This window comes from Streptomyces monashensis, assembly GCF_001866665.1.
Lineage (GTDB): Bacteria > Actinomycetota > Actinomycetes > Streptomycetales > Streptomycetaceae > Streptomyces > Streptomyces monashensis.
This window is the reverse complement of the sequence record NZ_MLYO01000010.1, coordinates 113833-171354: the sequence shown is the minus strand read 5'-3', so window position 1 is coordinate 171354 and position 57522 is coordinate 113833. Positions and strand designations below refer to the sequence as shown.

Annotated in this window: 48 protein-coding genes and 1 pseudogene; 16 read left to right on the top strand and 33 right to left on the bottom strand. The window is 73.5% G+C overall.

From position 1 onward, the window contains the following. Positions 1–203 precede the first annotated feature (203 nt). The 3 genes from BIV23_RS03505 to BIV23_RS03495 form a co-directional block, all read right to left on the bottom strand. A complete protein-coding gene (locus BIV23_RS03505; protein WP_071379255.1) occupies positions 204–1073 on the bottom strand; it encodes a class II glutamine amidotransferase in 870 nt (289 codons plus the stop codon). A gap of 164 nt (positions 1074–1237) precedes the next feature. Then, on the bottom strand, positions 1238–2152 hold the full coding sequence (locus BIV23_RS03500) for a TIGR01777 family oxidoreductase (protein WP_071379221.1): 915 nt from the start codon (positions 2150–2152) through the stop codon (positions 1238–1240). A gap of 110 nt (positions 2153–2262) precedes the next feature. Continuing rightward, positions 2263–3210 (bottom strand): TIGR01777 family oxidoreductase, encoded by a 948-nt coding sequence (locus BIV23_RS03495; protein ID WP_071379220.1) that lies wholly within the window; start codon positions 3208–3210, stop codon positions 2263–2265. Between the two features lie 158 nt (positions 3211–3368). Here BIV23_RS03495 and tpg point away from each other — a divergent pair, with 158 nt between their 5' ends. Further along, positions 3369–3923 (top strand): telomere-protecting terminal protein Tpg, encoded by a 555-nt coding sequence (tpg, locus tag BIV23_RS03490; protein ID WP_071379219.1) that lies wholly within the window; start codon positions 3369–3371, stop codon positions 3921–3923. Positions 3924–3956: 33 nt separating this feature from the next. Here the strand turns inward: tpg and BIV23_RS03485 are convergent, their stop codons facing one another. Continuing rightward, positions 3957–6509 (bottom strand): glycoside hydrolase family 127 protein, encoded by a 2553-nt coding sequence (locus BIV23_RS03485; RefSeq protein WP_071379218.1) that lies wholly within the window; start codon positions 6507–6509, stop codon positions 3957–3959. Between the two features lie 156 nt (positions 6510–6665). Here BIV23_RS03485 and BIV23_RS03480 point away from each other — a divergent pair, with 156 nt between their 5' ends. Continuing rightward, complete coding sequence (locus tag BIV23_RS03480) at positions 6666–7409, top strand: class I SAM-dependent methyltransferase (protein ID WP_071379217.1); 744 nt, start codon at positions 6666–6668, stop codon at positions 7407–7409. Positions 7410–7484: 75 nt separating this feature from the next. Here the strand turns inward: BIV23_RS03480 and BIV23_RS03475 are convergent, their stop codons facing one another. After that, positions 7485–8651, bottom strand: coding sequence for a PucR family transcriptional regulator (locus tag BIV23_RS03475; protein WP_245790342.1), 1167 nt, complete (start codon positions 8649–8651; stop codon positions 7485–7487). 158 nt (positions 8652–8809) lie between these two features. On the opposite strand from BIV23_RS03475, the gene BIV23_RS03470 reads away from it, so the two are divergent. Beyond that, on the top strand, positions 8810–10297 hold the full coding sequence (locus BIV23_RS03470) for a long-chain-fatty-acid--CoA ligase (protein WP_071379216.1): 1488 nt from the start codon (positions 8810–8812) through the stop codon (positions 10295–10297). An 89-nt stretch (positions 10298–10386) separates the two neighbouring features. Then, positions 10387–10830: a DNA-binding protein gene (locus tag BIV23_RS03465; RefSeq protein ID WP_071379215.1), complete on the top strand. Its 444-nt coding sequence runs from the start codon at positions 10387–10389 to the stop codon at positions 10828–10830. Positions 10831–10869: 39 nt separating this feature from the next. On the opposite strand, the gene BIV23_RS03460 is transcribed toward BIV23_RS03465, so the two are convergent. Further along, a complete protein-coding gene (locus BIV23_RS03460; protein WP_071379214.1) occupies positions 10870–14025 on the bottom strand; it encodes an amidohydrolase family protein in 3156 nt (1051 codons plus the stop codon). A gap of 167 nt (positions 14026–14192) precedes the next feature. After that, a complete protein-coding gene (locus BIV23_RS03455) occupies positions 14193–15539 on the bottom strand; it encodes a hypothetical protein (protein ID WP_071379253.1) in 1347 nt (448 codons plus the stop codon). Between the two features lie 161 nt (positions 15540–15700). On the opposite strand from BIV23_RS03455, the gene BIV23_RS03450 reads away from it, so the two are divergent. Next, entirely contained in the window at positions 15701–16933 is a 1233-nt protein-coding gene (locus tag BIV23_RS03450) for a molybdopterin-dependent oxidoreductase (RefSeq protein WP_071379213.1), read from the top strand. 343 nt (positions 16934–17276) lie between these two features. On the opposite strand, the gene BIV23_RS53505 is transcribed toward BIV23_RS03450, so the two are convergent. The 3 genes from BIV23_RS53505 to BIV23_RS03435 all read right to left on the bottom strand — a co-directional run bounded on the left by BIV23_RS53505 (position 17277) and on the right by BIV23_RS03435 (position 19493). Then, positions 17277–18041: a class I SAM-dependent methyltransferase gene (locus tag BIV23_RS53505; RefSeq protein WP_071379212.1), complete on the bottom strand. Its 765-nt coding sequence runs from the start codon at positions 18039–18041 to the stop codon at positions 17277–17279. Between the two features lie 136 nt (positions 18042–18177). Continuing rightward, the gene (locus BIV23_RS03440) at positions 18178–18795 is read right to left on the bottom strand and encodes a TIGR04282 family arsenosugar biosynthesis glycosyltransferase (protein ID WP_071379211.1); all 618 of its coding nucleotides are present in this window, start codon (positions 18793–18795) and stop codon (positions 18178–18180) included. Continuing rightward, positions 18792–19493 (bottom strand): glycosyltransferase family 2 protein, encoded by a 702-nt coding sequence (locus BIV23_RS03435; RefSeq protein WP_071379210.1) that lies wholly within the window; start codon positions 19491–19493, stop codon positions 18792–18794. The genes BIV23_RS03440 and BIV23_RS03435 overlap by 4 nt, the downstream gene beginning before the upstream one ends. A gap of 104 nt (positions 19494–19597) precedes the next feature. Between BIV23_RS03435 and BIV23_RS03430 the strand changes: the two genes are divergently transcribed. Next, positions 19598–20329 carry a response regulator transcription factor gene (locus BIV23_RS03430; RefSeq protein WP_071379209.1) on the top strand — a complete coding sequence of 244 codons (732 nt, stop codon included), beginning with the start codon at positions 19598–19600 and terminating at the stop codon, positions 20327–20329. A gap of 2 nt (positions 20330–20331) precedes the next feature. Next, entirely contained in the window at positions 20332–21444 is a 1113-nt protein-coding gene (locus BIV23_RS03425; protein ID WP_071379208.1) for a sensor histidine kinase, read from the top strand. 162 nt (positions 21445–21606) lie between these two features. Here the strand turns inward: BIV23_RS03425 and BIV23_RS03420 are convergent, their stop codons facing one another. Both BIV23_RS03420 and BIV23_RS03415 read right to left on the bottom strand, forming a co-directional pair. After that, positions 21607–22608 (bottom strand): NAD-dependent epimerase/dehydratase family protein, encoded by a 1002-nt coding sequence (locus tag BIV23_RS03420; protein ID WP_071379207.1) that lies wholly within the window; start codon positions 22606–22608, stop codon positions 21607–21609. Positions 22609–22702: 94 nt separating this feature from the next. After that, positions 22703–24538, bottom strand: a complete 1836-nt coding sequence (locus BIV23_RS03415) for a hypothetical protein (RefSeq protein WP_071379206.1) — start codon at positions 24536–24538, stop codon at positions 22703–22705. A gap of 308 nt (positions 24539–24846) precedes the next feature. Between BIV23_RS03415 and BIV23_RS03410 the strand changes: the two genes are divergently transcribed. Further along, entirely contained in the window at positions 24847–25719 is an 873-nt protein-coding gene (locus BIV23_RS03410) for an SGNH/GDSL hydrolase family protein (RefSeq protein WP_071379205.1), read from the top strand. Positions 25720–25737: 18 nt separating this feature from the next. Here the strand turns inward: BIV23_RS03410 and BIV23_RS03405 are convergent, their stop codons facing one another. Beyond that, positions 25738–26544 (bottom strand): SDR family NAD(P)-dependent oxidoreductase, encoded by an 807-nt coding sequence (locus BIV23_RS03405; protein WP_071379204.1) that lies wholly within the window; start codon positions 26542–26544, stop codon positions 25738–25740. A gap of 87 nt (positions 26545–26631) precedes the next feature. Between BIV23_RS03405 and BIV23_RS03400 the strand changes: the two genes are divergently transcribed. Further along, complete coding sequence (locus BIV23_RS03400) at positions 26632–27483, top strand: helix-turn-helix transcriptional regulator (RefSeq protein ID WP_071379203.1); 852 nt, start codon at positions 26632–26634, stop codon at positions 27481–27483. 28 nt (positions 27484–27511) lie between these two features. Here BIV23_RS03400 and BIV23_RS03395 read toward each other — a convergent pair whose 3' ends face one another. The 18 genes and pseudogenes from BIV23_RS03395 to BIV23_RS03320 all read right to left on the bottom strand — a co-directional run bounded on the left by BIV23_RS03395 (position 27512) and on the right by BIV23_RS03320 (position 47914). After that, positions 27512–28348 (bottom strand): NADase-type glycan-binding domain-containing protein, encoded by an 837-nt coding sequence (locus BIV23_RS03395; RefSeq protein WP_245790339.1) that lies wholly within the window; start codon positions 28346–28348, stop codon positions 27512–27514. Between the two features lie 522 nt (positions 28349–28870). Beyond that, positions 28871–28936: pseudogene (locus BIV23_RS53835) on the bottom strand (zinc ribbon domain-containing protein); the annotation flags it as partial. Positions 28937–28940: 4 nt separating this feature from the next. After that, positions 28941–29504: a phage tail protein gene (locus BIV23_RS03390; RefSeq protein ID WP_071379202.1), complete on the bottom strand. Its 564-nt coding sequence runs from the start codon at positions 29502–29504 to the stop codon at positions 28941–28943. Continuing rightward, positions 29501–31462, bottom strand: coding sequence for a putative baseplate assembly protein (locus tag BIV23_RS03385; protein ID WP_071379201.1), 1962 nt, complete (start codon positions 31460–31462; stop codon positions 29501–29503). Before BIV23_RS03385 ends, BIV23_RS03390 begins: the two co-directional genes overlap by 4 nt. Next, positions 31462–31884 carry a GPW/gp25 family protein gene (locus BIV23_RS03380; RefSeq protein WP_071379200.1) on the bottom strand — a complete coding sequence of 141 codons (423 nt, stop codon included), beginning with the start codon at positions 31882–31884 and terminating at the stop codon, positions 31462–31464. The genes BIV23_RS03385 and BIV23_RS03380 overlap by 1 nt, the downstream gene beginning before the upstream one ends. Continuing rightward, positions 31884–32201, bottom strand: coding sequence for a PAAR domain-containing protein (locus tag BIV23_RS03375; protein ID WP_071379199.1), 318 nt, complete (start codon positions 32199–32201; stop codon positions 31884–31886). The genes BIV23_RS03380 and BIV23_RS03375 overlap by 1 nt, the downstream gene beginning before the upstream one ends. Before the next feature lie 76 nt (positions 32202–32277). Next, on the bottom strand, positions 32278–34101 hold the full coding sequence (locus tag BIV23_RS03370) for a VgrG-related protein (RefSeq protein WP_071379198.1): 1824 nt from the start codon (positions 34099–34101) through the stop codon (positions 32278–32280). Next, on the bottom strand, positions 34098–34820 hold the full coding sequence (locus tag BIV23_RS03365) for a CIS tube protein (RefSeq protein ID WP_107471057.1): 723 nt from the start codon (positions 34818–34820) through the stop codon (positions 34098–34100). The genes BIV23_RS03370 and BIV23_RS03365 overlap by 4 nt, the downstream gene beginning before the upstream one ends. Beyond that, positions 34817–35242, bottom strand: coding sequence for a phage tail protein (locus BIV23_RS03360; protein ID WP_071376038.1), 426 nt, complete (start codon positions 35240–35242; stop codon positions 34817–34819). The genes BIV23_RS03365 and BIV23_RS03360 overlap by 4 nt, the downstream gene beginning before the upstream one ends. 24 nt (positions 35243–35266) lie before the next feature. After that, positions 35267–38077, bottom strand: coding sequence for a hypothetical protein (locus BIV23_RS49505; protein ID WP_143079044.1), 2811 nt, complete (start codon positions 38075–38077; stop codon positions 35267–35269). A 118-nt stretch (positions 38078–38195) separates the two neighbouring features. Continuing rightward, complete coding sequence (locus tag BIV23_RS50125; protein WP_177235491.1) at positions 38196–38354, bottom strand: DUF6760 family protein; 159 nt, start codon at positions 38352–38354, stop codon at positions 38196–38198. Next, on the bottom strand, positions 38351–38854 hold the full coding sequence (locus tag BIV23_RS03350) for a hypothetical protein (RefSeq protein WP_071379195.1): 504 nt from the start codon (positions 38852–38854) through the stop codon (positions 38351–38353). The genes BIV23_RS50125 and BIV23_RS03350 overlap by 4 nt, the downstream gene beginning before the upstream one ends. Next, on the bottom strand, positions 38851–39291 hold the full coding sequence (locus tag BIV23_RS03345; RefSeq protein WP_071376035.1) for a phage tail protein: 441 nt from the start codon (positions 39289–39291) through the stop codon (positions 38851–38853). Before BIV23_RS03345 ends, BIV23_RS03350 begins: the two co-directional genes overlap by 4 nt. 35 nt (positions 39292–39326) lie before the next feature. Then, positions 39327–40886 carry a phage tail sheath family protein gene (locus BIV23_RS03340; RefSeq protein ID WP_071379194.1) on the bottom strand — a complete coding sequence of 520 codons (1560 nt, stop codon included), beginning with the start codon at positions 40884–40886 and terminating at the stop codon, positions 39327–39329. Between the two features lie 116 nt (positions 40887–41002). After that, entirely contained in the window at positions 41003–43078 is a 2076-nt protein-coding gene (locus BIV23_RS03335; protein WP_071379193.1) for an ATP-binding protein, read from the bottom strand. Then, the gene (locus tag BIV23_RS03330) at positions 43075–43782 is read right to left on the bottom strand and encodes a Pvc16 family protein (RefSeq protein WP_071379192.1); all 708 of its coding nucleotides are present in this window, start codon (positions 43780–43782) and stop codon (positions 43075–43077) included. Before BIV23_RS03330 ends, BIV23_RS03335 begins: the two co-directional genes overlap by 4 nt. Then, complete coding sequence (locus BIV23_RS03325) at positions 43779–46940, bottom strand: DUF11 domain-containing protein (RefSeq protein ID WP_071379191.1); 3162 nt, start codon at positions 46938–46940, stop codon at positions 43779–43781. The genes BIV23_RS03330 and BIV23_RS03325 overlap by 4 nt, the downstream gene beginning before the upstream one ends. Before the next feature lie 251 nt (positions 46941–47191). Continuing rightward, positions 47192–47914 carry a helix-turn-helix transcriptional regulator gene (locus BIV23_RS03320; protein ID WP_079172915.1) on the bottom strand — a complete coding sequence of 241 codons (723 nt, stop codon included), beginning with the start codon at positions 47912–47914 and terminating at the stop codon, positions 47192–47194. A 295-nt stretch (positions 47915–48209) separates the two neighbouring features. Here BIV23_RS03320 and BIV23_RS03315 point away from each other — a divergent pair, with 295 nt between their 5' ends. Continuing rightward, complete coding sequence (locus tag BIV23_RS03315; RefSeq protein WP_071379190.1) at positions 48210–49478, top strand: COG1470 family protein; 1269 nt, start codon at positions 48210–48212, stop codon at positions 49476–49478. Positions 49479–49671: 193 nt separating this feature from the next. Here the strand turns inward: BIV23_RS03315 and BIV23_RS03310 are convergent, their stop codons facing one another. Then, positions 49672–50367 carry a TetR family transcriptional regulator gene (locus BIV23_RS03310; RefSeq protein ID WP_071379189.1) on the bottom strand — a complete coding sequence of 232 codons (696 nt, stop codon included), beginning with the start codon at positions 50365–50367 and terminating at the stop codon, positions 49672–49674. 652 nt (positions 50368–51019) lie between these two features. On the opposite strand from BIV23_RS03310, the gene BIV23_RS03300 reads away from it, so the two are divergent. The 4 genes from BIV23_RS03300 (at position 51020) to BIV23_RS03285 (ending at position 55089) form a co-directional block, all read left to right on the top strand. Then, the gene (locus BIV23_RS03300) at positions 51020–51382 is read left to right on the top strand and encodes a 5-carboxymethyl-2-hydroxymuconate Delta-isomerase (RefSeq protein WP_071379187.1); all 363 of its coding nucleotides are present in this window, start codon (positions 51020–51022) and stop codon (positions 51380–51382) included. 126 nt (positions 51383–51508) lie between these two features. Then, complete coding sequence (locus BIV23_RS03295) at positions 51509–52162, top strand: maleylpyruvate isomerase N-terminal domain-containing protein (RefSeq protein ID WP_071379186.1); 654 nt, start codon at positions 51509–51511, stop codon at positions 52160–52162. A gap of 166 nt (positions 52163–52328) precedes the next feature. Next, complete coding sequence (locus BIV23_RS03290) at positions 52329–54509, top strand: MMPL family transporter (RefSeq protein WP_071379185.1); 2181 nt, start codon at positions 52329–52331, stop codon at positions 54507–54509. Positions 54510–54693: 184 nt separating this feature from the next. Then, positions 54694–55089, top strand: coding sequence for a GNAT family N-acetyltransferase (locus BIV23_RS03285; RefSeq protein WP_071379184.1), 396 nt, complete (start codon positions 54694–54696; stop codon positions 55087–55089). A 20-nt stretch (positions 55090–55109) separates the two neighbouring features. Here the strand turns inward: BIV23_RS03285 and BIV23_RS03280 are convergent, their stop codons facing one another. Then, positions 55110–55997, bottom strand: coding sequence for an MBL fold metallo-hydrolase (locus BIV23_RS03280; protein WP_071379183.1), 888 nt, complete (start codon positions 55995–55997; stop codon positions 55110–55112). Between BIV23_RS03280 and BIV23_RS45625 the strand changes: the two genes are divergently transcribed. Beyond that, positions 55996–56751, top strand: coding sequence for a substrate-binding domain-containing protein (locus BIV23_RS45625; protein WP_079172914.1), 756 nt, complete (start codon positions 55996–55998; stop codon positions 56749–56751). The two genes, BIV23_RS03280 and BIV23_RS45625, sit on opposite strands and share 2 nt — an antisense overlap. 83 nt (positions 56752–56834) lie before the next feature. Beyond that, positions 56835–57428 carry a DinB family protein gene (locus BIV23_RS03270; protein WP_071379181.1) on the top strand — a complete coding sequence of 198 codons (594 nt, stop codon included), beginning with the start codon at positions 56835–56837 and terminating at the stop codon, positions 57426–57428. The last annotated feature ends 94 nt before the right edge of the window (positions 57429–57522 follow it).

The following is a 57522-nucleotide window of genomic DNA, read 5'->3' as shown; positions in this document are numbered from 1 at the left end:
CGTGACAAGCTGAGGGCATCTCCCCGACGGGTGGGCCGGGCCGGGGGTGCCGTTTGGATCAGGCTCGTCGGGTTCGTCGTCCGGATCCGCCGGAGCCCGAACTCGCCTTCGGCGACGGTGACTTCGTACACCCAGTCCGTGGTGGAGGAGCTGCCGATGCCCCGACCGTACGGGAGAGCGCGCGACGCCGGTGTGCGCCTGTGCTACGCGGGACGCTGTGAGGCGGCCGCGGTGGGTCGGAGGTCGGCCAGGGTGAGGGGGTGGGCCGGTGCGTCGGGCAGGGCGATCCGGCTCGTGGTGTGCAGGTCGGGGCCGATGTGCAGCAGTTCACCGGGATCCATCAGGCGCCACAGCGGGCTCTCGTCCAGCGGCTCGCTGGCCACGATGACGGAGGGGAGCGCGCCCAGCCGGGCCGAGCGCACCCGCAGATGGCCGTCCCGGCCCGCGTGGTCCAGGTGCCGCGCGCCATGGTGACCGCCGGGCGGGCGGCGCAGCACGTACAGCTCGTGCGTGGCGGGATAGCGCAGGGCCCACAGCTCGTCGGCGGTGGTGAGGACGACGTTGAGGGCGAACAGGGGAAGGTGCTCGGCGACCCAGCGCGCCGCGGTGGCGAGGCCCGCGGATACATCGCCGCCGTGCGCCGCGGTCTCCCGGGTGACCAGGGCGAAGAAGCGCTCGGAGTCGGTGTCGCCGCGCACCAGGGACCGGTCCTCGCCCAGGTGGCGGTCGAGTTCGTCGAGCCCCTCGATCACCCCGTTGTGCGCGAACAGGCGCCCGTCCTGCTCGAAGGGGTGGGTGTTGCGCATGTCCAGGCCGCCGGTGGAGGCGTAGCGGATGTGCGCGAGGAAGGTGGCCGACTCGATCTCCCGGGCCTCCCGGGCGAAGGCTCGGTCCTCATAGGCGGCGATCGGGGCCTTGTGCACCTCCGGCGTTCCGTCGGCTTCGAAGTAGCCCAGTCCGGTGCCGTCGGGCTCGCGGTGGCTCTGTGCGCTGAGGCTGTCGGGGGCGTCCAGCAGCCAGAACGTGGCGTGTGTGCGGTGGGGGGAGCTGATCAGTCCGAACAGTCGGCACACGACTTCCTCCTTGTCACCCTTGCCACCGGTCCTCCGCCGGGACCCGGCGCCGTACGAGGGGACGACCATGGTCGCGCGCGCCGGGCGTTCCCGCATGCGGCGCCGGTGAGGACATACCCGCCCGCGGGCGGATTCCCGCGTCGGGGTCCGGCCGTTCCCGGGTCTCATCCGGCCGTGCCCAGCACCGAGTCGAGCGCCTCGCGGACCGTCGGGTGGGTGAAGGAGAAGCCCGCCTTCTGCAGGGCGCCGGGGACGACACGGGCGCTGCAGGTGATGCTGCCGGCGAATTCGCCCAGCGCCGCGCGCAGGGCGACGGCGGGGACCGCCGCGACCGCCGGGCGGTGCAGGGCGCGGCTCAGGGCCCGGGTCACCTCCCGGTTCGTGGGCGGCTCGGGGGCCGTGAGGTTGACGGGGCCGGACAGCTCTTCGGCGTCGAGGGCGAAGCGGAGCGCCGCGATGTGGTCGGTCAGTGAGATGACCGGCCAGTACTGGTCGCCGGAGCCGAGCCGGCCGCCGAGACCGAGCCGGAAGAGCGGGAGGAGCCGGCCGAACGCGCCGCCCTCGGTGGAGACCACCAGCCCGGTGCGCGGGTGCACCACGCGGACGCCGGCGTGCCGCGCGGGGTCGGCGGCCGCCTCCCACTCGACGCAGACGGAGGCCAGGAAGTCGCCCCCGGCCGGCCCGCTCTCGTCGGTGACACGCTCGCCGGTGTCGCCGTAGTAGCCGGTCGCGGACGCGGACACCAGGACGCGCGGCGGGGCGGCCGACGAGGCCACGGCGCGCGCGAGAGTCGCGGTGCCCCGCACCCGGCTGCCGAGGATCTCCCGCTTGTAGCCCGGGGTCCAGCGCCTGTCCCCGACGCCCGCGCCGGCCAGGTGCACGACGGCGTCGGTTCCGTCCAGCGCGCCGGGCTGGACCCGCTCCGCGACCGGGTCCCAGTGGGCGGACTCGCTGCCGTCCCGAGGGGCGGCGACGGACCGGTCCCGCACGAGACGGACGACCTGGTGGCCGTCCGCGAGCAGCGAGCGGGTGAGAGCGGAGCCGATGAGTCCGGTGGACCCGGTGATCGCGACGCGCACGGCGTCCTCCCGAGCAGGCGTGGGTGGTTCGCGTGATTCAAATTTGAATCACGACGGGACGATACACCGGGTGCTTGCAAGTTCAAGTAAAGGCCTCCGGGTGCGCGGACTCACCGGGGCCGTCCCGGCATCCGCTGGACGAGGTCCATGGCGGCCGAGTCCCAGGTGGGATGTGTGAAGGTGAAGCCGGCCTCGCGCAGCCGCCCCGGAGTCACGCGGCGGCTCTTGAGGAGCAGCTCGGTGTCCGAACGGAACACGAACGCGCCCAGTTCCGCCATCCAGCGCGTCGCGGGCAGTCCGACGGGGACGCCCCAGGCGGCGCGCAGGGTGCGCATGAACTCCCGGTGGGGGAGAGGGCCGGGGGAGGCGAGGTTCACCGGGCCGTCGATGTCCTCCCGGTCGACCAGGAACGCCACCGCGCGGACGAAGTCCTCGTCGTGGATCCACGAGACGTACTGCGCACCGCCCGCGACCGGCCCGCCCAGCCCCAGCCGGGCCAGGCCGAGCAGGACGTCGAAGACCCCGCCGTGGTCCGGGCTCATCACCATCGCCGCGCGCAGCGACACCTTCCGGGTCGCCGGTGTCGGCGCCTCGCGCTGTGCCCGCTCCCAGTTCTCGGCGATCTGCACGCTGTAGGCCCAGTAGTCCGGCACGTCCGGCTCGCAGCCGCCGATCGCCCCGGTCGCCTCGTCGTGCGCCGCGTCGAAGCGGTGGGCGTAGATCGTCGCCGTGCTCATCTGCAACCACACCCGCGGTGGTCGCGCGGCCACCGCGATGGCCTCGCCCACCACCCGCGCGGAGTCCACCCGGGAGTCCATCATGGCCCGCAGGTTCGCGGGGGTGTAACGGCACGAGACGCTGCGTCCGGCCAGGTTGACGACGACGTCGCAGCCGTCGATCGCCTCGGCCCACGGTCCGAGCGTGATCCCGTCCCAGCCGATCTGGCGTGCCCGCCGGGGACGTCTGGTCAGCACGGTGACCTCATGGCCGGCGGCCGTCAGCGCGCGGTCGAGAATCGTGCCCACCTGTCCGGTGCCCCCGGGCAGAACCACCTTCATCGCGCCCCCTCCGTTCGTGTGGGGCACAGCGTAGCCATGCAATTGAACACGTTCAAAACAGAGGTGGGAGCGCATGTCCCGCAGCGCCCGCGCCGTCGCATAGGCTGGCCTGCGAGACGGCCGACGCCAGGTCGCCTCGAGGTGGAGAGGAGCGGCCCGTGGACACCGTCGGGGAGAGCCTGGACCGGGCGCTGGAAGGGGCGTTCACCCGCCCCGTCCCCAAGTCCGCGCAGGCTCAGATGAAATACCTCGTCAAACAGCTCAAGGGCACACGGCCGGCCGCCGAGCTGCTGGGCGTCTCGCAGCGCACCGTCGAGCGGTACGTCGTCGGCACGCTCCGGCATCCCCGCAAGGAGCTCGCCGCGCGGCTGGCGGGCGAGGTCAGGAAGCGCTGGCAGCCCCAGGTGCGGGCGCGGGCCAGGGACCGGGCCGCCACGGCGGAGGGCATCGTCGTCTCGGCGCGCGCACGGTTCGGCTTCACCGCGGCGCCGGGCACCACGGACGACGCCCGGCTGCGCCACATCACCCAGGCCCTGCCGCCCCGTTGGGCCGAGCGCCTGTTCGCCGCCCGCGACCGGGGCGCCACCGAGGCGCAGTTGCAGGACATCGCGGCCCAGGGCCTGGGCGAGATGTACTTCCGCGACGCCGGACGCCGTGCCCAGGGCCTGCTGGTGGAGTTCACCGACGTCGAGGACATCGACATCTCCCTGTGACCGGGGTGCGCCCGGCTGCCCGTCGGCGAGGGTCTACGCGTCGGCCAGGGCCGCGACCTCCGCCGCGGTCAGCGTCCGTCCGTAGACCCGGAAGTCGTCGACCGCCGCCTTCAGGTACGGGTCCGGGTACTGCGACCTGCCGATGTACGCGGCCCGGATGTGGTTGCCGAAGTCGCGGGGCTCGACGGCGACCGCCGTGTTCCGGCCCACCTCACGGCCGTCGGTGTAGAGCACGGCCGTGCCGGATCCGTAGGTGACGGCCACATGCACCCAGCGGTCCGTGGGCAGTGGGCCGGCGTCGATGCGCTGCTCGGCGCCGCCGCCGCTCGTGGTGATCGCGTAGCGCAGGGTGCCCGCGTCGCTCAGCGGGGTGAGGAACATGTTGGCGCTGACCCCGGTGCCGAAGTCGAAGATGCGGCTCCACGCGGCGGGCTGCCCGGCGAGGTTCACCCAGGTGGCCACCGAGTAGGCGGAGGCGCCCGCCAACAGGTCGTCGGCGACGGCGACATGGCCGTCCGTGCCGTCGAGCGCGACGGCACCGGCGAGATGCCCCTGGGCCCACGCGGCGCCGCCGGTCAAGGTGGCCGTCTTCCCGTTGCCCGTGGCGTCGGCGGCGCTGGTGCCGGAGGTCTCGTCGAAGCGGTACCAGGCGGCGAAACCAGGGGGCGGGGACGGGGGCCGGCCGGTCAGCCAGTAGACGTTGTAGTACTGGTGGTGCACGCGGGCGATGGGCAGCAGGGTCACGGTCTCCTGGTCGGCCGTCGCGGTGAACCGCAGCGGGTCGGCCGATGTCCGCCGGACCGTGCCCGTGTCCAGCCGGGGCATCGAGCGGCTCTGCGTGGTGCCGTACGCCCCGGCGAGCACCACCGGACCGTGCAGCACGGCCTGGACGTCCGGGTCGTCCGGGGTGGCTTCGAGGGTCGTGCGCATCGGCAGGGCGACCTCGACCCGGTCCCCGGTCTTCCACGCGCGGTCGAGGCTCAGCCAACTGCCCGCGCCCACAGGGGGTTTGACGGCGCGGCCGTTCAGCTTGACGCTCGCGCCGGAGGCCCAGGACGGGATGCGCACCAGCAGCTCGTGCTGCGCGCTCCCGGCGGTGACCGTGAGCACGGTCGAGGCGGTGTCGGGCAGCCGGGTGGTCTGCCGCCAGGTGATGCCCTGCTCCTGCCAGCGCACCTCGGACGGGATGAACAGGTTGACCAGCAGCCGCCGTTCGTCGTGCGTGTAGATCGTGTCCGCGAACTTCGACTGTGTCTCCATGCCGGTGCCGTGGTCGCAGGAGAAGTTGTCGTAGTCGGTGGAGTACGCGTTCGTGTCCGTGCCCATGAAGGACGGCTGCCGCTTGAAGGAGCCGGGGCCGAGGCCGGTGTAGTAGATGTTGAAACCGTGCGCCGAGTCCGGATCCTGCTCGCCGAGCATCTGGTTGAACAGGGTGCGCTCGTAGTGGTCGAGCAGGTCGGTGCGGTCAGGGGCGTCGAAGTGCAGCAGCCGGGTCAGCTTGAGCATGTTGTAGCTGTTGCAGTTCTCGCAGGTGCCGTTGGACAACTGGGCGGCGACGGCGTCGGGTTCGTGGAAGGCCTCGCCGTTGCTGTTGCCGCCGATGACGTACGAGTGATGGGCGGTGACGATCTGCCAGAAGTTCTGCGCGATGGTGCGGTAGCGGTCGGTCAGACCCTCCTGCCACAGCCGCATCGCGCCGACCATCTTCGGGATCTGGGTGTTGGCGTGCAGCCCGGCCAGCCGGTCCTCCCCGGCGGCCAACGGGTCGAAGACCCGGGCGTGGGTGAAACGCTGGGCGACGTCCAGCCAGACCGCGTCACCGGTGATCGCGTGCAGATCGGCGAGGACGTCGTTCATCCCGCCGAACTCGGTCTCCAGCACCTGCTGCATCTGGGCGTAACCCAACTTCCCCGTACGGGCATTGACCCACTCGCCGAGCTGGAGCACCACATCGCGGGCCTGGGTGTTCCCGGCCAGCCGATACTGGTCGACCAGCCCCGCCATGATCTTGTGGATCGTGTAGTACGGCGCCCAGACGCCGGTCCCGGCCTCCAGCCGGTCGAAGAAGCTCTCCGGGAACGCCGACAGGTATCCCTTGCCGTAACCGGCCGACGGTGACGCGGCCTGGCAGGCGGCCAGGGCGGTGACGAGACCGCGGCCCTTGTCGCGCAGCGCGGTGTCGCCGGTGTTGGCGTAGGTGAGCGCGAGACCGGAGAGCAGATGCCCGGTGGAGTGCCCGCGCAGCTCCACGCCCGGTGCCTCCCAGCCGCCGCAGGGCTGGGCACCGGAGGGCAGGCCGACGTTCAGCCGGAAGGTGTGCAGCAGCCGGTCGATGTCGACGAAGCGCAGATAGGCGGTGTTGCGGCGCTGGTTGTCCTGGAACGGTCCGGCCAACAGCGTCACCGCGGTCAGCGGGAACGGCCGCACCTGGGTGGCCTGTCGGCGCCGGGCTTCGGTCCGGTGCGGCGCTGGCTGGGCGGCGCCGGCGTCGGTCACCGTCAGGGCCGCCGTGGTCGCGCCGGCCGCCGTGAGGAAGGACCGTCTGCCGAGGGGTGGGGTCACGAATCCTCCGCATGTCGATGGCATGAGTGATGCGTTCGATATTTCGAAAGCTGTGCGACATGCTGTGCGGGGATCTACCGTAGAGGACTGGCTCCCGGTGTCAATGGCGCGCGAGAGACAGGTGCGCCAGGGTCGATATCGAGTCGACAACTCATATACCGGGGGCCACAGTTGGGTGTCATGGAGCAGCGGAACCTCTGGGGCGCGGCCACCGCCCGACGCTACGACACTCCCGGTACCGGCATGTTCGCGCCGGAGGTGCTGGAGCCCACCGTGGCGCGCCTCGCCGAGCTGGCGGACGGCGGAGCGGCACTGGAGTTCGCGATCGGGACCGGCCGGGTCGCCGTCCCGCTCGCCCGGCGCGGCGTGCCCGTCACCGGCATCGAACTGTCCGAACCGATGGTGGAGCAGTTGCGTACCAAGGCCGACGAGGCGGCGATCCCCGTGGTCATCGGCGACATGGCGACGACGCTGGCCCCGGGGACGTACCGCCTCGTCTACCTCGTCTACAACACCATCTCCAACCTGCTGACCCAGGCCGAGCAGGTCGAGTGCTTCCGCAACGCCGCGCGCCATCTCGGTCCCGGCGGCCGGTTCGTGATCGAGCTGGGGGTGCCCGAGCTGCGCACGCTGCCGCCGGGCACCGCCGCCACCGTCTGGCACCGCGAACCCGGATACCTCGGCCTGGACACCTACGACGTGCTCGACCAGCGTGTGGTGTCCCACCACTTCCACTTCGACGACACCGAACGGGCCGAGCTCCACCGCAGCCCGCACCGCTACATCTGGCCCGCCGAACTCGACCTCATGGCCCAACTGGCCGGATTCGAGCGGGAGTTCCGGCATGCGGACTGGACGGGGACTCCGTTCACGGCCGAGTCCCGCTCTCATGTGTCGGTGTACCGGATCCCTGCGGAGCGCTGACCGGGCGGCGTGTCCCCGGGGCCCGCGCGGTGTACGGGCAGCCGGCCCGACGACCCCGGCCGAGGTCCGCGGCGCTCAGGACGGCAGCAGGCGCAGGGCGTACAGTGCGGCGCCCAGGTCGGCCAGTGCGGCCGGATCCGAGAGGGAGCGGCCCGTCAACTCCTCGATGCGGCGCAGCCGGTAGCGCACCGTGTTGGGGTGGACGAAGAGGCGCTCCGCGGCCTCCGCCGCCGCGCCGCCCGCGGTGAACCAGTGGCCCAGGGTGCGCAGGAGCCGGGCCCGCTCGACCTCGGGGAGCCGCAGCACCGGTCCCAGGGCGACCTCGACCAGCCGGCTCGCCTCCGCCGGGGCCGCGGCGACCAGCATGGCCAGCGGGCTGTCGTCGAAGCGCGTGACCCCCGGCCCCTCCCCGGGCAGCCCGGCCAGGGCCAGCCGGGCGAAGCGCAGCGCCTGCGGGGCCTCGCGCAGCGAGTCGAAGCGGGGGCTGACCCCGACCCGGGCGCGCCGCCGGCGCAGCGCCCGCAGACTCACCGTCTCCGCGTCCCGGTGCACGAGCGAGACCAGCCCGATCTGCTGGTCCGGCAACAGCCGCCAGACCGACGACACCCCGGACCGGCGCAACGCCGCCTCGATGCCGGGCAGCGGCTCCTGACCGGGATCCGGCACGGCGGCGGCCACGACCGCGTACGGGCCCCGCTCCGGCAGGCCGAGCTGCCGGGCCGCCTCCCACGGGGTCGTACGGTCCGCGAGCGCGCCCGTGAACAGGGCCTCGGCCAGCGCCGAGCGCCGCGCCTCGCGTTGCAGAGCCAGCTCCGCGCTGGCCTCCCGGTAGGCGGCCGCGACCGCCTCCGCGTACCGGCCGAACAAGGCCCAGATCTCCGACGAACCGGCGACCAGCTCGGCGTCCGTGACCTCCGGATGCCGGCGCGCCTCGTCGACCATCTCCGACCAGAGCAGCTCGAAACCGACCCGGTAGGCGTGCAGGGTGTCCGCGAGGGGCACCCCCTGCTCCGCGCGCAGCCGCCCGGTCTGCCGCGCGGCCGCCACGTCCGGTTCGGCACCGAAGGCGAACCGGCCGAGCAGCAGATCGGCGTTGTCCGCGCAGGACACGCGCAGCGACTCGAACGGGATGAGCGCGTCGTCCGCGTACGACTCGACGTCCGCCCGGATCCGCTCCGTCATCCGCACGCCCAGCTCCGCAAGCCGCCCGCGCAACGCCGCGCCCACATTCTCCAGCCCCATACCCGCAGCGTACGGCGGTCTGTTTGGTCCTGCGAACAACTGCGGGAGGTGCGGACTGTGCGTGCGGCCATGGACGGCCGACGCCCCCCGGGTGATCATGCCGTGAGCGTCGGCGGCGGGACCCGTGGGCGCCGGAAGCAGGGGTGCGAGGAGGCATCATGGCCAATCTGGCGGACTTTCTGGTGGACACGGCACGGCGCCTGCCCGACCGACCGGCGCTTCGCCTGGGAACGACCACCACCACCTACGCCGAGCTGGACCGGCTGAGCGCCCGGGCCGCCGCCCTGCTGCGCACCGAGGGTCTGCGCACCGGCGACCGGGTCGCGCTGATGCTCCCGAACGTGCCCGAGTTCGTGATCCTGTACTACGCCGTCCTGCGCGCCGGCGGCATCGTCGTACCGATGAACCCGCTGCTCAAGGAGCGCGAGACCGCCTACCACCTGCGGGACTCCGGCGCCGTGCTGCTCTTCGAGTGGCATGCGGCGCCGGGCGAGGGCGGCGCGGGCGCGGCCGCCGCCGGGGTACGGCACCTGGCGGTCGAGCCCGCCGCGTTCGCCGCCGAACTGGCGCGCCTGGAGCCGCAGTACGACGTCACGCCCGCCGCCGGCGACGACATCGCCGTCCTGCTCTACACCTCCGGCACCACCGGACGTCCCAAGGGCGCCGCGCTCACCCACGCCGGACTGCGCCACAACACCGAGGTCAATGTCACCGAGGTCCAGCGGCTGACCTCCGAGGACGTGATCGTCGGCTGTCTGCCGCTGTTCCACATCTTCGGGCAGACCTGCACGATGAACGTCGCCGTCTGCAGCGGCGCCGCGCTCACCCTGGTGCCGCGCTTCGAGCCGGGAGCGGTCCTCGACGCCATCGCCCGCGACCGGGCCACCGTCTTCGAGGGTGTGCCCACCATGTACGCCGCCCTCCTCCAGCACCCCGCGGACGCCGATGTGTCCAGCCTGCGCATGTGCGTCTCGGGCGGCGCCTCCCTGCCGGTGGAGGTGCTGCACGGCTTCGAGCGGCGCTTCGGCTGCATGGTGCTGGAGGGCTTCGGCATGTCCGAGACCAGCCCGGTCGTCTCGTTCAACCACCCCGACCGGCCGCGCAAGCCCGGATCCGTCGGTACGCCGATCCGCGACGTCGAGGTCCGGCTGCTGGACGCGAGCGGAGAGGACGTCGCACCGGGCGAGGTCGGCGAACTGGCCGTGCGCGGGCCGAACGTGATGAAGGAGTATTGGAACCGCCCCGAGGACACGGCCGCCACCGTTCCCGACGGCTGGCTGCGCACCGGCGACCTGGCCCGGCGGGACGAGGACGGCTATCTCTTCATCGTGGACCGCAAGAAGGACCTGATCATCCGCGGCGGCTACAACGTCTACCCGCGCGAGATCGAGGAGGTCCTGCACGAGCACCCCGCCGTCGCTCTCGCCGCGGTGCTCGGCGTGCCCGACGAGCGGCTCGGCGAGGAGGTGGCGGCCGCGGTGGTGCTGCGCCCGGGCTTCCGGGCGGACACCGAGGAGTTGCGGCAGTTCGTCCGCGACCGGGTCGCCGCCTACAAGTACCCGCGCCGCGTGTGGCTGGCGGACGCCCTGCCGATGGGCCCGAGCGGCAAGATACTCAAGCGCGAGATCGTCGCTCCGGCGTCGTGACTGACGTGCCGGGGAGCCGGCGGGTGGATGAACAAAGCGTTCACAATAATGAGTTGACCCGTTGTCGTGTGGAAGCTGATGCTTGCCCCATGGCATCGACCACAGACCCCGCCGACCCCTTCCTCCCCCCGCACCCGGAGCAGACGCGCGCCCGACGGGTTCCCGCCTCTCTCTTCCGTATCACCGAGCGGCACGCGGCGACGGACGAGCAACGGCGGCGCCAGACACACCCGTTGGTCCTCGCACCGCACGAGGCCGTGCGGCTCGTGGCGTTCCTGCTCAGCGGTGCCGCGCTGCTGGAGGACGGAGAGCCGGAGGTGGACCACGCCGACATCACGGCCGCGCTGAGCCTCGTCCCCACGGTGCGGGCGGAGCTGGACGAACTGGAGGCCGGGCTCCTGGAGATGGCCCGCGGCCGGGGCCTGAGCTGGCCCGAGATCGCCTTCGGACTCGGCCTCGGCACCCCGCAGGCCGCCCGGCAGCGCCACGAACGGCTGGCCAGCCGCACCGCCACCGACGACGCGGACGCCTGAGCGCCGTACCCCGCCCGTGCCGCCCTCGCCGACCGCACCCTATCCGTTCACGCCCGGGTGACAGCACGACCCCTCGCGAAGCCGGTGCGCCACCTCCAGCCAGGACCTGCCCCGGGGCGGCTCGGGCGCCGTCGCGGCACGGTGGGCCGACGTCATCTCGCCCTGGGTGTGCGGGACTCCCTCGCGCACCACGACCGGGATGTCGATGAGCGCGGCGAAGTCGGCGAACGGATCGCCGTCGACGATCGTCAGGTCGGCGATCTTGCCCTCCTCCACCGTCCCGAGGTCGGCGTCGAGGCCGAAGAGGCGGGCCGGTTCGGCGGTCGCGGTGTGCAGGGCCTGGGCCGCCGAGAACCCGTGCGCGCGCAGGGCGCGCAGGCCGAGGTGGAGCGAGAGCCCGACCGGGACCAGGGGCGCGTCGGTGCCCAGGGAGATACGGGCGCCGTGCGACACGAGCCTGCGGTAGTCGGCCATCTCCCGCTCCAGGGCCCGCCGGTCGTGATCCGTCGGCTCGGCGCCCGCCTCCTTGCGCACCGCGGCGACGTCCCACGGCGGCATGAGCGCGGTCACGCGCGGGTCGTCCGCGAGACCGGGGTCGGCCGCGAGCAGGATCCGGGCGTGGAACGGCGTGATGATCATCGCGAAGGAGCCGTCCGCGTACAGCTGTACCAGGTCCTGGTTCACCCGGCCGAGCGGCGTCGTGGCGTGCCCGTAGTCCAGGCGCTGGGTGGCCTGGAGGTGGGTGGTCAGGTCCTGGCCCGCCGAACGGCCGGGCGAGCACAGATGGCTGCCGCTCGGCACACCCAGCGCATGTGCCGTCCCGGCCGCCATGGCCATCGTCTCGCCCGGCGCACGCACATACGTCTTGACGAAGTCGACCTCCAGGGCGGCGGCCCGCCGCAGCGAGCGCCGCACGCCGTCCCGGGTGCGGTGGGCGCGGCCCATGGCGTACGCGGTGCGCGCGCCGTCGAGCAGTTCGGCGCAGGCGAGTTGACGCGGCCCGAGCAGGGCGCCGGACCCTGCCGCCTCGCGCAGCCGGACCGCGTCGTACAGCGGACTGCCGAGACAGAACGTGGTCGTGATGCCGTAGGCGAGCGTGGTCAGGCTCTGGCGGGCGCCGTACGTGGCCGTATACGGGTGGGTGTGGCTGTCCATGAGTCCGGGCACGACGGTCCGGCCGGAGGCGTCGAGGGTGCGGTGCCCGGGGCGGCGGGAGCGATGGGGCTCGATCGCGGTGATCCGCTTGCCGGTGACCAGGATGTCGACGTCGTGGCGCGGCGGCGCTCCGGTGGCGTCCCACAACTGCCCGGCATGGATGCGCAGGGGCTCCGGCCGCGGGCCGCCGCCCGTGGTCAGCCGGAGCGGGAGGGTGCGTGTCCGCGAGGCACCGACGGCGAGGCTGCGCAGCCGGCCCTCGCAGAGGTACAGGATCGTGCCGGAGTCCGCCGACCAGCTGGGGTGGTCGGCCGGTTCGTCGGTGAGCCGCCGGGCGGGTCCGGACGGGGTGCCGTCGGCCGCCACCGGCAGCAGCCACAGCGCCGACTCGGCGACCAGCGCCATCCCGCGGCCGTCGGGCGACCACACCGGCCCGCAGGCCACGCGGTCGGACAACGACTGGTGCTCGGCGGGCAGATGGCGGCGCTCCCGGCCGGTGCGGGTGTCGATCACCCGGATGAGGTTGTAGCCCTCACGGAAACGCTGGTTGAGCCGGTTGCGGTCGCAGAACGCGACGTACCGCCCGTCGGGCGACCAGGTGGGCGCGCCGGGCGGACCGTCGACCGCCAGCGGCTTGGCCAGCGACTGCTCCTCGCCCGTCGCCAGCGTGCGCAGGAGCAGGTTCCCGGTCACGTCCTGGCAGGCCAGCCGGGTGCCGTCCGGCGACAGCGCGGGGTACAGCCGGCCGCCGCCGGTCACGGCCTCGTCGGCGCCGTCGTGCAGGTGGTACCGGCGGACGGCCGTCAGTCCGTCCCGGTCGGTGCAGTACAGGAGGCTGCGTCCGTCCGGCGCCCACGCGGGCATCTGCACCCAGTGGACGTCGGCCTCCTGGACGAGCTTGCGGGGCGTGCCGTCGACCGGCATCAGCCACAGGGCGTTCAGCGCGGCGAACGCCACGCTGCGGCCGTCGGGGGACAGGACCGGCCGGTGCACGCCGAGCACCCGGTCCGGCTCCTCCGGTGCGAGCGGGCGCCGGCGCCCGCGCCGGGAGGGCTCAGGCATCGGCATCCGCGCGGTGAACGGAACCTCCCGCACGGAGGAGCCGGCCAGGGAGCGGATACGGATGCGGCCGTCACCGACGTACAGCAGCTCGTCCTCGCTCAGCCAGCACAGCGGCGCGGCGGCCAGGTCCTCGCCGGCCGTGACGACCTCGCCGTCCACCATCAGGGCCGCCGTGTCGGCCGAATCCCCGGCGGTGGACGGCCCGTTGAGGTGCACACAGGCGATCCGGCCGGCCGGTGAGACGGACGGACACAGCAATCGACCCCCGGTCACCGTGCGCACCACCTGGGTCTCGCCTCCTGCGGCGGGGACACGGACCAGCGACAGACCGCCGTCATTGCCGCCGCCTGTGACATGGGCGGCGCGCACGCACACGAGCGAGTGCCCGTCCGGCGACCAGGCCGGATCGTAGTCCTCGAAGTCCCCGCCGCTGAGCCGCCGGGGCTGTCCGCCGGCCGCGTCCACCACCCACAGTCCGTAGGCGCCGCCCGCCGTCGCGTCGCCGCCGCGCTCGGAGGAGAAGGCCAGCCGGGTGCCGTCCGGCGACCAGGCCGCCCCGCGGTCGTCCCACGGTCCGTCGGTCAGCTGCCGCAGCCCGCCGCCGTCCGGCCGCAGCGTCCACAGGTGGAAGCCGCCACCGCGGTAGCCGCACACGGCCAGCGTCCTGCCGTCCGGGGACAGCGCGGGACGCGTCGCCTCCAGCGTCCAGTCCGTCACCTGCTGCGCCGTGCCACCGGCCCGCGGGATCCGCCACAGCACGCCCTGCACCTCCGCGATCAGCTCACCGTCCGGCCCGGCGCCGGTGACCGAACCCCCGGTCAGCTCCGTGAAGGTGACGTGCCGTCCCGCCGGGCCGGTCCGCGCGGCGGTCGCGGCCGGCGGTTCGGCCGCCGTCGCCGTGCGTGCGGACGCGGCGGTGACCAGCCCGGCCGCCGCCGTCCCGAGGAACCCGCGCCGATTGAACCTGCCGACGTCCATCCCCTGTCCTTCCTGCCGTTCTCCGTCATCGCCCAGCCAAGTCGCGCCGGTGCCTCTGACACCAGTGGGCCGTTTCAGCCACGGCGGCCCCGCCCCACGCCCAGCGCAACGCCCGCTCGCGTACGACGGTCACGCGAAGTCACCCCGGTGAATGACCTGACGTGACGTCACCAACCGGTGAACAGAAGGTGGTTGACCAGCAGGGCGAGTCCCGCCTGGGCGGCGAGCCAGGCGCGGGGCCGGGAGAGCAGGGCGCAGGCCGGGAGCAGCCACAGGGCGAAGGGCAGCCAGATGCGCTCCGTCTCCGCCTTGCTCATACCGGACAGGTCGGCGATCAGCAGGGCGAGCAGGGCCGCCGACACGAGGAACGCGAGGCGGATGTGTCCGGGACCGGGCCGCGTGGTGCCGGAGCCGCGGCCGCGGAGCAGCACGGCGGTCGTGCGGCGCAGACCCGCCGCCGTGGCCGGGCCGGTGATGATCGCGGTGCAGGCGAGGTTGGCCCACACCCAGTACCCGTAGGGGCGGGTGCCGCCCACGCCCTGGTAGTAGCGCGTGACGAGCAGGTGGTAGCCCTCCCACCAGTCGAACCCGGCGAGCGCGAACACCGCGGGGAACACGGCCAGTCCGGCGAGCAGGGACAGCAGGAGGGCGGGACGCTGGCGCAGTCGGGCCCGGCCGAGCACCAGCACCGCCGCGCCGATCAGGGCGAACAGCGTGAGGCCGTAGGAGAGGTAGCAGGTCAGTCCGAACAGCAGCCCGGCGGCCGCCGCGCACCACAGGGACCGGCGGGTCAGGGCGAGCGCGAACAGGGCCAGTGTCCAGGCGGCGACGGCGGCGAAGTAGCCGTCCGCCGAGACGCCCTGCCACACCGCCGCCGGGGCCAGCACCAGGAACGGCGCGGCCCGCCGCGCGAGCGTCTCGTCGGTCAGCGCGCGCAGCCCGATCAGCACGGCCGCGCACCCCGTCGCCCCGACCACGATCACGAACATCCCGGCCCAGCCGCCGCCCCGCAGCCCGATCCGGTCCAGCAGGACGAAGGTCAGCGTCGCGGCCGGCGGATGCCCGGCGATGTGCGCGGGCCAGGGGTGGGGCGTGCCGTCGACGATGTGGTGGGTGAAGTCGCGGAGCGTCGCCGGGATGTCGTGGAAGCGGCCGACGACCCGCAGATACTCGTTGGCCGCGGTCAGCCGGCCGGCGATGCCCCGCTGCCAGCCGTCGATCCACGCGAGGGAGAAGATCCAGGCCAGCGCGGTCGCCCAGGCCGCCGCGAGCAGTCCGCGCCAGGGCAGCCGGGCGGCGAGTGCGGGGCCGTACGCCACCGTGGCCGCCGCCACCGCCAGGGCCGCCGGGGTACCGGGGCCGACATGCGGGTCCCAGTCGGCGAACACCGGCGGCCAGCGCACGAACAGCGTGTGGTGGGTGTCCTGGATGTGCCGCCCGACCAGGACGGCCACCGTCACCAGGAGAACGGCGGCGAGCACGGCGTACAGATCGCGGAGCGCGGACCGGGACACACCGTGGTGGACGGGGCGGGGCTCGGCGGGGAGGAGATCGCGGATCACACCGGAACGCTAGGCCCGGGGAGCCGCGCGTGGCCGCCGGCCAAGCCGGACGTCAGCGTTTCGTCATGGGTGGCGCACCCTTTTCCGGGCGTCCTGCGGCCTACGGTCGGGACATGCGCGACCCATCCCGGCTTCCCACCTCCCCAGGTTTCTGGCGCAGCCCGCTGCGCGGCACCTGGTTCACCTCCGTACTCGGCCTCGTCCTGCTCGTCGGCATCACCGTGCTGTTCGTGACCGGCCTGGTGTCGTACGCCGCCTACAACCCGGACCTGTCCCCGGTGAACGACATGACGCCGGACAAGGGCGTCCTGGGCTTCTACCTCTTCGCCTGGCCGTCCGGCCCGGTGTGGCTGTACCGCTTCACCCAGGGCCTGCACGTCACCCTCGGCGTCACCCTGGTCCCGGTGCTGCTGGCCAAGCTCTGGTCGGTGGTGCCGAAGCTGTTCACCCTGCCCCCGGCCCGTTCCGTCACCCACGCGCTGGAGCGGATCTCGCTGCTGTTGCTGGTCGGCGGCGGGCTGTTCGAGTTCACGACCGGCGTGCTCAATGTCCAGCTGGACTACGTCTTCCCCGGCTCCTTCTACCCGCTGCACTTCTACGGCGCCTGGGTCTTCTTCGCCGCCTTCCTGGCCCACGCCGCGCTGAAGACCCCGACCGCGCTGCGTGCCGTACGGCACCGGGTGCGCGACGAGAGCGAGCTGGCCGCCCCGTGTCCGGACGCGCCCACCGTGTCCCGGCGCGGCGCGCTCGGGCTGGTCGGCGGCGGCTCGCTGCTGCTGTTCCTGACCACGGTCGGCCAGAGCCTCGGCGGCCCCTTCCGGCGCACGGCCCTGCTCGCGCCGCACGGCACGGCGGATCCCGGCGGCGGCCCGAACGGCTTCCAGATCAACAAGACCGCCGCCTACGCCGGTGTCACCGCGGCCGACACCCACGAGGACAACTGGCGTCTCGTCGTCACCGGCCGCACCGGAACCGTCCGCCTCAGCCGCGCCCGGCTCCTCCAACTCCCTTTGCACAGTGCGTCGTTGCCCATCGCCTGTGTGGAGGGCTGGTCCACCGCCGACCAGTGGTGGCACGGGGTGCGGCTGCGCGATCTCGCCGCGCTCGTCGGGTACGACGGCGATCCGCCGGACGTGCTCGTGGAGTCCCTGCAGAGCCACGGCGCCTTCCGCCGCGCGGCCCTGCGCGCCAACCAGGTGGCCGACGGCCGCTCCCTGCTCGCCCTGTACGTCAACGGCGAGGAACTGTCCCCCGACCACGGCCACCCGGCGCGGATCATCGTGCCCGCGGCCCCCGGTGTGCTCAACACCAAGTGGGTGGCCCGGCTGACCTTCGGAGACCTGTGATGCCCCGCCTGCCGCTGCCGCGCACCGTGCTGCCGCGCCGCCTTCCGCTCGGCAGCCCCTTCCCACTCCTGCTGCTCGCCTGCTCGTTCGCGCTGGCCGCCTACGCCGGTGTCCGGCTGTTCGCCGACGACTGGTTCGGGGTGGCGCTGTGGATCGTCGGCTCGGCCCTGCTGCACGACCTCGTCCTGGTGCCGCTCTACGGGCTGGCGGACCGCGTGGTCGTGCGCGGGCTCGGCGCGGCCGGACAGCGCGGTCGGACCCCGTACGTACGGGTCCCGGCCGCGCTGTCCCTGCTGCTTCTGCTCGTGTGGTTCCCGCTGATCAGCGGGATGACCGCCCAGCGTTACCAGCTGGCCACCGGGCTCTCCCCCGACGGCTTCCTCACCCGCTGGCTGCTGATCACGGCCGCCCTGTTCGGCGGCTCGGCGCTGCTCCTGGCGTTCCGTGTGCGCAGGGCCGCGAAGCAGCGGCCGCCCGCCTCCCACTGAGCCACGGGCCGCCAGCTGCTGCGGCGCGCGTGCCGCAGCAGGGCGGGGGTGCCGAGGCGCGCCCAGGGAAAGGCGTCGGCGCCGCCCGGAGCCGAGGTGGTCGTACCGACGACCTCGACCCGGGCGCGCTCGTCGACGTCGGCCGGCACGGTCTCGGCGATCAGCAGACCGCCCGGACGCAGCAGTTCGGCCACCCGCTCCAGCAGGGCGGCCGGGTCGCCGCCGATGCCGAGGTTTCCGTCCATGAGCAGGACGGTGCCCCAGCGGCCCGCACCGGGCAGCGGCTCGAAGACCGAGCGGCGCAGCACGGGCCCGCCGAGCCGTTCCGCGTGCTCGACGGCGGCCTCGCTGACGTCGACGCCGAGGACGGTACGGCCCCGGGCGGCGAGTTCCGCGACCAGCCGGCCCGGCCCGCAGCCGACGTCCAGGACGGCGCCCTCGCAGCGGTCGAGCACCGCCAGGTCGACGCGATCGGCCCGGGCGCACCAGCGCTCCACCTCCAGCGGCAGCAGCCAGCCGTCGGTGCGGCGCAGGAACAGCGGGCCCCGGCCGGAGCGCAGCGCGGCGGCGTACGGATCGGCGACGGCCCAGGCGGCCCGGGCGGCGTGTGTGCCGTTCATCGTGGGCCTTCCGGGGCGTGGTGGGTGAGGTGCCTTGCGGGTGGGTCGTGCGGGGCGGGCGCGGTGACAGCGGGGGCAGCGACGGTGGCCGAGGTGTCCGGGACTCTCCTGGCGGCCGGGGCGGCGTGCGTGCCGCTCATCGCGAGCCGACCGGGGTGCAGCGGGCCAGCCGCGCCGCGAACCGGCCGTGCGGGGCCAGCGCGGCGACGGCACGGGCGTCGGCGGCGGTGTCGACGTCCCGCAGCCGGGGCAGGTCGCGCACCCGCAGCCCGGCCGCCAGCAGCCGCTCCCGCTGGACCGCCCCGGTCTTCGGAGTCGACATCGGCACGCCCCGCAGCAGCGCGGGATCGGGCGCCGCGAGCCCGAGGGCCCAGAAGCCGCCGTCCTGCGCCGGGCCGAACCAGGCGTCGCAGCCCGTGAAGTCCACGGTGAGCAGCTCCGGTGTGACCTGCGGGGTGTCCATGCCGATGAGCAGCGCCGGGCCCGCGCAGTGCGCGAAGGCGTCCGCCAGCCGCTCGTCCAGCCCGCCCGCGCACTGCGGCAGCACCTCGAAGCCGGACGGCAGCCAGTCGCCGGGCGTGCCGTCCAGGACCAGGATCCGCCGCGTCGCCGGGGCGGCGGCCACGGCGTGCAGGGTGTCGGCGAGCGCCGCCTCCGCGAGCCGTGCCGCCTCCTGTGGCGTGAACGGCGGGGTGAGCCGGGTCTTGACCCGCCCCGGCAGCGGTTCCTTGGCGATGACGAGGAGCGTGGTCATCGGACGGCCTCCCGGTCCGCCGGGGCCTCGGCCAGCACCCGGCTCATGTCCCGCACCGCCTGCCAGGTGCCGCGCCAGGTGCCCGTCACCTTGGACTCGCCGGTGCGCGGCCGGTAGGGCACGTCGTGCTCGGTGATGCGCCAGCCGGCGTCGGCGGCGCGGACGACCATCTGGAGCGGGTAGCCGCTGCGCCGGTCCGTGAGGTCCAGCGCGAGCAGCGCTTCGCGGCGGGCGGCGCGCAGCGGGCCCAGGTCGTGCAGGCGCAGCCCGGTGCGCCGGCGCAGCATCCGGGCCAGCGCGAGGTTGCCCGCCCGGGCGTGGGCGGGCCAGGCGCCCCGGCCCTGCGGCCGGCGCCGGCCGAGGACCAGGTCGGCCGCCCCGCCCCGGATCTCCCGTACGAAGGGTTCGAGGAGGGCGGGATCGAGCGAGGCGTCGCAGTCGCAGAAGCACACGATGTCGCCGGTGGCCGCGGCCAGCCCGGTGTGGCAGGCGGCGCCGAAGCCGCGCCGCGGCTCGTGCACCACCGTGGCGCCGAGAGCGCGGGCGAGGTCGGGGGAGCCGTCGGTGGAACCGTTGTCGACGACGAGAGCGCGCCAGCCGGCCGGGATCCGGCCGAGCACCCAGGGCAGGGCCTCGGCCTCGTCCAGGCAGGGCAGCACCACGTCGACGTCCGTGGAAGGGGTCGTCACGGGTTTCACCCTACGAACGTCAATCAGGCATTTCGGACTTCGGGACCTTACGAAACGCGGACGCCGGCACCGCTGCCCCGACGGCGGCGACCTGCGGGTGGGAGGCTGGGGACATGCAATCGCCGTACCCGCCCCACGGGGCCGAAGCCGCCGGTGAGGCGGCCCGGGTCCTCGTCGTCGACGACGATCCGACCGTCGCCGAGGTCGTCACCGGATACCTGCACCGCGCCGGCTACGTGGTCGACCGCGCCGACGACGGCCCCACCGCCCTGACACGTGCCGCCGCCCACCGGCCCGACCTCGTGGTGCTCGACCTCATGCTGCCCGGCATGGACGGCCTGGAGGTGTGCCGGCGGATGCGGCAGGACGGCCCCGTGCCGGTCATCATGCTCACCGCCCGCGGCGACGAGGACGACCGCATCCTCGGCCTGGAGGTCGGCGCCGACGACTACGTCACCAAGCCCTTCAGCCCCCGTGAGCTGGTCCTGCGCGTGGAGTCGGTCCTGCGCCGCAGCCGCCCCGCCGCCACGGGACACCGGCTGGCCGCGGCCGGACTCAGCGTCGACCCGCATGCCCGCCGGGCCACCAAGAACGGCACCGAACTCGCCCTGACCCTACGGGAGTTCGACCTGCTGGCCTTCTTCCTGCGGCACCCGGGCCGGGCCTACAGCCGCGAGGACCTCATGCGGGAGGTCTGGGGCTGGGACTTCGGCGACCTGTCGACGGTCACGGTCCATGTGCGCCGGCTGCGCGGCAAGGTGGAGGACGACCCGGCCCGCCCCCGGCTGATCCAGACGGTCTGGGGCGTCGGCTACCGCTTCGAGCCGGCCGGGGCGGTGGTCTGACCATGCGCGACACCCTCCTCATCGCCCTCTACGCCTTCGCCGGCGCCGCCGCCGCGGGGGTCGCGGGAGCGGCCGTGCTGCGCCTGATCCGGCGGCGCTCGCTGACCGCCTCCGTCGCCGTGGTCGCCGCGGTCGGCGTCGGCGCCATGCTGGCCGGCACGCTCGCCGTCGCCTGGGCGATGTTCCTCTCCTCGCACGACCTGACCGTGGTCACCACCGTCGTCGCGATGGCGGCCGTGGTCTCCCTCGCCACCGCGCTGCTCCTGGGCCGCTGGGTCGTCGCCCGCAGCCGCGAACTCGCCGACGCCGCCCGCTCGTTCGGCGACGCCGGCGCCTTCGCCGCCCCGCACGGCCCGGCCACCGCCGAACTGGACGCCCTCGGCCGCGAACTGGCCGCCACCAGCGCACGGCTCGCCGAATCCCGTGAGCGGGAGCGGGCGTTGGAGAAGTCACGGCGCGAGCTGGTGGCGTGGATCTCCCACGACCTGCGCACCCCGCTGGCCGGACTGCGCGCCATGTCGGAGGCGCTGGAGGACGGCGTGGCCGCGGACCCCGACCGGTACCTCAAGCAGATCCGCACCGAGGTGGAACGCCTCAACGAGATGGTCGGCGACCTCTTCGAGCTCTCCCGCATCCACGCGGGCACCCTCCCGCTGCACCCCTCCCGGATCTCCCTGTACGACCTCGTCGGCGACGCGCTGGCGGGAGCCGATCCGCTCGCCCGGGAACACGGCGTACGGCTGGTGGGCGACGGGGTCGCGCCCGTACCCGTCGAGGTCGACGCCAAGGAGATGACCCGCGTCCTCGGCAACCTCCTGATCAACGCCATCCGCCGCACCCCGCCGGACGGCACGGTGGCGATCGCCGCCGAACGTACGCAGGACGGTGTGGTGCTGTCCGTCTCGGACGGCTGCGGAGGCATCCCCGAGGAGGACCTGCCCCGCGTCTTCGACACCGGCTGGCGCGGCACCGACGCGCGCACGCCCCCGGCGGGCGCGGGGCTCGGCCTCGCCATCGTCCGCGGCATCGTGGAGGCCCACCAGGGCCGGGCGAGTGTCCACAACATCCCCGGCGGCTGCCGTTTCGAAGTGACTCTGCCCCTTCCAACGCCGTGAGCCGCCGCGATCGTTCCCGAATCCGCTGTGACTCTTCCCCTGCCGGCCAGGTCTGTTCCGAGCACCGCCGAGCGCCGCGTACTCCCTCGTCGACCAACTGACGGGGGAATCCATGGCAGTCGGGCACGGGCCCGGTTCACCCGGCACGGCCGCCGGGCGCGGTCAGCCCTCGCGCAGTTCCGCCCGCGCGAACTCGCGCATCCCCGCCGCGAACCCGACCTGCGGCTTCCACCCCAGTTCCGCGCGCAGCCGGGAGGAGTCCGCGGTGATGTGCCGCACGTCGCCCAGCCGGTACTCCCCGGTGACCACGGGCTCCGGCCCGCCGTGGGCGTCGGCCAGCGCGCGGGCCATCTCGCCGACGGTGTGCGGCTCACCGCTGCCGGTGTTGTACGCGGTGAGGACGCCCGGGGCCGCCTCCGCCTCCAGGGCGGCCAGGTTCGCCTCCGCCACATCCCGGACATGGACGAAGTCCCGCCGCTGACGCCCGTCCTCGAACACCCGGGGGGCCTGCCCGCGGGCCAGCGCCGAGCGGAAGAAGGAGGCGACCCCGGCGTACGGGGTGTCCCGCGGCATCCGGGGGCCGTACACGTTGTGGTACCGCAGGGACACCGCCGAGCCGCCCGTACCGCGGGCCCACGCGGCGGCCAGGTGCTCCTGCGCCAGCTTGGTCGCCGCGTACACGTTCCGGGGATCGGCCGGGGCGTCCTCACCGACCAGTTCCGGGGTCAACTCCGCACCGCAGCACGGGCACGCGGGCTCGAACCGGCCCGCGTCGAGGTCGGCGACGCTGCGGGGACCCGGCCGTACGACGCCGTGCCGCGGACACGCGTAACGGCCCTCCCCGTACACCACCATGGAGCCGGCCAGCACGAGGCGCCGGACGCCCGCCTCCGCCATGGCCGCGACCAGCACGGCGGTGCCGAGATCGTTGCGCGAGACGTACTCCGCCGCGTCGGCGACACCGTTGCCGAGCCCGACCATCGCCGCCTGGTGACAGACGGCGTCCACCCCCGTCAGCGCGCGGGCGACCGCCGCCGGATTGCGCACATCGGCGCCGGGATCCTCCCGGACGTCGTACACGACCGGTTCGTGCCCGCCCGCACGCAGTGCCTCGACGACATGGGACCCGATGAACCCGGCACCGCCGGTGACCAGTACACGCATACGGCCACGCTAGCCGCGCCCCGGCCCGGGACCCGGGGACGCGGCCCGTGCGTCACGACTCCGTAAGAGGTGGACGGCACGACGCCCAGCGCGGTCAGGTGCGCCTGCCGCGCTCCCGGCGCTCCCGTTTCCGCCGCGACGTCCGTTCCGCTCTGTCGTCCGCCCGCCCGGCCTGCTGGTACATGCGGGCAAGGACGGCCTGGGTACGCGGCAGCGACGTGAGCCGGGCCTGTTCCAGCAGGGTGTACAGGTCGCGGGTGCCGAGGGTGGCGAAGGCGGGGTCGACGTCCGGATCCGGTGTGCGCAGGCCCTCGGCGATCCACGGGTCCACCCGCTCGGGGCGCGCGAGCACCCTGGCGCCGCGCAGGGCGTGGTAGCCGTGCGCCAACGGGGAGCGCGCGACGTACCGGCGCAGGTTCTCGCCCGCCTCGGGAAAGTCCTCGCAGGCGCGGCACAGCAGGCCCGCCAGATGCTCGGACCGGCGCGCGTCCAGCCCCGGCTGAAGCCGGTCGAACAGCTCCGGGTCGGCGCGCAGGCGCGTGGTCAGGAACCAGTGGGCGAAGGATTCCGGTCCGATCCAGGGCTCCGCCATGCGTGCGGCGTCCGGTGTGCCGCCGTGCAGGGCGAGGGCCCAGCTCACCCAGGCGAAGGCCGTGCCCCGGGCCCGCTCCCGCTCCAGCCCGGCGAACGCGGGGAGCCGTTCGATGACGTGTGCGGCGGCGACGTACTCCCGATGGCCGGTCAACAGCAGGGTCAGCATGACGAGTTCGGGCAGGTCGGGCCGCTCGGACAGCCGGGGGAGCGCGGGGACGCCGGGGGAGGAGAAGGAAGCGGCGTGGTGCCGCCAGCGCCGGAGCTCGTGCGCGAAGAGGACCTCGGCGACGTCCTCGAAGCGTCGGGCGGCGCCGGGCGCGGGCTCGCCGGCCAGCGCGGTGACGAGGGCCGCGGCGTGCAGGTCCAGGGGCGTCCGGCCGGGCCCGGCGGGAGCGAGGTCCGCCCGGCCGACGGCGGGAGCCCGGCCGAGAGCGGCCGTGAAGGCGGCGACGGCCTCCGCGTGGCGCTCGGCCAGGGTGGCGCGGTCGAGCGCGGGCGGCGCCAGGTCCAGTACGGGTGCCTCGTCGATCAGACGGCGGGCCTCGGGGCTGTCGCGATGGGCGAGTTCCTCGGAGACCGCCGTGCGGAAGCGCTCCGCGTGCCGCACGACGAACAGCAGCCGCACCGGCGGCGCGTCGTGCGCACGGCTCGGCAACGCCCGGAGCAGCGGGACCACGTCCGTGCGCACCCGGGAATGCAGATGGCTGTCCGTGTCGGAGCGGATGTCCGCCTCGTCCACGACGACCAGCGCGGGCCTGCCCCGGCCGCGCAGCGCCGGGAACAGCGCCGGACCGGTGCCGCGCAGCAGCCGCCCGGCGGTCCACCCCTCGCCGAGTGTCCGGGCCAGCTCCAGCGCCAGCCGCGAGGTGCCGACCCCGCGGTCACCGGCGAGCAGCAGCACCGGGTGCGGGTCCGCCTCGCCCGCGCACCAGCGCCGCAGCCGGGCCAGCTCGTCCTCGCGATCACGGAAGGGCACGGGGCTGCGCAACGGCGACAGCAGCCGGAGCGCACCGGGCTCCGAACCCGGCTCCACGGCCGCGCGGTTCGGGTTCTCCAGCATCTTCCGGTACGCGAGGAAGCGCTCGGCCCGCCGGATGTGCGCCTCGATCAGGTGGTCGATCACGTATCCGGCGAGCCCCACGACGATCAGCGTGCCGAGCTGCCACCACGGCACGTGCCATAGCCGGGCCACCCGCACGATGATCCCGGCGAAGCCGGCGCACACCAGGGCCGGGCCGCCCCATCCGGCCACGTCCGCCGCGACCCGCAGCCCTCGGCCCGGCCCCGGATCGTCCCATCCGCCCCGCCCCGCACCCCGGCGGCCCACCGCATCCATGGCACCCTCCCCGTCCGCGCCCGAGACTCCATGATCACGCGGCAAGTCCCGTCCGGCAACGCCCCGTTGATCAGCGGCGCCGGAGGAGGGCGCGTTTCCGTGACCGTTTCAAGAATCTCCGTCAACAGCGTTGACTCCCGGGTGCGGCGCCCTCACATTACTTTTCAGTAGTACCTAGCGGTAACCCCCACGTTTCACGGCACTCCCCATGCTCTGAGCCGCCACTTTCTCGCGCACCAGCACCCGTGCGGGCCTGCTCGTGCCCGCCGGGCTCCGTGTCCCCCACCCGAGAAGAGGGAGCACCTGCCATGCCCACCCCTGCCCTGCGCCGCGCCGTCGCCGCGGCCTCCGCACTCGCCGGAACCCTGGCCCTCGGTCTCGCCGCCACGCCCGCCCAGGCCGCCACACCCCTGAACTACGCGGCCCTCGGCGACAGTTACAGCGCCGCCTCCGGCGTCCTGCCCGTCGACCTCAGCAACCTGCTGTGCCTGCGCTCCACGGCCAACTACCCCCACGTCCTCGCCGCCCGCACCGGCGCCCGGCTGACGGACGTCACCTGCGGAGCCGCCCAGACCAAGGACTTCACCGGGTCGCAGTACCCCGGGGTCGCCCCGCAGGCCGACGCCGTCACCCCGGACACCGGCCTGGTGACGCTGACCATCGGCGGCAACGACAACGGCACCTTCATCAACGCCGTCCTGGACTGCGGCACCGCGGGGGTCCTCAGCGGCGGCAAGGGCAGCCCCTGCAAGGACAAGTACGGCACGTCCTTCGACGACTCCATCGACGCCAACACCTACCCCGCGCTGAAGAGCGCGCTGGGCGTCGTACGGGCCAAGGCGCCGCACGCCCGCGTGGCGGTGCTCGGCTACCCGTGGATCACACCCGCCACCGCCGACCCGTCCTGCTTCGCCCAGCTTCCCCTCGCCGAGGGCGACGTGCCGTACATCCACGCCCTCCAGGCCCACCTCAACGCCGTCGTGGAGCGCGCCGCCGAGGAGAGCGGGGCCACGTACGTCGACCTCTCCCAGGCCTCCGCGGGGCACGACGCCTGCCGGCCGATCGGCACCCGGTGGATCGAGCCGCTGCTCTTCGGGACCAACATCGTGCCCGTCCACCCCAACGCGCTCGGCGAACAGCACATGGCCGAGCAGACCATGAGCGTCCTCGGCCTGGACTGACGGCAACGCCCGGGGAGTTCAGGCCCCCGCGCCGCCGTCGACCTTCAGCACCGCGCCGCTCACGTAGGAGGCACGGTCGCTCAGCAGCCACGCGGCGGCCTCGGCGATCTCCCCGGGGTCGGCCGCGCGGCCCAGCGGGGTGCGGGCCCTGAGCCGGTCCCGGAGACCGGGGGACCGTTCCTCCCAGGCCCGGATCATCTCCGTCAGCGTGCCGCCCGGCGCGACGGCGTTGACCCGGATCCCCTCCGGGCCGTACGTCACGGCGGCCGACTCGGTCAGGCTGTTGACCGCCCGCTTCATCGCGGCGTACGCGGGCAGTTCGGGATTGGCCCGATGGCTGCCGACCGACGAGTTGTTGACGATGGCGCCGGTCCCCGCCGTCGCACGGATCGCGGCGACCTCGGCGACCATCGCCAGCCAGACACCCTTGAGGTTCACCGTGCAGACATGGTCGAAGTCGGCCTCCGGCAGCCCGTCCATGGGGCCGGGCGGCTGGATCGTCGCACCGTTGTTGAAGGCGACGTCGAGCCGGCCGTACACCTCGACCGTACGGGCCACCGCCGCCCGCACGCTCCGCGCGTCGGCCAGGTCGCACACCACGTGGTCCGCGGTGCCGCCCGCCGCCCGGACCTCCTCGGCCACGGCCTTCAGCTGCTCCTCCGTACGGGCCGCCAGCATCACCCGGGCCCCCTCCCGGGCGAAGAGCCGGGCCGCCGCGGCGCCGATCCCGCGCCCGGCACCGGTGACGAAGGCGACCTTGCGGGCCAGGAGGCCGGCAGTCGCAGTGGTCGGGACAGGGGTGTCGGTGTGTGTGTTGTTCTCCATGGCGCCGAGCCTGCGCCCGGGCACGGGGCTCATCCAGGCACCGGGAGTACCTGGACCGGCCGCGCGGCACCCGCGCACACTGGAGAGGTGGACAGAGCGGAACTGGCGGCCTTCCTGCGCAGCCGGCGCGAGCGGATCGGCCCCGCCGACGTGGGCCTGCCCGCCGGGCCGCGCCGCCGCACACCGGGGCTGCGGCGCGAGGAGGTGGCGCAGCTGGCGTACATCTCGACCGAGTACTACACCCGGCTGGAACAGGCCCGCGGCCCGCGCCCGTCGAGCGAGGTGCTGAGCGGGCTGGCCCGGGCCCTGCGCCTGACCGACGCCGAACGCGACCACCTCCACCTCCTCGCCGGCGCCCCGCCGGGCCGGTCGCCCGGACCCTCCCGCGAGGTGCCGCGAAGCATCCTCGACCTGGTGCACCGGCTGCCGCACTCCGCCGCCTTCGTCACCTCCGCCCTGCTGGAGGTGCTCGCCTGGAACGACCTGGCGGCCGCCCTCATGGAGGACTTCTCGGCCCTGCCCCGGCGCGAGCGCAACCTGGCCCGCCGCGCCTTCCTCGGCCCGCGCCCCGAGGGGCGACGGCTGTACGGCGTCTCCGACGCGGACGCCTTCGCCCGGCACGCGGCCCGGCGCCTGCGCACCGCCGCCGCCCGCTACCCGGACGACCCCGAGGTGGCCGGGCTGATCCGCGAACTCCTCGACGGCAGCGAGGAGTTCGCCGTGCTCTGGGCGTCCCACGACGTGGCGCCGACACCCACCCTGCGCAAGACGTTCCGGCACCCGGTCGTCGGGCCGGTCACCGTCAACTGCGACGCGCTCGACCTCACCGACCGGGACCAGCAGGTCGTGATCTACACCGCCGTCCCGGGCTCGTCCGCCGAGGCGGCGCTCCGGCTGCTGTCGGTCATCGGCACCCAGCGCATGGACGCGCCCCGCTGAACCCGACGGCCCCGGACGGCGGCACGGATCAGCTCCGCTGGAAGAACTCGACCTCGGCGAGGGCGACATGACGGTTTCCGGTGAGCCCCGTGACCGAGCCCAGTGTCAGCCGCACCTTCACGACGTCGTCGATCCCGGTCGTGACGGTCGTGTCGCCGGCCTTGTCGGCGAGGTCGATCTCCTTGTGGTGCACCGAGCCGTCCGCCGACGTGACCTCCATGTCCATCCGGAGCGCCCGCGCCTCGCGGTCGTACTCCTCGGGCTCCTTCGACGCACCGTTGGTGATGATGAGGTCCACCATCCGGAACGGTCTGCCGAAGGTGTACGTGATCGAGGCGCCCGCTCCGGGCGCCGCCCAATAGCGGTTGCTGAGCCCGTCCGTGGTGCTCTTCGCCGGATGGCCGGGCTCCGCGGCGCTCGCGTGCACGGCCACGGGGCTGACGGCCTTGACACCGCTGAGCTTGTCCAGGGTGTCCTCGAACAGGGCGCGCCCGGCGGGCAGCAGGAAGAGACCGCCCACGCACAGCGCCAGGACCACGGCCAGGATCACCAGGAACCGGATCCACCGCCCGGAGCCCGCCCGCACCCGGCGCCGCAGCGGCCAGATCGTCCGCCACCAGGGCAGCGGAGCCCGCTGCGCCGCCGGATCCAGCGGACTGGCGCAGCGGCGGCAGAACCGGCGGCCGGGCGGATTGGGCGTGCCGCACACCGGGCACGGCACCCCGGACACCTCCTCCTGCGCCGCCACGGGCCGCACGACCGGCCGCGGCGCGACCGGCTTCGCGGGCGCCACGGGCCCGACGGCCTCGGCCTCGGCCTCGGCCTCGGCCTCGGGCTCGGGTGCGGGAGTGGGCTCTGGGCGCACCGGCGGAACGTCGGGAACAGGCGTCGCAGGCGGGGCGGACGCTACGGGTGCGGACGGTGGGGCATCGGCTGCCGTGCCTGCCGCCTCACCTGCCCCGCCGTCGGGCGTACGGGGCGTACGGCCTTCGGCCTCCCGAGCCGGGCGCTCCGCGTCACCGGTTCCGGCGTCGGCGGCCGAACTCCCACCCGTGCGAGGCGGGTTGACCACCTCTGGCGAGGCGCCCTCGGGCGACGCACCGCCCGGGCGCTCCGCTTCCCGCCGGGTCCGGCCCGTCAGCCTGGACCGCAGGGACGACAACGGGCGGGCCGACGACGTGGAAGGCTCCCCGTCGGCTGAAGCCGCGGCGGCCGGTGGGGGCGTGGAGGTCGTGGAGGCCGGAGCGGGCGCCGGGGCGGGCGGTGCCGCGGACTCAGGCGCGGCGGCCGGAGCCGGGGCGGACGCGGACCCTGGCTCCGGCCTGGACGCGGACCCGGACTCGGACGGGCCCTGTGGTGCGGCCTCCTCGGACCACCCCAGATACGAACCGCAGTTGGAGCAGAAGTCGTCATCGGGCTCGTTGGACGCACCGCACACGGGACAGGCGCGCACGGCGTCACCTCCCTTCGTCGGCGGGCGGGCCGGGCAGGATCTCCACCCGGCAGGAGACGTGCACGGGGCACAGGGCCCGGACGGCCTCGCGGACCCGGGCCTCGTCCACCTCCGGGTCGCGGCCCGGCCACACCCGGACCAGCACCTCGGCGGCCGGCGCCGGCGGCGGCTCGGCGCCCGGCGTACGGGACCACACCGCGGCGCCGTCGCCGCTGACCTCGGCGTTCACTCCGAGGGTGAGCCGCAGCCGCTCCACCAGGCCGCGCCGGGTGCCGCGCCAGCGGTGCAGCTCCATCGCGCGCACCACCGCCTCGCGGCGCAGTTCCGCGGACCACTCCGGGTCGTCGGCGGCGCCCACCCACGACGCCAGCCAGGCCACGAAGTCGAGCGGCGCGACACGCGGGTCGAGGTAGGCGGGCAGGCTGTCGAGGGTCGTGAACACCGGGGCGAGGACGGTGTCCAGACCGGCGGTGAACCGCTGGGCGAAGTCGTCGTCGGCGTAGAGCGCGGGCAGCAGCCCGCCGATCGGGTGCCGGCTCGGCAGGCCGGGGACGGCGGCGCGGCTCATGCCGGGCCTCCCGGCTGCTGCATCGGCTGGACGACGACCTGGTGCTGGTACGAGAACACCAGCGCGCCCGCGGCCACGTCGACACGGTCCGCCGGGGTGCCCCGCCGGCCCGTGATCGGGTCGGCGGCGAACAGCCGGATCTCCTCCACCAGCGCGTTCCCGGTGGCGCGTTGCAGCAGGCCGAAGATCTCGCCGTACTGCACGGGCCGTCCGAACGGCCAGCCGGTGCCGTCCGGTCCGCCGTGCAGCGGGTTGAGGTAGCGGAACAGCGCGGCGAGGGCCGCGTCCCGCACCCGGTCGGTGTCCTCGGGGGCCGCCACGAGCCGGGCGACGACCGTGATGCCCTGGTAGACCGGCGGCTCCACCACGAGCCGGGTCCCGATCAGCCGCCGCTCGTCCAGGCTCTCGGTGATCGCGGCGAGCACCTGTTCCGAGGGGATCAGCTGCTCGAAGCGGAGCCGGTCGCCGTCGTCGGCCACCGCGTCCGGCACCACCAACACCCTTACGGCGCCCGCCCCTTCGGCTGCGGGCAGGCAGCGCACCCGGTGCACCGAGGGCGCCGCCTGCCGGGCGATGATCTCGTAGTCCCCGGCCGTCACCGCCCGCTCCTGCATCCGCAGCGCGTCCGGCGCCCGCAGCTTGGCATTGGCGACGGTCTCGCCGTCCACCCCGCCGCGCGCCGCCTCCCGGTTGACGACCCGGGCGATGTACGGCACGGAGCTGCGCAGCACCGAGATCGCGCCCCGGGCCACGTTGCCTGCCGGGCCGCCGCCGGTGCGATAGCGGGCCACCCGGATCTGGGTACCCTTCTCCGGCACCGCCCCGCACAGCCGCAGCGTCCCGTCCGGCTCGCGCAGTGCGGGCGGGAAGGTGAACAGGCCGGTGGTCGCGTCGACCTGGACATGCCGGTCGGCGGGGCCGGAGCGGCCGAAGTGCTCCACGACGTCCCAGCGGAGCCAGCCGTCGGCCGAGGAGACCTCCACCACCGGGGGCTCGCCGTCCAGCAGCACCGGCGGCCGGCCGAGCCGGAAGGTCTGTCCCGGCACCCCCTCCGACGTGCCGAGCGGCACGTCCGTGACCGTCTCCGCGTGCTCGACGGTGCTGGTGCCGCCGACCGTGAAGACCGACGCCTCGCGCACCGTCGGGGACTCCGAGTAGAACGGCTGGCCCGGCTGCGCCTCGGTGACCCGGCAGCGCAGCCAGCCCGCGCGGGTCCCGCCGATCACCGACGCGGTGTGCCCGGCCGGGACGTACACGATCACCTCGCCGGGCCGGTTCAGACCGCCCGTGGTGTCCGAGCCGGTCTCGCACACCTGCCAGCGGGCGCCGTCCCACGCCTCCCACACCAGCGGCGGCTGACGCGGGTCGACACCGACGCCCTCCACCCGGCTGTCCAGCCGTACGGCGACGATGCACCGCGGCACGGCCGCGGGCAGCCCGAACAGCAGCGCGTCCCCCGGCTCGGGCGCGGGCTGGAAGCACCGCACGTCGCGGCCCTCGCCCAGCTCCCGGGTCCGGTCGGTCTGCTCACCGGTGCGCGGAGCGGTCACCAGGCGGTTCAACTCGCTCGGCACGATGCGCAGTTCGTCTGTGGTCGCGAACACCACGGGCTCCTCCGCCTCGCCGTCCGCCGTGGTCACCTCGGTCCCGGCCTGCAGGGTCACCGCGTCGGGCTGCGGTGCCGACAGCCAGAAGTCGACCTCGGCGCTCGCCGCCGCCGGCGGGAACAACCGGATCCCCAACAGGTCCAGGAACGCGGTGTAGTTCTTGTCCGGCACCCGGTTCAGCCGGTACAGCAACTGGTCGACGATATAGGCGAACGTCTCGATCAGGGTGACACCCGGATCGGAGACGTTGTGGTCGGTCCACTCCGGCGCGCGCTGCTGCACGTACCGCTTCGCCTCGTCGACGAGTTGCTGGAACCGCCGGTCGTCCAGGTTGGGGGAGGGCAGGGCCATCAGTCCGCGACCGCTTCCTCGGCCCCCTCCTCGGAGGGGATCGTGTAGAAGGGAAACACCAGGTTGCGCCGGTCGTTGGTGGAACGCACCGTGTAGCGCACGTCGATGTAGAGGGTTCCGTCGTCCACCGCGTCGAAGGCCACGACCACGTCGTCCACCGCGATCCGCGGCTCCCACCGCTCCAGTGCCGCGCGCACCTCCTGCGCGATCCGGCCGGCGGTGGCGCCGTCGCCGGGCGCGAAGACGTACTCGTGGATGCCGCAGCCGAACTCCGGCCGCATCGGGCGCTCGCCGGGCGCGGTCCCGAGGACCAGCCGGATCGCCTCCTCGATCTCCCGCTCCCGCTCGACCATGGCGATCCCGCCGGTCGGCCCGACCCGCAGCGGGAACGCCCAGCCGCGGCCGATGAACCGCTCGCTCATCACACCCCTCCGATCTGCACGTTCAGGGCGCCGAGCTGAACGGTCGCGCCACACGTGGTGGAATCGCCCATCCGGGCCGCCGGCAACCCGCCGATGAGCACCGGACCCGAGACGAGCGCGGCCGGACTGGGCGTGATCACGTTGCCCGGGCCGAGAGCCGCGTGCGGGGGTACCACACAGGTGTGCAGACTGCCCACGACGGCAGCGGGTCTGCCGCCGATCAGCACGCGCGCCACCGCCGCGGCGGCGCCGGGCGGCGGGGTGGCGATCACACCCCCGTGGCTGGTGGGGTCGCCGGTACGGGCTGCGGCGGGCATGCCGGGCTCCTCGAAGTCCAGAGTGGTTCATGGCCTCAACGGCCGGGGAATCAGGGTGGGTTGTCGATGATGAACGTCAGTTGATACGCACGAGATCCGCTTTCAGTACGCCGAGCAGACCGCCGTCGAGCGTGAGGTCCGTCTGCCCGGAGACGGTCACCGAACGGCCGCCGACCTTGACCGAGTCGGTGCCGTCGATCTCCACGGTGCCGCCCTTCACGCTGACCTTGCCGGTCTTCGCGTCGAGCGTGATGCCCTGGCCGTCCAGCACCACCGAGGACAGCGCCCGTCGGCCGCCGGCCGCGTACACCGTCAGCTCCAGCCGGTTGTTGCGGTCGTCCAGGAGCACCTCCAGCCGCTCGTCCGCGGTACGCAGCCGCACCCCGGACGGCCCCGTCGGAGGATCCAGCAGCTCGAGCCGGTGTCCCGAACGCGACACCACCGAACGGCGGTTGACCTTGCCGCTGGTCCCGTCGATCAGCGGCACGTCGTGCTTCGAGGGCCGGTCCACGCCGTTGTAGAGGCCGCCGATGACGTACGGGCTGTCCAGCAGGCCCTGTTCGAAACCGACCAGCACCTCGTCGTTGACCTCGGGGCTCACCACACCCCCGCCGCCCTTGCCACCCCACTGCACCGAACGGACCCAGTCCGTGACGTACGTGTCGTCCAGCCAGGGGAACGTGAGCCGGACACCGCCGCTCTGCGCATCGCCCGGCTCACGCACGTCCGTCACCACGCCGATCGCCAGCCCCGGCATGCGCGGGCCGCGCCCGGGTGCGTTCGCGCCGGTCACCAGACCCGCCAGGGACCGGTCCGGACTGGCGCTCACCCACACCGTCGTCCGGTAGCCGCCGTGCGGATCCAGACTGTGCTGCACCGCCGTCGCGGTGTACCGGCCGGAGAACGCCGGCCCCACGTTGCCGAGCGCCACCGGAACGCCCGCCCGCAACCGCGGACTGCCCTCGACCAGGGCCTCCACCTCGCCGAAACCGGAACCGACCTGAGCGGCCAGCGCACCCGCGACGGCCGTCGTCTCGGCCTGCGTCCGGTACGGCGTGTCCGTCACCGTCAGCTTCGCCGACTTCCCGAACCGGGCGCCCAGCGCCGGTGCCAGGCCCGGCAGTACGGTGTCGCTGGTCACCGACTGCTGCCGGGCCACCAACGCCGTCTTCGTGGTCACGTCCCAGCCGCGCACCTCGACCTGCGACGCCCCGTCCGCGCCCGACAGGGCGGCCCGCAGCGCCAGCAGATTGCGCCCGTACTCCAGCACCATCGGACTCTGCGTGGCCGGCGTCGACGGCGCGGGCGCCCCGGAGGCCTTCTCGGGCTTGGTGAACTGCAGCACGCCCTTGTCGTCCACCCGCACCTGCGCACCGCTCTCGCCCGCCAGATACTGGAGGAAGTCCCAGTCGGAGACGTTGGCCTGCGACAGCTGCTTGTACGTGACCGGCGCGGCCTCGACCTTCCCGACCGGCAGCCCCGCCCCGGCGGCCACCTTGCGGACGATCGCGGCGGCCGTCATGTTCCGGTACGCCACCACCTTCCGGCCCCGCTGGAGCCGGTGCGCGACGGAATAGGCGCGCACGACGGTGAACGACCCGGTCGAGTCCCGGTCGATCTCCACGGCCGTGACCTCGCCGTTGAACAGCCGCTCACGCGCCTGTCCGGAGACCGTCACCACCGACACCCGCAGCGGCGTGCCGAGGGTGATGCCGGTCGACCTCAGGAACTCGTGGTCGGGATCGCGGTACGTGAGCACCGCGGTGTCCGGCAGGCCCACGTTCTCGTCCACGACACAGCTCACCAGCTGCGCCGCCCAGATCCGCGGCAGCTCACCGGGCGCCTCCACGACGGGGTCCGCCGCGAACGACCGGCCGCCGCGCGCCTCGGGTGTGCTCACCGTTCCTCCTCACCGCCCACGTCCCCGAGCGCCGGCACCACCAGTTCGGCACCGGGCACGAGGGCCATCGGGTCGTCGATCCCGTTCGCCTCCGCGATGACCCGCCAGGCCGTCGCGTCGCCGTACTCCCGCCACGCCAGCAGCGGCAGGCTGTCCCCGGCCACCACGGTGTGCGTGCTGCGGGCCGTGCGCGCGCCGGAGGTCGGGTTCTGCCCCGGCGGGTCGACGCTCGCCTCCTCGATCGACAGGGAGCAGGTCGCGCGCAGCGGCTTGCCGTCCACGTCGAACAGCGAGTACGTCACCGACAGGCTCGACAGCACCCCGTCGAACGACGTCGTACGGGCCGAACCCCACTCGAACCGCACCCAGGGACTCGCCGGCTTCTTCCGCGCGAGGCTCGCCGGGGTCGGCACGCACCCCTTCATCAGCTTCTCGACCGCCTGCTCGACCGAGTTGTCGTGCTTCGAGGTGGCGTCGAGGAAGACCTCCAGGCTCAGCTCGCGCGGCCCGCTGCCCACGAACTCCGGCAGCGCCGACTCCCCGGCCATCCGGGACGGGGTACGACGCCACTCGGTGCTCTTGCGCAGCTGAAGGCTGTTGGGATTGAACTGGAGGTTCAGCTGCGCGATCGTCCCGCCGGGCTTGGCGCCCACCGCCGCCGGGGGTTCCTTCAGGGTCAGCTGGGCCCTCGCCACACTGGCGCGAACGGCGGCCATCAGGAGGGCCTCAGTCCCTCGTGCGCGATCTCCAGCGTCTCCACCGCCGCCTGCGAGGAGGCGGGATCGAACGACGGCCCCTGCCAGCGCACCGGCACGATGCCCAGCACCTGCCAGCTGATGATCTTGCTCAGATCCGGCCGCAGCGCCACTATCTCACCGTCCTTCGGCTCCACCCGCCGCAGCGTCTCGTCGAGCCAGCGCGCGATCTTCGCCGTGTCGGCGGTGACCGGCCGGGTGAGCGTGATGTTCGACCAGGTCACCCGGCCGGGCAACTGCCAGGTGAAACCGTTGTTGCCGCCCTCGGCGTACGTCTCCATCTCCACCTCCGCCCCCATGCCGGAGCAGGTGTGGAAGGCCCCCAGGTCGTTGCCGCCGATCGCGAGCCGGAAGAACACACTCGTCGCGAAGATGTTGTCGGTCATCCGTCGGTCATCCGTTCCCTGTCCTCAGCGCCGTCCGTCGTACGGCCGGCCCGCACGTTCCCGCCCCCGCCGCAGGTCGGCCCGCAACAGCCGCGCCATCGGCTCCAACAGCCGCCGCGCCAGCTCGTCCAGATCGATCCCGGGGTCCTGCGCGGCCTCGGCCGACCGGTGCGGTTGCGCGCCCGTGACCCTCCCGGCCGCCGGCGCCGCGGACGACGCCCGCTGCACCGTCCTCGCGGGTACGGCGGTGACCGGCACACCCGGGAGTACGGGACCGGCGCCGGTGGTGGTGCTGGTGGGAGCGCCGGTGGGTGTGCCGCTCACGGCCCGCTGGACGACGGGTGCCGCCGGGTCGGGAACGCCTGCGGGCACCCCCGGCGTCGTACGGCCGGCGCGGACCACGGGCACCGGCGGGGCGGGCTGCGGCTCCGGACCCGTCGGATGGTCCCGCACCGGGGCCGCCTGCGGATCGGTCACCGGCAGCGCCTGTGGGCGCAGCGATGCGGCCCGCTGGACGGGGGGATGCGGCCGTACGACCGGGACGGTGCTGCGAGGCGGCGCTGAACTCGACTCCTGGGACGGCGGGTTGTGCGACGCGGTCGGCCCCGGGGTGCTGCCGGCGCTGCGCTGTGGCTGCGGTGTCGGTGCCTGTGCCGGCGTTTGTGCCCGAGCCTGCGTCTGGCTCGGTTCGCGGCGCCAGGACGCGGCCACGACCGGACGTGGGGAGGCGCTGGTGGCGGTGGGCGGCGCGATGCCGTCCGGGACACGGGTGTTGACCGTGAGCGGGCGAGCGCCCAGAAGGAAGAGGCTGCGCTGCGCCGGCCCGTGCGGGGCAGTGGAGGTGTGCGCCGTGAGGGGGGCGGAGGACGCGACGGCCCGGGCGATGACGACCGGCGTGGTTCCACCTGGTCGTGGCCGGGACGGTGCCACCGCCCTGCTCGCGGACGCCGTCCCGGCCTCCGGTGCGGGCGCGCGCCGCACAGTGCCGGGACCGGTGACGGGCTCGGGTGTGGCGGAGGGCATGGACCGAGGGCCGCCCGGAGCGACGAGGGCAGTGGCGGGATTCGGTGCGGAGTGCGCAAAGGACGGTGAACTTCCCTCGCTGGCCGGGTAGTTGGCGCCGCGATTCATGTTGTCCGTCGCGCCCAGCAGGGGAGCGGTGCCCGGGTGGGGGCCGGAGGTGCGCGGCTGACGCCCGGGGCCGGCGGAACGCGGCACGTCCGCTGTCGCAGGCATCGACGGCAGAGGTGCCCCCAGGCCGCCACGGGCCCGGACGCCGGACGAGCCGGTGGCGGACGGGCGCGTGTCGGCCGGCCGCGCGTCGGACGGGCGGAGCGGGGTGCCTTCGCGGGACGGCTCGGGAGCGGGGTCGTTCACCTGACGCTGGATGATCGGCAGTGCCGGTCCTGCCGTCGGATGTGCACCGTCCGCCGCTCGAGTCGCGCTCGTGGCGCCGGCAGTCAACGGCCGTGCTGCGGCCGGGAGTTCGGGGATGGGTTCGCCCAGCGGCGGCCTGCCGCCGGCTCGTGCGGGGGCGGCGGCGTGCTGCGTGGCGGGTGGGGGCTGCGCGGGTATGGGCCCGGGAGCGGGGGCGTCCACCTGGCGCTGGACGATCGGCAGTGCCGGTCCTGCCGTCGGGTGTGCGCCCTCCGCCGATGGAGTCGTGCCCGTGGCGTCCGCCGCCAGGAGACCTGCCGAGGGCGGGAGTTCGTTCATGGGCGTACCGAGCGGTGGCCTGTTGCCGGGGCGTGCGGGGGCGGCGGCGCGTCGCACGGCGGGCGTCGGACCTGCGGATGCGGGCGCGGGAGCCGCACCCGGGGCGGAGGGAGCGGGAGAGGCCGCCTGGGTGGACGGGGCGGTGGCAGGGGAAGCGGTCGCCTCCGCCGCTCGGGCGGTGGGCCGTAGCGCGGTGATCCGGCGTGCCGGCGTGGCCACGCGCCGAGCGACGGTCAGCGAGGGGCCGGGAACCGCCGGGCGCACGGGGCCGATCGCCGCCCGTTCCCGGGACGCGGGGTGCGCGGCCTCCCGTGCGGTACGGCGGACGGCGGGAGCCCCGGGCGCGGCGGAGACACCGGAGGCGTCCGGCACCACGGCGATGCGCCGCACCACCGGAATCTCCGGTACCGGTGCCGGCCGGCCGGGATCGTCGGGCCGGACCACACCCGGGTCCGAACCGGCCCCCGGCCGCTCAGTCCGCTGAACCTGCGTCGTCGGCGCGGCTGCCGGGACGAGCGGGTCCGAGGCCACGAGCGCGCGGCTCGGCGCGGACGCGGCCGCCGAGCGCTGGACGGAAGGGGCATCGGCTGCAGGCGTCTGCCCGGTCCCCTCCGGCCCGGCTGCGCCTGACGGCACCGAGGTCCGCGGACGGTCAGCCGTGTCGTCGCCCTTGCGGCTGCGCTTGCCGTCCCTGCGGTTCTGCGCGGTGGCGGGCGCCGTACGGTCGCGCGCGGTCGGAGTACGCACGGCAGCCTCGGCGCCGGACTCGGCGACACTCCCGCCGCCCTCGCCCTCCCCGGCGTCCGTCCGCAGCGTGCGCAGGAGGAGCGGTCCGCCGTCGGCGTACGTCGCGCCGACGGCGGGCGGGCCTGTGACCCCGTGGACCAGGCCGACCGGTGCGGACGGCAGGACGGCGTGGCCGAGACCGGCGTCGAAGGACGGGTTCTGCCAGGAGGCGAGGCCCGCGCGGAAGGTGAGGCCGTCGCTGACGCCGAGCGGGGAGCGGGCCACGGTCAGCGTCGGCGGCGAGGTGCGGCGCCAGCCGCCGTCCCAGTCGCCGGGCAGGGACGTGCCCTGCGCACCCGGCACGAACGCACCCGGCACGGACGCACCCGGCACGGACGCACCCGGCACCGACGGATCCGCCGCACCGGAAGCGGACTCGCGTGCGGCCGAGCCCGGCGCGGCAGTCCGCGCCGCGGCCCGGCGGCGCACTCTGTCCCGCCATGCCATGTGTTCAACCGCCTTCGTTCACGCGGGTGTTGATACGGGCGATCTCGGTCACCCACTGGCGCCGCTCGGCGTGGGTGAGGTCGAGGATCTCCTCGCGCTGCCAGTGGAAGTGGTAGGCGATGTACGCGATCTCCTCCCGCAGGCGGGGGAGTGCGTACGTCACGATTCCCCCAGGCGCCCACCCGAGAGGTCGACCTCGAAGGCGCCCTCGCAGTGCGGACAGGTCACCGCCGCGCGGGTGTGCCCCTCGCTGTTGACGCGGCGGTAGAAGTCCTGGAGGAACGCGACGTCGGTGGCGTACATCCGCTCCACGATCCCCGCGTGCACGTCGGTGATCGTGCCGAGCCGGGTGATGACCTGGCCCAGCAGCACCACGCTCAGATAGGCCGGGTTCTCCTTGACCCGCAGGTCGATCTGCGGACGCAGTTCGTCGCGGGCGGTGGCCAGGCGCATCGCGCCGTGCCGGTGGAGGGTGCCCGCCTCGTCCACGTACCCGCGCGGCAGCTCGAACTCGAACTCCGTGCGCAGCCCGTGGTCCTGAGCCGGTGCGGGGCGGGCGGCGGCCGGAGCCCGGGGCTCCTCGGTCGCCGCTGCCTCGGCGGCGGGCGCCGTCGCCTCCAGGAACTCCTCCAGGTTGCCCGCCGTGACGGTACGGCGCCTCATTCGACGACGATCTCCTCGAACACGATCGTGACGCTCTCGGTGGCCGCGGCGGACTCACCGGCCTTCAGGGAGGGGCCCTCCCACTTGGAGGCCCAGCCGTTCATCAGCTGGATGCGCCGTACCGTCTCGCCCTTGGTGTCCTTGATCTCGATGGTCAGGTTCTGCCGGGCGGTGTCGACGGCACCGTTGTTCAGGGTCTCCTTGATCCACTTGGTGAACTCGCTGCTCTTGTCGAGTCCCCGGGTGATCGTGATCTCACCGGCCTGGCGCGCGCCGGGCTGCTTGCGGATGATCTGCTTGCCCGTCGAGGTCACCTGCCGGACCTCGACGACCTCTTCCTCGACGGAGAACCCGCTGATCTCCTGGATCGACTCGACCATGTAGCCGCCGAGCTGCACGCCGAAGACGTGGGTGGAAAGAGCATCGCCCTCTGCCATGACTGTCTGTCACCTTTCCTTGGCCGACCCGCGGGTCACTCGTCGATGAGGCTGGTGCTGTCGGAGAACTGGGCCAGCCGGAACACCACGAACTCGGCGGGCTTGACCGGGGAGACACCGATCTCGCAGACGACGCGACCCTGGTCGATCGAGGTCTGCGGGTTGTTGTCGCGGTCGCACTTGACGTAGAACGCCTCCTCGGCGGTGCGGCCGAAGAGCGCGCCCCGACGCCATTCCTCGGTGAGGAACGCGGTGACGTTGCGCCGGATGCTCGACCACAGCCGGTCGTCGTTCGGCTCGAAGACCACCCACTGGGTGCCCAACAGGATGGACTCTTCGAGGTAGTTGAACAGGCGGCGCACGTTCAGGTAGCGCCAGGCCGGGTCGGAGGACAGGGTGCGGGCGCCCCAGATCCGGATGCCACGGCCGGGGAAGGCGCGCACGCAGTTCACGCCGATCGGGTTGAGCAGGTCCTGCTCGCCCTTGCTGAGCCGGATGTCCAGGTCCACCGCGCCGCGGATCACCTCGTTGGCGGGCGCCTTGTGCACCCCGCGCTCGGCGTCGCTGCGCGCCCACACACCGGCGATGTGACCGTTCGGCGGGACCGTGGTGTTGCGCCCGGCCGCCGGGTCGAAGACGCGCACCCACGGGTAGTAGAGGGTGGCGTACCGGGAGTCGTAACCCGCCTCCTCGTTGCGCCAGTGCCGCACCTGCTGGGCGTTGAGACCGGGCGGGGTGTCCAGCACCGCGACCCGGTCGCCCATCTGCTCGCAGTGCGAGATGACCGCGAGCTGCACGGTGCGCACGCCCTCGGCGTCGATGTCGCCCCGCTGGTAGGCGCCCATCAGGTCGGGGACGGCGACCATGGTGATCTCGTCGATGGACTCCAGCCCGGCGAACCCGGTGCGGGCGGCCGCGTCACCGACGTACTCGGCCGGGTCGAGGCGGTTCGCCGTGCCGGAGCCGGACGCCGCGGGGACGGCCGGCGCGTCGGGCACGGCCACCGTCTGACCGGCGGGCCGGGTCTGGCCGGCGTCGCGCTGCTCGGTGACCTCGATCAGCTTCGAGGCACGCAGTTGGGTGACGACATAGCCCTTGACGTTCTTGCGGGTGGAGACGTCGTACGTCTCGACGACCTGGTCGCCCTGGCGGACCAGCAGCTTGAAGCGGTCCTCGGGCGGGTTCTCGCCGTCCGCGTCGGCGATCTCCACCGAGACCCCGGCGGCGCCGGGCCTGGCGGCGATCTGGAATCCGCCGAGCGCGACCGGCTCGGCGGCCCGGACCTGCCGGGAGGCCTGGCCCGTGCCGGCTGCGGCGGAGGCGCCGTCGGCGGGGCCGCCGACGCGCACCACGTAGGCCGCGCCGCCGCCGTTCGAGAAGTAGCCGTACACGGCGTGCGCGAGGTAGGTGCCCTCGGTGAAGCCGCCGAACAGCTGGGTGTACTGGTCCCAGTTGGTGACCAGCGTCGGCTCGTGGAAAGGCCCGTTCTGGGCGAACCCGACGAACGCGGCGACGGCGGTGCCGACCCCTTCGATCGGGCGGGCACCGGACTGCACCTCCTCCACGTACACGCCCGGGGTGAGGTACGTCGGCATGCTCGCTCCTTCACGTTCCTGTCTGGTCACACCTGCGTCAGTACCGAGTCTCCGACGCGGCCAAGCCCCGGTGACAGGGGCGTTGGTCCCTTGCCGGGGGCAACCGCACTGCCTTTTCAGGCGCCGAGGGCGTCCGCCAGGTACGGCCCGAACTCGCTCTCCAGCACCAGCCGGCCGAGCTTGCGGTACTCCTGCACCACCGCCGACACCAACTGCCGCATGGTGAGCGGCTGCCCGGACTCCGCGGCGAGATAGGCGGCGGTCACCGCACACGCGCGGATGGAGCCTCCGGCGAGTTCGAACCGGGCCGCGCAGAAGCCGAGATCCAGGTCGGCGGCGCGGGGCAACCGCTCGCCCAGGCACCGCTCCCACAGGGCGAGACGCTGGTCGGCGTCCGGCACGGGGAACTCCGCCACCACGTCCAGCCGGCGGGTGAACGCCTCGTCCAGATTGGCCCGGAGGTTCGTGGTCAGCACCGCGATCCCGTCGAAGGACTCCATGCGCTGGAGCAGGTACGCCGACTCGATGTTGGCGTGCCGGTCGTGCGCGTCCTTGACCTCCGAGCGTTTGCCGAAGATCGCGTCGGCCTCGTCGAAGAGCAGCACCGCGTTGACGGCGGACGCCTCGGTGAAGATCCGCTCCAGGTTCTTCTCGGTCTCGCCCACGTACTTGTCGACGACCGTGGACAGATCGACCACGTACAGGTCCATGCCGAGATCTGCGGCGATCACCTCGGCGGACATGGTCTTGCCGGTGCCCGACTCGCCCGCGAACAGCGCGATCACCCCGCGCCCCCGGCCGCCGCCGGGCCGCATCCGCCACTGCCCGAGCACCTGCTCGCGATGCCGGGCGCGTACGGCCAGTTCGCGCAGTCCGCGCAGGGTCGGCGGGGGCAGCACCAGGTCGTCCCAGCCGACACCGGGCTGGACCCTGCGGGCCAGCCGGGCGAGCCCCGCGCCGTTCTGCGCCCGTACGGCCGTACGCAGGTCGTCGGGGGAGACCGGGCGGTCCGCGAGGCCCGCGGCGCGCACGGCGGCCTGCGCGGCACGGCGCAGTTGTCCGCCGTCGAGACGGTGCGCCGCGACGGCCCGGGCGAGCGTGTCGGCGGCGCCGTCCACGCAGGCCCCGGCACCGGCCAGGGCGTGCCGCCAGCGCTCGGCCTGCCGCGCGGGGGAGGGCGCCGTCACCGGCAGGACCACCGGGGTGTCGGCCGCCCAGGCCGGGTCCCAGCCGTCCGTGCCATGGGCGAACACCGGGACGCCGCGCAGCGCCGCGCACAACTCGCTGACGGCGCGGGCCCGTTCGGCGGGTGCCGGGGGCAGTTCCTCCAGCGGGCCGAGGACGACACCCGAGCCCGTCAGCCGGGCCTCCAGCGCCGCGACCCGGGCGAGCGCGGGCAGCTCGGCGCAGTGCCGGGCGAGGGCCGCCGCGTCGAGCACCAGCGTGCCCAGCCCGGCGGCCCCCAGGGCCGCGGCGGCAAGGCCCGGCGCGTCACCGCCCCGGGCGTGCAGATGCACGAGACCGGGCCCGGACCGCGCCGCGCGGGCCGCCCGCAGGACGTCCTCCGCCTGTGCCGTCGGGTCCTGCGCGACCGTGCCGAGGACACCGGCGAGCCGGGCGTCGGGGGCCGGGTCGCCCAGCAGGAACGCGGTGACCCGGTCCGGCACCGCCAACACCCGTGACAGGGGCGGACGTTCGGCCTCGGAGATCTCCAGCAGTCCGCCCGCGACCAGGGGCGAGGAAGCGGAGAGCCGGAACCGGGCGGGCGACGCCGGGGCGAGCCCGCACAGCTCCAGGGCCAGCCCGACCGTGGGCCTGCGGCGGGTCAGGTCGTCGTTGAGATAGCCGTAGAGCCGCTCGAAACGCGCGTCCAGGTCGGGGGCCAGGGCGATCAGCAGCAGATCGGTGTCGAGCGGCGACAGGGCGAATCGCGCGGCGAGCGTGCCGAGCACGGAGCCGGGCGGCGCGGGCCGCGGGTCGTACACCGGTACGTCGAGCCCGCCCGGCTCGTCCAGGATCCGCCGCACGGCCTCCGGGGTCAGGTACTGCCCCCGGTAGGGGTCGTCGGGGTCGGGATCGACGGCGCGGCGGGCGGCCACCGCGGACCGGATCCGCTCCTCGACCAGCCGCAGCCGGTCCCACAGGGGTTCCGCGCCGAGGCCCGTGATCGTCTCCTCCTCCACATACGTCACGGCTGGCGTCCTCCCCGGCGGCGGCGCGCGGGGGCCGGACGCCGCTCGCGCGGACCGGCGAAACCCTCGTCCGGCGCCGGTTCGCTCACCCCGTCGTAGCGCAGCCGGCGGCCCGGCTGCGGATCCTCGTTCTCCTCCCCGTGCACGGAACGCACCAGGAGCCCTTCGGTGACCGGCGGCGCGGCGGCCCTGCTCACCCCGGCGAGGGGTGCGCGCACACGGACGCCGAGGGAGGCCTTCAGCTCGCCGCCGAGCGCCGACCAGACGTCGGAGGCGGCGGGCGCGTCCAGCCCGGCGCCGCCGGCGTCCAGGGAGACCGTCAGGCCGAGTTCGGCGAGCGAGCCGGTGAGATGCCGCTCCGGCAGCGTGTCGACGGACACCAGCGTGGCCAACACCTTCGACAGCAGCCGGTGTTCGTCCTGCGGGCGGCTCGCCCACGCGGTGACCAGGTACGTCAGCTCGAACCAGCGCGGCGGGGAGCGCCGCGCGACCACGAAACCGTCCGCGTCGTACACCTCCCCGGCGCCGCTGCCGCGCCGGGTCGTGTCCTCGCGGATGTCGTACAGGAACACACAGACGGTGGGCGCGGTACGGCGGGCCGCCCAGTCGCGGGTCGGCGCGTCGAAGACGGTCTCGACCCCGGACGCCTCCAGCCCGGACTCGCCGAGCAGCCCGCGCAGCGCCTCGTCCACCTCGTGGATCACCGGCGGGTCACCTCGTCGGGCGGCTGCACGCTGCCGTTCACCACCAGGAAGTCGGTCTTCACCGGGGAGAACCCGGGCCCGCTCGCGGTGATGACGCGCGGCCCGGTCTGGTCCTTGGTGAGGATCAGCAGCTGGCCGATGAAGGTGCCGTCCGGCTTCGGCACGGTCGGCGCGGCGGCCGCGGTGATGCCGGGCTTCCAGGTGAACCGCACCGGCACGCCCGGCGGGAAGTCCTTGCCCCGCACCGAGGTGACGAAGCCGGGCTTGCCGATCGCCGGCACCGCGACGATCCTCGGCTGGAGGATCCGGATCGTGGTCCGTGTCGTGTTGTCGTTCGGGTCGGCGTCCGTACCGGTGGTGGTCAGGACGCCGGTGGCGCGGCCCGTCGTGGCGTGGTCGGGGGAGAGGACCACCCGGACGACCGTGCTGTCGCCCGGCGCCAGGTCCGGCAGGGCGCACACCCAGCCGCTGTCGCAGCCCGCGGGCGGCCCGCTGTCGGGGATACCGCCGGGCAGCCCGATGTGCAGCCGCAGTCCGGTGGCGAGCGCGTTACGGCCGTTGCGCACGGTGTAGGTCACCACGACCTTGCCGCCGACGTAGCCCGGGTTCGGCTGGGCGGTGACGCGCACTCCCGGTCCGGCCTTCGGCGCGGGCGGCGTCGGGGTCGGGGTGGGCGCAGGAGGAGTCGGGGTGGGGCTCGGCGGAGCGGGCTCGGCGACCGGGACCAGCGTCCGCGCGGTGTTGTCGCCCGGCTGGGGATCGATGACGCTGCCGGTGACGGACCAGTCGACGGGTTGGTCGCCGACGACCCGCCCGGTGACCGTCACGGTCACGGGCACCGTCGTGCCGGGCGGCACCACCCCGATGTCGCACTGCAGGGAGGCGGCGTCGCAGGTGCCGCCGGGGAAGCGGATCCGGGTGACGGTGAGGCCGGCCGGCGGGGCGATGGTCAGCCGGGTGCCGGGAGAGGCGGCCGGGCCGTTGTTGACGACGTCCACGTGGATGTCCGTGGTGTGGTCGACGGTGACCGCGGGCACCGTGCCCGGCGCGCGCACGGCCAGGTCCACCGACTGCTGGACGCCGGGCTCCTTCTGACGGCCCGGCAGCTCCAGGGTGAGCGGGCTCTGGTGGCCGGTCGTGACGTTCAACAGGTGCAGCTTCTCCGGGCAGTTGGCCGGAGTGTCCGTGCGGGAGCTGTAGACGATGCTGTTGCCGTCCGCCGTCCAGGCCGCGTCGCGCGGCTGGTGCGGGCCGGTCGTCGTGGTGTCGGGCAGCTCCTGGTGGCAGCCGTCCGCGGTGGAGCGGGCCGCCTCGGGCAGCAGCACCCGGCAGCTGTCGCCGGACACCGAGGTGAGCAGCAGACCGTTGTTCTCGTTGACCCGGCCGCCACCGTCCTTCCGGTTGAAGGCGATCTGCCGTCCGTCCGGGGAGAACGCGGGACTGTCGTCGATGACCGTGCAGTCGCCCGGGCAGATCTGCGCGCTCAGATCCCGCTGCCGGGTCAGATCGTCGACCGGCACGGTCCAGATGTGCTTGTTGCCGCCGCCCCCGTCGATGGTCATGTTCCGGGTGAACGCCAGCCGGGTGCCGTCGGAGGACCAGGTGGGCTGGGCGTCGCCGCCCGTCTGCTGCCCGGTCGGCGGCACGATCTCGTGCACGATCGCGCCGGTCGTCGCGTCGGCGATGAGGACCCGGCTCGGACCCGCGGCGGGGCCCACCCCGCCCGGCGAAGTCCGGGTGAACGCGAGGTACTTGCCGTCCGGCGACAACGTCGGGTCGGTGTCCCAGTCCCTCGGCCCGCGCCCGGCGAGTGGCATCACCTGAAGGTTCGAGCCGTCGGCGTCCACCGTGTAGATCTGCTCGATCCGGTTGTTCCCCTCGCCGGTGAACCGGGTCACCACGATGCGGCGGCCGTCCGGCGTGTAGTTCTGCCGCTCGTCCCAGGGGTCGTATCCGGCCGCGGGATTGAACAGCGGGTCCTTGGTCGGATCGGTGTTGCTGTCGGCCGCCGGGTCCTCGTTCAGGATGGTCACCCCGAGGTCGCGCGGGTCGGCGCCGTCCGACCGGACGTCCTGGAGGGTCACCACGTGCGGGCCGTGCACACCGTCCGCCGTGTTGGTGCCCTTCGCCGTGGTGCGGTCCACCACGACGTAGCCGCCGTTCTGCGGGCCGAGCCAGGTCGGCCGGCCCACCGCGCGGTCCTCCTGGTCCACCAGGACCGCGTCCGACGCGCGGGTCTGCGCCTGGTACACGTGGTCCCAGTCGCCCTCGCAGCCACAGGCGCGGTCCGGGCTGAGGAACAGCACGCCCTCCCCGTCGGGCATCCAGGCTGCCCCATGCGTGCGCCAGTAGACCGAGACCTTGGTGAGCAGGAACTGGTCGCCGTCCGGGCCTCCGGTCACCCGCAGCCGCGGGCCCGTCCTGGAGTCCGAGGTGTAGGTGTAGGCGATGAGGTCGCGGTGCGCCGCGTCGTTCACCGGGTTCCACACGGGTTCCGTCGCCGTGCCGACGACGCTGGTGACCCGGGTCTCGGTGCCCCCGGCCAGCGGGCGCTCGTAGATCTGGAACCCGAGTACCGAGTTGCTGTTGCTGGAGTAGGCGATCCGCTGCCCGTCCGGCGAGACGGTCGGGTCCTCCTCGTCGTACGGCGTGTCGGTCAGCCGGGTGAGTCCGGTGCCGTCGGTGCGCACCAGCCACAGGTCGCGCTGCTTCCTGCCGTCCGCGCCGCCGGGCTCCGCCGAGTCGAAGACCACGGAGCCGCCGTCCGGGGTCAGCCGGGGGTGTGCCGCGTCCCTGCCGCTGGTCAGCTTGCGCACCGAACCGTCGGCGGCGCGCAGATAGATCTGCGGGTTCTTCTCGTCACGGCGGCTCGCGAACACCATGGTGTCCCCGAGCGCCGACGGTTCGACGTCGTAGTGCTGCGGCCCCGTTCCGAACAGCGGGTCGCTCAGCTTGGGGTCGATCACCTTGCCGAGGCTGCGGTGCCCGGTGCCTGCGTAGACGATCCGGGTGGCGGCGGAGTCGGCCGCCTGTGGCCGGGCCTCGGCGCTGTTCGGCCCGGAGGCGGCGGTCACCGCGAGCAGCGGGACCAGCAGGAGCAACGACGCGCCGAATCTCCCCAGCCGACGTTGCTCGCCGGGGCCAGCGGTGCCGTTCACGGTTCCACCTCGCAGTCTTGGAACACCAGGGTGTGCCCGGCCACTGTGCACCCGCACGTGTGCCGCGCGGCAGGGCGGCGGGGCCGTGTCCGGGGGAAGCGGGGGCTGCGCTTTCGGGCAATCGCCGGGTGCCGGGCGCGCTGCGGGCGGGGGGATTCCCGCAGCGCGCCCGGGTGCCCGGCCGGCTCGTCAGATCAGCCCGCCGCGGTCGAAGCGCGGTCCGGAGCGTGCCCCGGTACGCAACTGGGCCTTCATATCAGCCCGTTGCGCAGCGCGTAGCCCACCGCGTGGGCCCGGTTGCGCAGTTGCAGCCGGGTGGTGATCTCGTGCAGGACGTTCTTGACGGTCCGCTCGGAGTACGCCGTCTTCTGCGCGATCTCCGACGTGTCGAAGCCCTCCGCGACCAGGCGCAGCATGTCCGCCTCCCGCGCGGTCAGCGTGGACAGGGCGAGGCCGCGCGGATCGAGCGCCGAGCGCTGGAGACCGCCCACATGAGTCAGCAGCTTGCCGAGCAGGTCACCGGGGAGCACCCCCTCGCCCTTGGCCATCGCGAGCACCAGATGCAGCAGCCGGTCCTGGTCGGCTTCGGCCCGCCGCAGCACCGCCGCGACACCGCACTCGATGACACGTTGCAGCGCCGCGGTCTCGAACGTACCGACCACGAGCCCGGTACGGGTGCCGGCATTGCGCTGCAGCCGTTGCAGCAGGGCGATGACATCGTCGTCCACGGAATCGACGATCACCAGCGACGTCCGTGCCCGGTCCGCCTCGGCCTCGTCGACCAGCTCCACCTCGGGACGTTGGCGCAACTGGTGGACGACGCCGATGCGCAGCACCAGATCCTGCGCGTACACCGCCACGGAGACCCGGCGCGTCCGGTCCTCGGGAGAGGTGCGCTGCGTCGTCGCGGGAGGAGGGATGGTGAGCGTCGTGCGGGTGGGCATCAGGAGGTTCTCCTTCACGGAGCCAGACATACTGGGCACCTGTTTCACAGGGACGAGAGGAACAGGACGAGAAGAGCTGAGGGGGACGCACCGGGCCAAGGAGGCGCGCGGCACGGGTGGCACCGGAGGGCGGCGCGCGCCGTGCGGGAGGGGTTCAACTGTCCGGCCGCACGGAGGAGTTGACCTTGACCGCTGGGGGCACGCCGACTGCCCGGGAATTGCCCTCGCATCTCTCGCGATGCTCCGGATCCGGTTCTACGGTCGTGGCGTGACGCCATCTGCTGCCTCTTCCGGCCCCGGAGCGCCCGGTCTCGACATCCCTGCCGTGACCGTGACACCGGGCGGTACCGCCTCCACCAGCCTGACCGTTCGCAACGACAGCGATATCGTCGAGGCGTACACCCTGGAGGTCGTGGGCGACTGCGCCGCCTGGACCACCGTGGAACCCGCGCGGGTCTCGCTCTACCCCGGCACCTCCGAGACGGTGACCATCCGGCTGGCCCCGCCGCGCTCCCCCGACGTCCGTGCGGGTGATGTGCCCCTGGCCGTACGGGTGTTGCCGACCGAGCACCCCGAATCGGTCACGGTCCCCGAGACCACCGTGCACATCGAGGCGTTCCACGAGCTGCGCACCGAGGTCCTCCCGCGCCGTCGGCGCGGCTGGCTCCGCGGCCGCTACCGGCTCGCGGTGCGCAACGAGGGCAACACCCCGGCCCAGGTCTCCTTCGCACCGGAACAGCCGGGTGAGGAGCTGAAGTTCGGGTTCACGCCCCCCGAACTGACCCTGGAGCCAGGGGAATCGGCGGAGACCCGGCTGCGGTCGCGTATCGGCAAACCGGTCTGGTTCGGCAAACCGGTGGTCTGGCCATTCACCGTGCACGCGACGGACGCCGAGGCGGCGGCCGAGGCCGAGCGGCCGGGAGCCCCCGTACGCCCGCCGCTGGAGGCGGAGTTCGTCCAGATCCCGGTCTTCCCGAAGTGGTTGCTGGCGGTGCTCGCGGCGCTGATCGCGCTCCTCCTGGCCTGGTTCGCGCTGGTCCGCCCGGCGGTGCGCAGCGCCGCCAAGCAGGCGGCCGACGAGGTGGTCCAGCCCCGGCCGACCCCCGGCAACAGCCAGAACGGGCAGTCCCCGGGCACCGGTACCGGCAAGGGCACGGGCAAGCAGCAGGGCGGCGGCCAGGGCGACGGCGGTTCCGGCGGCACGGGAGGTACCGGCGGCACGGAGTCCGGGAACGGGCAGCAGAGCTCGACCACGATCGACGTACAGACGGCGGGCGGGGCGAACAAGACCGGTACCTATGTGGTTCCCAAGGGTAAGATCTTCGGCATCACGGACATCGTGGTCGCCAACTTCCAGGGCGACGAGGGGCTTTTGACGATCACGTTCGGGGACCGGAAGATCACCACGATCGCGCTGGAGACCTTCCGCAACCAGGACTACCACTGGGTCACCCCCATCAAGATCCCCGCGGACGCCACCGTCACCATGAACGTGAACTGCGCGAAGCCGGGCACGCCTGCGACAGGTCGGCAGGCGGCGCAGTGTCATGAGGTCCTGAACGTGAGTGGTGTGCTCAGTGATGTCACACGGTGAAGTGGTTCCTGCGCATATCGTTCGCCTGGTGCGGCCAGAGGGGAAGAGGTGACTCTTACTCCGACCGAAAACCGACATGGGGTACGTGTAAACAGCATGTTTCCCGAATCCCCGCGTGCCCCGGAATCACGGCGTCCGCGCTGATCAGGCCGGTCGGAACGGAGTAATCGAGGCCGCGGGGGGATTGGCCGGTTTACGCGCTGCGCTCCGGTGACCGCAGGACGTCGAACGCGTCCTGGAGCAGCGCGGCGAAGTCGGCCACCCCGGCTGAACCGGCCTCCGCGGCCCCGTGCGAACCGTTCGCGGCATCGCCCTGTGCGCCGGTTTCGGCCTCGCCCCGCGTGTGGATGAGCAGGGCGCTGCGCACGGCGGCCACGGAGGACCGGGCCAGGACCGAGGCGCGCAACGCGCGCCGGCGGGAGGGTTCTTCGGGGTCGAGGCCGGCGAAGCGCTCGGTGAGGGCGGCGGTGATGCCGTCCTCGAAATCGGTCAGGACATGGGTACGCCGGGCCTGTCCGCTCAGCGCGCGCGGCGGCGCGCCGACGACGAGGATGGCGAGACCGCCGTCGACTCCGGCCGCGGCCGCGAGCAGGCTGTGGAGTACGGCGGTCACGGGCGGCTCGTCGGCGGGCCGCCGCAGGATCTCGCGCCGTACGAGCGGGACGAAGTCGAGGATCTCGGCGAAGACGAGGTCTTCCTTCGAGGGGAAGTAGCGGAAGAAGGTGCGCTCGGTGACGCCGGCGGCCGCCGCGATGTCCTTGACCGTGGTGTCCTGGTAGCCGCACTCGGCGAACATCCGCGTCGCCGTCCGGAGCAGGGCGCTGCGCGTGGCGGCCTTCTTCCGGTCCCGCCGTCCCGGTTCCGTCTCCCGTGTCACCTGCTCGTCCACCCGCTCATCCTGTCATGGTGCCGAGAGCGCACGGAGATGACGTGAGCGCGGAAAGGCCATGGTGTCGCCGGGCGACGCCGGCCGTCCTGGTCGCACCCCGGGGGGCCACCCGCCGCCCCGGTCGCGCCCGTGCCGCCGGGGTGCCCTGAGAGCGCGCCGTCGGCCGGGGCCGCACCACAGCGGTGGGCGGCCCCGCCGAGGCGCCATCCCTCGGTGGCGGCCGAGGGGGGTACGGCCGTCGGCGCCGTCCCCGGCACGAACCGAATCGGCATGCGGCGGCCGATCAGCCTCGCGGCGCCGCCGAGGACGAAGCCGTGACAGGCCACCGGGCCGTGCCCGTTCCCCTGGGCCGGCCGCATCGCGAGCCCGGCCACGGTGCGTACGCGGCCGGCGCCCGCTCCTTCGCGGCCGGCGCGGTCAGCGCCGGCATCAGCGGTGAGCCACAGGACCACTGGGCCGGCGCGGCGAGCACGGTGAGCGTGATGATGTTCCCCTTGCGCTCACGCGGCTCGTCCCCCGGTGGAGGACCCTGGTCGTGGGTCGGCGATCACTGTGGTCGAGCGGCTGTCCGGGGGGTGCGGTGCGGCCTCCGAAGCGCATGAGGGAAAATAGTTGCCTAGTGAAACCACCGGGATCATGTGAAAGGTCCTCCATGCCGCACCTCACCGTCGACTACTCCTCCCACCTGGCCGGATCATTCGACCCGGCGGCCCTGGTGAAGGAGCTGCACCCGCTCGTGGTCGAGGAGTCCGGCACGACGGGGGTGTGCAAGACACTGCTGCGCCCGGTGGTGACGTTCGTGGGGGACCGGCCGAGCGAGGAGGCGGTCTTCGTGCACGTGGAGGTCGGGCTCATGCCGGGCCGCCCCGAGACGCAGAAGACGCGCCTGTCCGAGGCGGTGCTGGCGCTGCTGGGCAAGCATCTGCGGGTCGAGGGTGTGCCGCCGGAGGCGGTCCTCTCGGTGGAGGTGAGGGACCTCGCCGCCTCCTACCGGCTGTCGCCGTCCGCCCGCTGAGCCCGCGGCCGGGTCCCGCCCCCGCGTCGCGTGACCTCCGCCCCTCTGACCCGCTCGAACGACGTGTCCTGGAGACCCGCTCGAATTCGCTTGAGTGCCCTTCCGCTCCCGCACTACGTTGCCAGGGTGGATCTCTTCACACGTTCCTGGACGGCGCTGCGCTCGGCGGTCGCCGCACTCCCGGACGAGGACTTCGAACGGCCCTCGGGCTGCGTCGGCTGGCTGGTGCGGGACCTGGTGTGCCACCTGGTCATCGATGCCCAGGACGTGCTGATCACCCTGGTCACGCCCGCCACGGGGGAGCCGACCGCGGACGCGGTCGGCTACTGGAAGCCGGTCGAACCCCCGACCGGTGAGGACCCGCTCGACGCACTGATCCCCCGGCTGGCCGCCGCCTACGGCGACCCCCGGTTGCTCACGTTCCATCTGGACGACGTCGGCTCCGCCGCGGGCCGGGCCGCCGAACTCGCCGACCCGGCCGCGCGCGTGAGCACCCGGGGCGAGGTGCTGAGCGTGGGCGACTACCTGTCCGCGTACGTCGTCGAGTGGACCCTGCACCACCTCGACCTGATAGCGCACCTGTCGTCCGCACCCCGGCCGCCCACCGAGACCCTCGCGGCGGCGCGCACCGCGCTGGAGAAGATCGTGGGAACCGCGTTCCCCGCCTCGTTCTCCGACGCGGACGCCCTGCTGATCGGCACCGGCCGGCGTGAGCCGACCGACTCCGAGCGCGACGAACTGGGTGAACTGGCCGGGAATCTCCCCTTCTTTCTAGGCTGAGCACCACACTTGTCATCTGCTGAGATGACGTTCGTATCGGGTCACTACCATGTGGCCCCAAGACAACCGATCGGCCGGTTCGCACCGTGTGTTCCGGCCGGGGTCGCCGATGCCAGGGACCGCTCCCCGGGCTGCGGTGATCTTCCTGTCCAGGAGGACCTTCCGCATGTTCCGACGTATTGGCAACACCGTCGTCCGACATCCCGTGTGGACGATCGTGGCATGGCTCATCGCCGCGGTGGCGGTCATAGCCACCGCCCCCGGTCTGCCCTCGAACAGTGACGAGAGCAGCTTCCTGCCCAAGAGTTACGAGTCCATCAAGGCCTCGGTCACCCAGGAGAAGGCGTTCCCCAGCGCCTTCACCCCGTCCGCGATCGCGCTCTACCAGCGCACCGACGGCGGCAAGCTGACCGCCGCCGACCAGAAGGACATCGCCCGGATCACCACCGAGCTGGGCGCCAAGCACATCGACCAGGTGCAGAAGGTCGTCCCCGGCCCGCCGTCCAAGGACGGCAAGTACTCCATGACCCTGGTCCAGATGGACAACAAGAACGCCGGCCAGCCCAAACAGGCCGACGCCGCCAAGGTGTTGCGCGACGACGTCAAGCAACTGGCCAAGGGCACCCATCTCGACGTCAAGCTCGGCGGCTCCGCCGCGCAGGCCCTCGACCAGCAGGACTCGTCCAAGCGAGGCCAGGCGCTGATCGGCTTCGGCACCTTCGCGATCATCCTGGTGACCCTGCTGATCATCTTCCGGGCGCCGATCCTGGCCATTCTCCCGCTGGTGCTCATCGGCCTGGTCGCGGGCATCGCCAACGGACTGATCGCGTACGCCACCAAGCTGTTCGGCCTCCAGGCCAACAGCTCGATCTCGTCGATCCTGATCGTCGTGCTCTTCGGTGTGGGTACGGACTACTTCCTGTTCCTGATGTTCCGCTACCGCGAACGCCTGCGCGCCGGTGACGAGCCCAAGCTGGCCATGGTCAACGCCGTGGGCCGGGTCGGCGAGGCCATCGCCTCGGCCGCCGGCGCGGTCATCATCGCCTTCCTGGCGCTGGTGCTGTCCACGCTGGGCTTCCTCAAGCAGATGGGTCCTGCGCTCGCCATCGCGGTCGGCGTCACCCTGCTCGCCGGTCTGACCCTGATCCCGGCCGTGGTCTCGCTCATCGGACCGAAGGTCTTCTGGCCGTCGAAGTCCTGGCAGCGTGAGCCGGAGAACGCGCGGTTCGCCGCCCTCGGCCGCGGAGTGCGGCGCCGCCCGGCGCTGACCGCCGTGGTCTCCGGCCTCGTCCTGGTCGCCCTGTCGCTCGGCACGCTCGGCTTCAAGGCCACCTTCGACCTGGCGTCCGGCTCCATGCCGAAGACCAAGGAGTCCATGGTCGTCCAGGACGAGATGCAGAAGGCGTACTCGGCGGGCGCCGCCTCGCCCACTGACGTCTTTCTGTCCACCAGCGACGGCAAGCCGCTGGACACGTCCGGCTTCGCCGCGTACGCGCAGAAGCTCGGGGCCGTGGACGGCGTCGCGAACGTCCGGATGAGCCAGGTGAGCAAGGACGGCACCACCGCGGACTTCACCGTCACGCTCAAGTACGAGGCGTCGACGGACAAGGCGATAGAGGCCGTGGGCAAGGTGCGCGACGTCGCCCACTCCGACGCACCCCAGGGCACCAAGGCGGTCGTCGGCGGTATCTCCTCGATCTACAAGGACATCAACACCGCCGTCAACCACGACTACAAGACGGTCTTCCCGGTGGCCGCGCTGCTCATCATGGTCATCCTGGGCCTGCTGCTGCGCAGCGTGGTCGCCCCCTTGTACCTGATGGCCTCGGTGGGCCTCGGCTTCGGTGCCACCCTCGGCGCCACCGTGTGGATCTTCCAGAACGGCGAGGGACACTCGGGGCTGATGTTCATGCTCCCGGTGATCATGTATCTGTTCGTGGTCGCCATCGGCACCGACTACAACATCCTCATGATCGCCCGGCTGCGCGAGGAGGCCCGCGAGGGCCGCGAGCCGCGCGAGGCGGCCGGCATGGCGCTGAAGTATGCCGGACCGACCGTCGCGGCGGCCGGGTTCATCCTGGCGGCGACCTTCGCCACGATGATGCTGGCAGGCAACTCGCTGCTCACGGAGATGGGTTTCGCGGTCTCCTTCGGCATCATCGTCGCCGCGTTCGTCATGGCGATGTTCTTCACGCCGAGCCTGACCGCCCTGATCGGCCACGCGGCCTGGTGGCCGGGCCACGGCGACCGGGCCGAGCAGCCGACGCCCGCGGCAGGCACCACCGGCCACGGTTCCGTCCCGGCTCCGGGCACCGACCGGGACGCCGTCGGCGGACACCGCAACTAGCGGCAGCGTGATCACAGGGGAGTCCTGCCCGACCACACCGGCCCGGCAGGGCCCCCCTTCGCCATGTCGGGCCGGTGTGGCCGGAGACGAACCGCGCGGGCCACGCCGCGGCCGACCCGGTCCTGTCCCCGGGCCAGGGCCGGGCCGGCGGCTCCGACCGGTCGTGCGCCCGTACGATCGGCGCGTGACGATCACCTACGAGTGGCGCGGCGACCTCGACGACGACGCCCTCGACGCGCTGCACGCCGACGGCTTCGGGCACCCGGTCGGCCGGTCCGAGTGGCGTGCGCGGCTGGAGCGGCACAGCCTCGGCTGGGTGTGTGCCCGTGAGGACGGCACCCTGGTCGGCTTCGTCAACGTGGCCTGGGACGGCGGGGCGCATGCCTTCCTCGTGGACACGGTGGTCGCGCGCCACTGCCGTCGTCGCGGGGTGGGCGCCGCACTCGTCGCGGCCGCCGCCGAGGGGGCGCGGTCCGCCCGATGTGCCTGGCTGCACGTCGACTTCGAGGACCACCTGCGTCCGTTCCACCTCGACGCCTGTGGCTTCGAGGAGACAGCGGCCGGACTGCTCGCGCTGTGACCCCGTGACGGAGGACGCGGCTACCAGCGCACCGCCGTGAAGTCGATGGGCCGGGGCCGCAGTTCGCGGGTGCGTGCCGCCAGCCGGCGCAGCCGTGCCGCCATGTCGTCGGCCGGGAGGTGGCATCGGTCGCCGTGGCCCGGCAGCAGCCACTCGAAGCGCAGCCGGTCGACGGTGCGGGCCAGCGAGGACGCCAACTCGCCGATGGAGTACCAGGTGACGGTCTCGGCCACCTCGATGTCCCCGGTGCCGCGCGACCAGTAGAAGCTGTCGCCGCTGAAGCAGTACCGCTCGTCCGCGACGAACAGCACGCTGCCCCTGGTGTGTCCGGGGAGCGGAAAGGCGGTCACGCCGTCGGCGATCTCCGTCGGGCCGGTGCCGCGCAGCACATGATCGGCGTCCGGCGCCGCATCGAGGTCGCCCTCGTGGATCCACAGCCGCGCGCCGAGCCGGTCGGCGTACCGGCGGCCGTGTGCCACGTGGTCGCGGTGGGTGAGCAGGACGTCGGTGACGGGGCCCAGCCCCTCGTAGCGATCGGCCAGCGTCGTGCTCCAGCGCGGGGTGTCCACCAGCATCGCGGTGCCGTCGGGGCGGCGCAGCAGGTAGGAGTTGGCGCCCGCGGTGCGCGGGGAGTTGTGCCCGCACAGGAACACGGTGTCGTCCAGCGCCAGCGGGAAGGGGTCCTGGGCCGCGTCCAGCCGTCCGGACGGAGGGCGCACGGACCGGGTGTGGCAGGCGTTCGCGGCCAGGTGCATCCGCCGCACCTCGTCCCGGTCGCGCGGCTGGCGCAGGACCGCCGAGCGGCCGTCGACCTCGCCGATCAGGCCGGGGGCCAGTTGCCGGGCGACGTCGCAGTTCGTGCAGCGGTCGTCCACGTACCAGCCGTCCTCTAACCGTTCGTCGCCCATGGCCCGTTCCTCTCCTCGCAGCGTGCTCGCCGCCCCTGTTGCCGACTCTCCAGAGGTATCCCGCGGCGTACACATATCGGAAGGGGGTCCAGGCCTTGTACTTGCGAAGGCGCGCTGCTCTCGGGCGAGCTCGACGGGCGGGATGTCGCCGGCGGCACGCATGGCTCGCGGGCCGGCATCCGGAGCCGACGTGAGTGACCCCTCGCCCGGGCCGCGCGACACGGACGCGGCTCGACGTGCCCGTGGTGTTCCTGGAGAACGGCCTCGGGCAGGGTGCCCCGCGCGCCACCGCCGACTCGGTGACCGGTGCCCGCGCCGCCACGGAACATCCGCTGGGGCACGGCCTTACCACGGTCCGGCACATCGCGGGCCCGCGCGGCTGGACCTCCACCGGACCGCGCGCGGCCAGCCGGCCCGACTCCGTGACGCCACCGCGGTGTTCGCGGCCGGCGGCCAGGTGGCTCTGGGTGCCCTGCGCGCCTTCCACGAGACCGGCCGCACCGTCCCGGACGAGCTCGGCGTTCGGCGTGGTGGGCTGCGGCGACATCCCCGAGGGGCCCACTTCCTGCCGCCCCTGACCACCGTGCGCGCGGACGTCGCGGGGATCGGCACCCGCTCCCCGCGACTGCTGCTCGATGGCATCGACCGCAGGACCACACCGCCGACGGCGCCCACCGTCTCCGTGGAGCTCGTCGGCCGCCGCGGCACCGACCCGGCCGCTGACGCGGGTCAACTCCCTTCGTGGCACCGATAGTTCACTCGACCTGGTGCGGCGGTCCGTCGTGAGCGGTGGGCAAAAGCGGTGGACAAAGATCACGCGAGCGCCAGACTGGCCCCATGACCGCCCCGGATGCCAAGGCCGACCTTCACTTCTACCTCCAGTCCGCCCGAGACGCCCTGCTGTGGAAGCTCGACGGACTCTCGGAGTACGACATCCGCCGCCCGCTGACGCCGACCGGCACCAATCTCCTGGGCCTGGTGAAACACGCGGGCTGCGCCGAACTGGGCTACCTGGGCGACACGTTCGGACGGCCCTGCGGCGAACCGGGGCCCTGGTTCGGAGACGACACCGAGCCCAACGCCCATATGTGGGCCACCGCCGACGAGTCACGCGCGTACATCGTGGAGCGTTACCGCCTGGCGTGGGCACACGCGGACGCCACGATCGACGCGCTGGCACTGGACACGATCGGCCGGGTGCCGTGGTGGCCGGACGGCAGGGACGAGGTGACGCTGCATCACGCCCTGGTGCGCGTGATCGCCGACACGCACCGGCACGCGGGGCACGCCGACATCGTCAGGGAACTCCTCGACGGCGCCGTGGGGATGAACGAGGACAACACCGCCCTGCCGTCGGACGAGTCGGCGTGGTGGGAGGACTACCGGAGCCGACTGGAGCGCGTGGCTCGGGAGGTCGCCGAGGACGCGTGACGTCCGGCCGGACGGGTCTCGTCGCTCAGCGTGCGACCGGCCTCCTGGAAGAGGGGGAGCCCTGCCCTCGATGTGGTGGGAGACCGACACCGAA

Excerpts from the sequence above, each read along its gene's own strand:
- BIV23_RS03495 (WP_071379220.1), bottom strand. The coding sequence starts at position 3,210 with ATGAAGGTGGTTCTGCCCGGGGGCACCGGACAGGTGGGCACGATTCTC.
- BIV23_RS03485 (WP_071379218.1), bottom strand. The coding sequence starts at position 6,509 with ATGCCATCGACATGCGGAGGATTCGTGACCCCACCCCTCGGCAGACGG.
- BIV23_RS03480 (WP_071379217.1), top strand. The coding sequence starts at position 6,666 with ATGGAGCAGCGGAACCTCTGGGGCGCGGCCACCGCCCGACGCTACGAC.
- BIV23_RS03475 (WP_245790342.1), bottom strand. The coding sequence starts at position 8,651 with ATGGGGCTGGAGAATGTGGGCGCGGCGTTGCGCGGGCGGCTTGCGGAG.
- BIV23_RS03470 (WP_071379216.1), top strand. The coding sequence starts at position 8,810 with ATGGCCAATCTGGCGGACTTTCTGGTGGACACGGCACGGCGCCTGCCC.
- BIV23_RS03465 (WP_071379215.1), top strand. The coding sequence starts at position 10,387 with ATGGCATCGACCACAGACCCCGCCGACCCCTTCCTCCCCCCGCACCCG.
- BIV23_RS03460 (WP_071379214.1), bottom strand. The coding sequence starts at position 14,025 with ATGGACGTCGGCAGGTTCAATCGGCGCGGGTTCCTCGGGACGGCGGCG.
- BIV23_RS03450 (WP_071379213.1), top strand. The coding sequence starts at position 15,701 with ATGCGCGACCCATCCCGGCTTCCCACCTCCCCAGGTTTCTGGCGCAGC.
- BIV23_RS53505 (WP_071379212.1), bottom strand. The coding sequence starts at position 18,041 with ATGAACGGCACACACGCCGCCCGGGCCGCCTGGGCCGTCGCCGATCCG.
- BIV23_RS03440 (WP_071379211.1), bottom strand. The coding sequence starts at position 18,795 with ATGACCACGCTCCTCGTCATCGCCAAGGAACCGCTGCCGGGGCGGGTC.
- BIV23_RS03430 (WP_071379209.1), top strand. The coding sequence starts at position 19,598 with ATGCAATCGCCGTACCCGCCCCACGGGGCCGAAGCCGCCGGTGAGGCG.
- BIV23_RS03425 (WP_071379208.1), top strand. The coding sequence starts at position 20,332 with ATGCGCGACACCCTCCTCATCGCCCTCTACGCCTTCGCCGGCGCCGCC.
- BIV23_RS03420 (WP_071379207.1), bottom strand. The coding sequence starts at position 22,608 with ATGCGTGTACTGGTCACCGGCGGTGCCGGGTTCATCGGGTCCCATGTC.
- BIV23_RS03415 (WP_071379206.1), bottom strand. The coding sequence starts at position 24,538 with ATGGATGCGGTGGGCCGCCGGGGTGCGGGGCGGGGCGGATGGGACGAT.
- BIV23_RS03410 (WP_071379205.1), top strand. The coding sequence starts at position 24,847 with ATGCCCACCCCTGCCCTGCGCCGCGCCGTCGCCGCGGCCTCCGCACTC.
- BIV23_RS03405 (WP_071379204.1), bottom strand. The coding sequence starts at position 26,544 with ATGGAGAACAACACACACACCGACACCCCTGTCCCGACCACTGCGACT.
- BIV23_RS03390 (WP_071379202.1), bottom strand. The coding sequence starts at position 29,504 with ATGAGCCGCGCCGCCGTCCCCGGCCTGCCGAGCCGGCACCCGATCGGC.
- BIV23_RS03385 (WP_071379201.1), bottom strand. The coding sequence starts at position 31,462 with ATGGCCCTGCCCTCCCCCAACCTGGACGACCGGCGGTTCCAGCAACTC.
- BIV23_RS03380 (WP_071379200.1), bottom strand. The coding sequence starts at position 31,884 with ATGAGCGAGCGGTTCATCGGCCGCGGCTGGGCGTTCCCGCTGCGGGTC.
- BIV23_RS03375 (WP_071379199.1), bottom strand. The coding sequence starts at position 32,201 with ATGCCCGCCGCAGCCCGTACCGGCGACCCCACCAGCCACGGGGGTGTG.
- BIV23_RS03360 (WP_071376038.1), bottom strand. The coding sequence starts at position 35,242 with ATGACCGACAACATCTTCGCGACGAGTGTGTTCTTCCGGCTCGCGATC.
- BIV23_RS03350 (WP_071379195.1), bottom strand. The coding sequence starts at position 38,854 with ATGAGGCGCCGTACCGTCACGGCGGGCAACCTGGAGGAGTTCCTGGAG.
- BIV23_RS03345 (WP_071376035.1), bottom strand. The coding sequence starts at position 39,291 with ATGGCAGAGGGCGATGCTCTTTCCACCCACGTCTTCGGCGTGCAGCTC.
- BIV23_RS03340 (WP_071379194.1), bottom strand. The coding sequence starts at position 40,886 with ATGCCGACGTACCTCACCCCGGGCGTGTACGTGGAGGAGGTGCAGTCC.
- BIV23_RS03320 (WP_079172915.1), bottom strand. The coding sequence starts at position 47,914 with ATGTCTGGCTCCGTGAAGGAGAACCTCCTGATGCCCACCCGCACGACG.
- BIV23_RS03300 (WP_071379187.1), top strand. The coding sequence starts at position 51,020 with ATGCCGCACCTCACCGTCGACTACTCCTCCCACCTGGCCGGATCATTC.
- BIV23_RS03290 (WP_071379185.1), top strand. The coding sequence starts at position 52,329 with ATGTTCCGACGTATTGGCAACACCGTCGTCCGACATCCCGTGTGGACG.
- BIV23_RS45625 (WP_079172914.1), top strand. The coding sequence starts at position 55,996 with ATGGCCCGTTCCTCTCCTCGCAGCGTGCTCGCCGCCCCTGTTGCCGAC.
- BIV23_RS03280 (WP_071379183.1), bottom strand. The coding sequence starts at position 55,997 with ATGGGCGACGAACGGTTAGAGGACGGCTGGTACGTGGACGACCGCTGC.
- BIV23_RS03270 (WP_071379181.1), top strand. The coding sequence starts at position 56,835 with ATGACCGCCCCGGATGCCAAGGCCGACCTTCACTTCTACCTCCAGTCC.